This is a genomic window from Klebsiella sp. HN106 (genome assembly GCF_051209435.1).
GTDB lineage: Bacteria > Pseudomonadota > Gammaproteobacteria > Enterobacterales > Enterobacteriaceae > Klebsiella > Klebsiella oxytoca.
Genome location: NZ_JBLURD010000015.1, coordinates 1 through 57,463, shown reverse-complemented (window position 1 = coordinate 57,463; position 57,463 = coordinate 1). Strand labels below are relative to the sequence as shown.

51 protein-coding genes, 1 pseudogene and 1 riboswitch (1 of these 53 cut by a window edge) are annotated in these 57,463 nt (G+C 55.5%); of the genes and pseudogenes, 23 read left to right on the top strand and 29 right to left on the bottom strand.

The window, feature by feature from the left end; translation table 11 throughout:
• From ACSIPU_RS25080 to rhaB, 5 genes are all read right to left on the bottom strand, one after another.
• Window positions 1-932, bottom strand: partial view of a sugar ABC transporter ATP-binding protein gene (locus ACSIPU_RS25080; protein ID WP_032729190.1) — the 5' portion only. It extends 580 nt beyond the left edge of the window; 932 of the gene's 1,512 nt are visible here — the first part of the coding sequence; its start codon is at window positions 930-932; its stop codon lies beyond the left edge, outside the window.
• 137 nt (window positions 933-1,069) lie between these two features.
• Window positions 1,070-2,056, bottom strand: coding sequence for a rhamnose ABC transporter substrate-binding protein (rhaS, locus tag ACSIPU_RS25075; RefSeq protein WP_032729191.1), 987 nt, complete (start codon window positions 2,054-2,056; stop codon window positions 1,070-1,072).
• Window positions 2,057-2,137: 81 nt separating this feature from the next.
• The gene (gene rhaD, locus ACSIPU_RS25070; protein ID WP_004107477.1) at window positions 2,138-2,968 is read right to left on the bottom strand and encodes a rhamnulose-1-phosphate aldolase; all 831 of its coding nucleotides are present in this window, start codon (window positions 2,966-2,968) and stop codon (window positions 2,138-2,140) included.
• A gap of 135 nt (window positions 2,969-3,103) precedes the next feature.
• Complete coding sequence (gene rhaA, locus ACSIPU_RS25065) at window positions 3,104-4,363, bottom strand: L-rhamnose isomerase (protein WP_017145158.1); 1,260 nt, start codon at window positions 4,361-4,363, stop codon at window positions 3,104-3,106.
• Complete coding sequence (gene rhaB / locus ACSIPU_RS25060; protein WP_016809652.1) at window positions 4,360-5,826, bottom strand: rhamnulokinase; 1,467 nt, start codon at window positions 5,824-5,826, stop codon at window positions 4,360-4,362. Before rhaB ends, rhaA begins: the two co-directional genes overlap by 4 nt.
• A 311-nt stretch (window positions 5,827-6,137) precedes the next feature.
• Between rhaB and rhaS (ACSIPU_RS25055) the strand changes: the two genes are divergently transcribed.
• The gene (rhaS, locus tag ACSIPU_RS25055; protein ID WP_004107487.1) at window positions 6,138-6,974 is read left to right on the top strand and encodes an HTH-type transcriptional activator RhaS; all 837 of its coding nucleotides are present in this window, start codon (window positions 6,138-6,140) and stop codon (window positions 6,972-6,974) included.
• A gap of 73 nt (window positions 6,975-7,047) precedes the next feature.
• Entirely contained in the window at window positions 7,048-7,896 is an 849-nt protein-coding gene (gene rhaR, locus ACSIPU_RS25050) for an HTH-type transcriptional activator RhaR (protein WP_023321846.1), read from the top strand.
• 5 nt (window positions 7,897-7,901) lie between these two features.
• Here rhaR and rhaT read toward each other — a convergent pair whose 3' ends face one another.
• On the bottom strand, window positions 7,902-8,936 hold the full coding sequence (rhaT, locus tag ACSIPU_RS25045; RefSeq protein WP_004107493.1) for an L-rhamnose/proton symporter RhaT: 1,035 nt from the start codon (window positions 8,934-8,936) through the stop codon (window positions 7,902-7,904).
• A 291-nt stretch (window positions 8,937-9,227) separates the two neighbouring features.
• On the opposite strand from rhaT, the gene sodA reads away from it, so the two are divergent.
• Window positions 9,228-9,848: a superoxide dismutase [Mn] gene (gene sodA / locus ACSIPU_RS25040; protein ID WP_004107495.1), complete on the top strand. Its 621-nt coding sequence runs from the start codon at window positions 9,228-9,230 to the stop codon at window positions 9,846-9,848.
• A 71-nt stretch (window positions 9,849-9,919) separates the two neighbouring features.
• Entirely contained in the window at window positions 9,920-10,594 is a 675-nt protein-coding gene (yiiM, locus tag ACSIPU_RS25035; protein WP_004107502.1) for a 6-hydroxyaminopurine reductase, read from the top strand.
• A gap of 92 nt (window positions 10,595-10,686) precedes the next feature.
• Here the strand turns inward: yiiM and cpxA are convergent, their stop codons facing one another.
• Both cpxA and cpxR read right to left on the bottom strand, forming a co-directional pair.
• Window positions 10,687-12,060, bottom strand: a complete 1,374-nt coding sequence (cpxA, locus tag ACSIPU_RS25030; protein ID WP_004107505.1) for an envelope stress sensor histidine kinase CpxA — start codon at window positions 12,058-12,060, stop codon at window positions 10,687-10,689.
• Window positions 12,057-12,755 carry an envelope stress response regulator transcription factor CpxR gene (cpxR, locus tag ACSIPU_RS25025; protein ID WP_004107514.1) on the bottom strand — a complete coding sequence of 233 codons (699 nt, stop codon included), beginning with the start codon at window positions 12,753-12,755 and terminating at the stop codon, window positions 12,057-12,059. The genes cpxA and cpxR overlap by 4 nt, the downstream gene beginning before the upstream one ends.
• Before the next feature lie 149 nt (window positions 12,756-12,904).
• Between cpxR and cpxP the strand changes: the two genes are divergently transcribed.
• The 3 genes from cpxP (at window position 12,905) to pfkA (ending at window position 15,620) form a co-directional block, all read left to right on the top strand.
• Complete coding sequence (gene cpxP / locus ACSIPU_RS25020) at window positions 12,905-13,408, top strand: cell-envelope stress modulator CpxP (RefSeq protein WP_004107516.1); 504 nt, start codon at window positions 12,905-12,907, stop codon at window positions 13,406-13,408.
• A 150-nt stretch (window positions 13,409-13,558) separates the two neighbouring features.
• A complete protein-coding gene (gene fieF, locus ACSIPU_RS25015) occupies window positions 13,559-14,455 on the top strand; it encodes a CDF family cation-efflux transporter FieF (RefSeq protein WP_004107519.1) in 897 nt (298 codons plus the stop codon).
• A 202-nt stretch (window positions 14,456-14,657) separates the two neighbouring features.
• On the top strand, window positions 14,658-15,620 hold the full coding sequence (pfkA, locus tag ACSIPU_RS25010; RefSeq protein ID WP_004107521.1) for a 6-phosphofructokinase: 963 nt from the start codon (window positions 14,658-14,660) through the stop codon (window positions 15,618-15,620).
• A 60-nt stretch (window positions 15,621-15,680) separates the two neighbouring features.
• Here pfkA and rraA read toward each other — a convergent pair whose 3' ends face one another.
• The 7 genes from rraA to priA form a co-directional block, all read right to left on the bottom strand.
• Entirely contained in the window at window positions 15,681-16,166 is a 486-nt protein-coding gene (rraA, locus tag ACSIPU_RS25005) for a ribonuclease E activity regulator RraA (protein ID WP_004107523.1), read from the bottom strand.
• Between the two features lie 92 nt (window positions 16,167-16,258).
• Window positions 16,259-17,185: a 1,4-dihydroxy-2-naphthoate polyprenyltransferase gene (gene menA / locus ACSIPU_RS25000; RefSeq protein ID WP_004107525.1), complete on the bottom strand. Its 927-nt coding sequence runs from the start codon at window positions 17,183-17,185 to the stop codon at window positions 16,259-16,261.
• A 204-nt stretch (window positions 17,186-17,389) separates the two neighbouring features.
• Window positions 17,390-18,724 (bottom strand): HslU--HslV peptidase ATPase subunit, encoded by a 1,335-nt coding sequence (gene hslU / locus ACSIPU_RS24995; RefSeq protein WP_004107529.1) that lies wholly within the window; start codon window positions 18,722-18,724, stop codon window positions 17,390-17,392.
• A gap of 9 nt (window positions 18,725-18,733) precedes the next feature.
• Window positions 18,734-19,264 (bottom strand): ATP-dependent protease subunit HslV, encoded by a 531-nt coding sequence (gene hslV, locus ACSIPU_RS24990; RefSeq protein ID WP_004107530.1) that lies wholly within the window; start codon window positions 19,262-19,264, stop codon window positions 18,734-18,736.
• Between the two features lie 91 nt (window positions 19,265-19,355).
• Window positions 19,356-20,324 (bottom strand): cell division protein FtsN, encoded by a 969-nt coding sequence (gene ftsN, locus ACSIPU_RS24985; RefSeq protein ID WP_071530263.1) that lies wholly within the window; start codon window positions 20,322-20,324, stop codon window positions 19,356-19,358.
• Between the two features lie 91 nt (window positions 20,325-20,415).
• Window positions 20,416-21,444 carry a DNA-binding transcriptional regulator CytR gene (cytR, locus tag ACSIPU_RS24980; RefSeq protein ID WP_004107539.1) on the bottom strand — a complete coding sequence of 343 codons (1,029 nt, stop codon included), beginning with the start codon at window positions 21,442-21,444 and terminating at the stop codon, window positions 20,416-20,418.
• A 150-nt stretch (window positions 21,445-21,594) separates the two neighbouring features.
• Window positions 21,595-23,790 (bottom strand): primosomal protein N', encoded by a 2,196-nt coding sequence (gene priA / locus ACSIPU_RS24975; RefSeq protein WP_196558204.1) that lies wholly within the window; start codon window positions 23,788-23,790, stop codon window positions 21,595-21,597.
• A 230-nt stretch (window positions 23,791-24,020) separates the two neighbouring features.
• Between priA and rpmE the strand changes: the two genes are divergently transcribed.
• Window positions 24,021-24,236, top strand: coding sequence for a 50S ribosomal protein L31 (gene rpmE, locus ACSIPU_RS24970; RefSeq protein WP_004107543.1), 216 nt, complete (start codon window positions 24,021-24,023; stop codon window positions 24,234-24,236).
• A gap of 43 nt (window positions 24,237-24,279) precedes the next feature.
• Here rpmE and ACSIPU_RS24965 read toward each other — a convergent pair whose 3' ends face one another.
• From ACSIPU_RS24965 to metJ, 3 genes and pseudogenes are all read right to left on the bottom strand, one after another.
• Entirely contained in the window at window positions 24,280-24,945 is a 666-nt protein-coding gene (locus ACSIPU_RS24965; protein ID WP_023321850.1) for a TIGR02117 family protein, read from the bottom strand.
• A gap of 6 nt (window positions 24,946-24,951) precedes the next feature.
• Window positions 24,952-25,340: pseudogene (locus ACSIPU_RS24960) on the bottom strand (YiiX/YebB-like N1pC/P60 family cysteine hydrolase).
• A 64-nt stretch (window positions 25,341-25,404) separates the two neighbouring features.
• Window positions 25,405-25,722: a met regulon transcriptional regulator MetJ gene (metJ, locus tag ACSIPU_RS24955; protein ID WP_004107547.1), complete on the bottom strand. Its 318-nt coding sequence runs from the start codon at window positions 25,720-25,722 to the stop codon at window positions 25,405-25,407.
• A gap of 265 nt (window positions 25,723-25,987) precedes the next feature.
• Between metJ and metB the strand changes: the two genes are divergently transcribed.
• Together metB and ACSIPU_RS24945 are read left to right on the top strand one after the other, a co-directional pair.
• Window positions 25,988-27,148, top strand: coding sequence for a cystathionine gamma-synthase (gene metB, locus ACSIPU_RS24950; protein WP_004107548.1), 1,161 nt, complete (start codon window positions 25,988-25,990; stop codon window positions 27,146-27,148).
• A gap of 2 nt (window positions 27,149-27,150) precedes the next feature.
• A complete protein-coding gene (locus tag ACSIPU_RS24945) occupies window positions 27,151-29,583 on the top strand; it encodes a bifunctional aspartate kinase/homoserine dehydrogenase II (RefSeq protein ID WP_004107549.1) in 2,433 nt (810 codons plus the stop codon).
• Here ACSIPU_RS24945 and ACSIPU_RS24940 read toward each other — a convergent pair.
• Complete coding sequence (locus tag ACSIPU_RS24940) at window positions 29,558-30,694, bottom strand: hypothetical protein (protein WP_032729194.1); 1,137 nt, start codon at window positions 30,692-30,694, stop codon at window positions 29,558-29,560. The two genes, ACSIPU_RS24945 and ACSIPU_RS24940, sit on opposite strands and share 26 nt — an antisense overlap.
• A 138-nt stretch (window positions 30,695-30,832) precedes the next feature.
• Here ACSIPU_RS24940 and ACSIPU_RS24935 point away from each other — a divergent pair, with 138 nt between their 5' ends.
• Window positions 30,833-32,389 carry a bifunctional metallophosphatase/5'-nucleotidase gene (locus ACSIPU_RS24935; RefSeq protein WP_032729197.1) on the top strand — a complete coding sequence of 519 codons (1,557 nt, stop codon included), beginning with the start codon at window positions 30,833-30,835 and terminating at the stop codon, window positions 32,387-32,389.
• Between the two features lie 5 nt (window positions 32,390-32,394).
• Here ACSIPU_RS24935 and ACSIPU_RS24930 read toward each other — a convergent pair whose 3' ends face one another.
• The gene (locus tag ACSIPU_RS24930) at window positions 32,395-32,796 is read right to left on the bottom strand and encodes a carboxymuconolactone decarboxylase family protein (RefSeq protein WP_004107552.1); all 402 of its coding nucleotides are present in this window, start codon (window positions 32,794-32,796) and stop codon (window positions 32,395-32,397) included.
• A 91-nt stretch (window positions 32,797-32,887) separates the two neighbouring features.
• Between ACSIPU_RS24930 and ACSIPU_RS24925 the strand changes: the two genes are divergently transcribed.
• The 3 genes from ACSIPU_RS24925 to ACSIPU_RS24915 all read left to right on the top strand — a co-directional run bounded on the left by ACSIPU_RS24925 (window position 32,888) and on the right by ACSIPU_RS24915 (window position 35,888).
• Window positions 32,888-33,793, top strand: coding sequence for a LysR family transcriptional regulator (locus ACSIPU_RS24925; protein ID WP_032729198.1), 906 nt, complete (start codon window positions 32,888-32,890; stop codon window positions 33,791-33,793).
• 166 nt (window positions 33,794-33,959) lie between these two features.
• On the top strand, window positions 33,960-34,847 hold the full coding sequence (gene metF, locus ACSIPU_RS24920; protein WP_004107554.1) for a methylenetetrahydrofolate reductase: 888 nt from the start codon (window positions 33,960-33,962) through the stop codon (window positions 34,845-34,847).
• 144 nt (window positions 34,848-34,991) lie between these two features.
• A complete protein-coding gene (locus tag ACSIPU_RS24915; protein WP_004107555.1) occupies window positions 34,992-35,888 on the top strand; it encodes a DMT family transporter in 897 nt (298 codons plus the stop codon).
• 30 nt (window positions 35,889-35,918) lie between these two features.
• Here ACSIPU_RS24915 and ACSIPU_RS24910 read toward each other — a convergent pair whose 3' ends face one another.
• The 5 genes from ACSIPU_RS24910 to ACSIPU_RS24890 all read right to left on the bottom strand — a co-directional run bounded on the left by ACSIPU_RS24910 (window position 35,919) and on the right by ACSIPU_RS24890 (window position 40,415).
• Window positions 35,919-36,686, bottom strand: coding sequence for a DeoR/GlpR family DNA-binding transcription regulator (locus ACSIPU_RS24910; protein ID WP_016809662.1), 768 nt, complete (start codon window positions 36,684-36,686; stop codon window positions 35,919-35,921).
• 128 nt (window positions 36,687-36,814) lie between these two features.
• Window positions 36,815-37,918 carry a bifunctional L-1,2-propanediol dehydrogenase/glycerol dehydrogenase gene (gene gldA / locus ACSIPU_RS24905; protein ID WP_105889446.1) on the bottom strand — a complete coding sequence of 368 codons (1,104 nt, stop codon included), beginning with the start codon at window positions 37,916-37,918 and terminating at the stop codon, window positions 36,815-36,817.
• Window positions 37,919-37,974: 56 nt separating this feature from the next.
• Window positions 37,975-38,637 carry a fructose-6-phosphate aldolase gene (gene fsa, locus ACSIPU_RS24900; RefSeq protein WP_004107558.1) on the bottom strand — a complete coding sequence of 221 codons (663 nt, stop codon included), beginning with the start codon at window positions 38,635-38,637 and terminating at the stop codon, window positions 37,975-37,977.
• 204 nt (window positions 38,638-38,841) lie between these two features.
• Window positions 38,842-39,705 (bottom strand): AraC family transcriptional regulator, encoded by an 864-nt coding sequence (locus ACSIPU_RS24895; RefSeq protein ID WP_023321857.1) that lies wholly within the window; start codon window positions 39,703-39,705, stop codon window positions 38,842-38,844.
• Window positions 39,706-40,007: 302 nt separating this feature from the next.
• Window positions 40,008-40,415, bottom strand: a complete 408-nt coding sequence (locus tag ACSIPU_RS24890; RefSeq protein WP_196558202.1) for a DUF1090 domain-containing protein — start codon at window positions 40,413-40,415, stop codon at window positions 40,008-40,010.
• Window positions 40,416-41,009: 594 nt separating this feature from the next.
• On the opposite strand from ACSIPU_RS24890, the gene zinT reads away from it, so the two are divergent.
• The gene (zinT, locus tag ACSIPU_RS24885) at window positions 41,010-41,657 is read left to right on the top strand and encodes a metal-binding protein ZinT (RefSeq protein WP_004107563.1); all 648 of its coding nucleotides are present in this window, start codon (window positions 41,010-41,012) and stop codon (window positions 41,655-41,657) included.
• 97 nt (window positions 41,658-41,754) lie between these two features.
• Here zinT and ppc read toward each other — a convergent pair whose 3' ends face one another.
• The gene (gene ppc, locus ACSIPU_RS24880) at window positions 41,755-44,406 is read right to left on the bottom strand and encodes a phosphoenolpyruvate carboxylase (RefSeq protein WP_004107564.1); all 2,652 of its coding nucleotides are present in this window, start codon (window positions 44,404-44,406) and stop codon (window positions 41,755-41,757) included.
• A gap of 254 nt (window positions 44,407-44,660) precedes the next feature.
• Window positions 44,661-45,812 (bottom strand): acetylornithine deacetylase, encoded by a 1,152-nt coding sequence (gene argE, locus ACSIPU_RS24875; RefSeq protein ID WP_435322435.1) that lies wholly within the window; start codon window positions 45,810-45,812, stop codon window positions 44,661-44,663.
• A gap of 184 nt (window positions 45,813-45,996) precedes the next feature.
• Here argE and argC point away from each other — a divergent pair, with 184 nt between their 5' ends.
• The 4 genes from argC (at window position 45,997) to oxyR (ending at window position 50,419) form a co-directional block, all read left to right on the top strand.
• Window positions 45,997-47,001, top strand: a complete 1,005-nt coding sequence (gene argC / locus ACSIPU_RS24870; protein ID WP_004116918.1) for an N-acetyl-gamma-glutamyl-phosphate reductase — start codon at window positions 45,997-45,999, stop codon at window positions 46,999-47,001.
• A gap of 6 nt (window positions 47,002-47,007) precedes the next feature.
• Window positions 47,008-47,784 (top strand): acetylglutamate kinase, encoded by a 777-nt coding sequence (gene argB / locus ACSIPU_RS24865; protein WP_094298910.1) that lies wholly within the window; start codon window positions 47,008-47,010, stop codon window positions 47,782-47,784.
• A 77-nt stretch (window positions 47,785-47,861) separates the two neighbouring features.
• Window positions 47,862-49,235: an argininosuccinate lyase gene (argH, locus tag ACSIPU_RS24860; RefSeq protein ID WP_004107571.1), complete on the top strand. Its 1,374-nt coding sequence runs from the start codon at window positions 47,862-47,864 to the stop codon at window positions 49,233-49,235.
• 266 nt (window positions 49,236-49,501) lie between these two features.
• Complete coding sequence (gene oxyR, locus ACSIPU_RS24855) at window positions 49,502-50,419, top strand: DNA-binding transcriptional regulator OxyR (protein ID WP_004107578.1); 918 nt, start codon at window positions 49,502-49,504, stop codon at window positions 50,417-50,419.
• Here the strand turns inward: oxyR and sthA are convergent.
• On the bottom strand, window positions 50,402-51,802 hold the full coding sequence (gene sthA / locus ACSIPU_RS24850) for a Si-specific NAD(P)(+) transhydrogenase (RefSeq protein WP_004116922.1): 1,401 nt from the start codon (window positions 51,800-51,802) through the stop codon (window positions 50,402-50,404). The two genes, oxyR and sthA, sit on opposite strands and share 18 nt — an antisense overlap.
• Before the next feature lie 196 nt (window positions 51,803-51,998).
• Between sthA and fabR the strand changes: the two genes are divergently transcribed.
• Together fabR and ACSIPU_RS24840 are read left to right on the top strand one after the other, a co-directional pair.
• Entirely contained in the window at window positions 51,999-52,634 is a 636-nt protein-coding gene (gene fabR, locus ACSIPU_RS24845; RefSeq protein ID WP_004107582.1) for an HTH-type transcriptional repressor FabR, read from the top strand.
• A 15-nt stretch (window positions 52,635-52,649) separates the two neighbouring features.
• A complete protein-coding gene (locus ACSIPU_RS24840; protein ID WP_004107583.1) occupies window positions 52,650-53,009 on the top strand; it encodes a YijD family membrane protein in 360 nt (119 codons plus the stop codon).
• Between the two features lie 46 nt (window positions 53,010-53,055).
• Here the strand turns inward: ACSIPU_RS24840 and trmA are convergent, their stop codons facing one another.
• A complete protein-coding gene (gene trmA, locus ACSIPU_RS24835) occupies window positions 53,056-54,156 on the bottom strand; it encodes a tRNA (uridine(54)-C5)-methyltransferase TrmA (RefSeq protein ID WP_017145147.1) in 1,101 nt (366 codons plus the stop codon).
• 116 nt (window positions 54,157-54,272) lie between these two features.
• A riboswitch (cobalamin riboswitch) is annotated at window positions 54,273-54,453 on the top strand.
• A 67-nt stretch (window positions 54,454-54,520) separates the two neighbouring features.
• Between trmA and btuB the strand changes: the two genes are divergently transcribed.
• Both btuB and murI read left to right on the top strand, forming a co-directional pair.
• Window positions 54,521-56,389 carry a TonB-dependent vitamin B12 receptor BtuB gene (gene btuB / locus ACSIPU_RS24830; protein WP_049593888.1) on the top strand — a complete coding sequence of 623 codons (1,869 nt, stop codon included), beginning with the start codon at window positions 54,521-54,523 and terminating at the stop codon, window positions 56,387-56,389.
• The gene (murI, locus tag ACSIPU_RS24825) at window positions 56,334-57,188 is read left to right on the top strand and encodes a glutamate racemase (RefSeq protein ID WP_004116931.1); all 855 of its coding nucleotides are present in this window, start codon (window positions 56,334-56,336) and stop codon (window positions 57,186-57,188) included. The genes btuB and murI overlap by 56 nt, the downstream gene beginning before the upstream one ends.
• The last annotated feature ends 275 nt before the right edge of the window (window positions 57,189-57,463 follow it).

Genomic DNA, 57,463 nt, shown 5'->3' with positions numbered 1-57,463 from the left:
GAGGAGGGGGTCGAGACCCCGGAGAGCGCCTGCATCAGCTCGGTGCGCCCGGCGCCCACCAGGCCGTAAAAGCCAAGAATCTCCCCTTTGCGCAGGCTGAAATTGATATGGGCAAACTCGGTGGGGTGACAGAGGTCTTGCACCTCCAGCACCGTTTCCCCTGGGGTACAGTCAACTTTCGGGTAGGTTTGGGTAATCGCGCGGCCCACCATCATCGCCACCATCCGCTCTTCGGTGATGTCGTTTATCGCTCCGGAGCTGACGTAAACGCCGTCGCGCAGAATGGTGTAGTAGTCCGCCAGCTCGAAAATCTCATCAAACTTATGCGAGATAAAAAGAATCGCTTTGCCGTCCTGCTTCAGGCGCTCAACGATTTGATAAAACTCCAGAATTTCATGCTGTGAGAGCGCGGCAGTCGGCTCATCGAGGATCACCACCTGGGCTTCAAAGGAGAGCGCCCGGGCGATGGCCACCATATGGCGCTGGGCGATGCTGAGGGTTTTCAACGTCGCGCGCGGGTCAATCTGCACCTCCAGGCGGGTGAGAATCTCGCTGGCTTTGCGGTACATGGCGGGCCAGTCGAGCCTCTTCAGCAGACCGCGATGCAGATACTGGCCGACGAAAATATTTTCAGTGACCGACAGCTCGTCGAACAGCACGGTTTCCTGATGAATGGCGGTGATCCCGACCTTGTGCGCTGACTCCGGGGTCGGCAGCTGGATAGGGATCGCTTTATAGAGAATCTCGCCCTCTTCGGGCTGATAAATACCGGTCATCACTTTGACCAGCGTGGATTTGCCCGCGCCGTTTTCGCCGATTAAGGCGGTGACTTTGCCGGGCCAGAGATCGAGCTGTACGTTCTCAAGTGCGCGCACGCCGGGGAAAACCTTGGTGATGCCCTTAAGCGACAGCAGTGGGGTGGATGCTGACATGATAGTTCTCCGTAAAATCACCCTAACCCTCTCCCCAAAGGGGCGAGGGAACCGCTCAGAGCTCTCTGCCAACATTGCGCAGAGGGCCTGGCTTTCTCCCTCTCCCTTCGGGAGCGGGCCGGGGTGAGGAAGCAGGGTTAGAAAATCTTCGAGAACTTATCGATATTGCTCGCATCGTAGACGAACGGTTCGGCCATCGCGCCGCTACCGTCGGCGTCGAGCTTCACTTTGCCCAGCTTGCCCATATTGGCTTCGGTTTTGGTCGCCGTGCCTTTGACTAAATCGTCGGCCAGATACGTGGCGGCATAGCCAAGGTCGATCGGATTCCAGATAGCAAAGCTTTTGCTGGCGCCGGACTTAATCGCCCCCGCCATTTCCGATGGCAACCCCAGGCCAGTCACGTAGACCTTGCCGATTTTGCCCTGATCTTTCACCGCCTGCGCGGCGGCAACGATCCCCACCGACGAAGGCGAAACAATTACTTTCAGGTCAGGATATGACTTCAGCAGGCCCACCGCTTCGCGGTAGCTTTTATCCGACAGATCGTCACCGTAGGCGACGGTCACCAGATTGACGGACGGATACTGCGGCAGCACCTTTTTCATCTCCTCAATCCAGATGTTCTGGTTGGTGGAGGTTGGGGTAGCGCTTAAAATCGCCACCTCGCCTTTTTCCACGTTCAGCGCCTTCAGCGCATCGGCGGCGAGCTTAACGTTGGTTTCGCCAATCAAGGCGTTATTGGACGGATTAAGATGGATCTGGCGTCCCGCCGGCGCGACGCCGGAGTCCCAGGAGACCACCTTAATGCCGCGCTGCATCGCTTTCTTCAGCACCGGCACCACGGCATCGGGATCGTTAGCGGAAATGGCGATCGCATCCACCCCTTGGGCGATCAAACCATTCAGCACTTCGATCTGTGCTTCGGCGGTGGTGGTGGTCGGGCCGGTATAGATCACGTTGACATCGCCTAACTCTTTGGCCGCTTCCTGCGCGCCGACGTTCGCTGCTTCGAAGAATCCATTTCCCAATGATTTCGCCACGAGGGCGATTTTGACTTCGGCTAAAGCGGAACCGGACAACGCCAGGATGGCAACGGTGAGGATCAAGCTTGTCTTTGTTTTCATTGCTTTTACTCCACAAGAGTCAGTTTGGTAGGGTTTGCAGGTGATGTTTCGCCCCGTCTCGATGAGCGGGGCGCGATGTTGTTATTGATAAAGGTCTAACGCGGACTGCATCGGTTGAACGTTGAAGCGTTTGCCAAGAGCGACCAGCTCTTCGCGGGTGATGGTTTGTTTCATCCCGCCCATTGAATAGACTTTCACCAGCACCTCAGCGGATTTCTCGGCGGTATCGATCAGGCCGAAGGTTTCATCCAGATTGGGGCCGCTACCAAAGACGCCGTGGAACGGCCACAGCACCAGCGAGTGTTTCTGCATCGCCTCAGCGGTGGCCTGGCCGATTTCGTCGGTGCCCGGCACCATCCACGGCAGAATGCCGACGCCGTCCGGGAAGACCACCAGGCATTCGGTGCTGCCTTCCCAGAGCTTACGGGTGAACAGATCGCTGTTGTTCTCCAGCACGTAGGTCAGGGCAATCAGGTTAGTGGCGTGGCAGTGCATGATCACCCGGTCTTTGCCGTTGGTCAGGCGGATGCGCTCGCTGTGCGACAGGAAGTGCGCCGGTAGCTCGGATGTCGGTACCGCATCGTTGGTCAGACCCCAAAGAATATGGTATCCCGCGCCGTCGCTGTCGACTTTCACCACGCCGAGGTTCGCCGCCGGGTCGAGCTGGACGTTACGGAAGAATTTACCGGAACCGGTGACGATAAACGGCTGGTTGGCCAGCGTTGGCATCGGCTGGCTCAGGGCGATATAGCGCGGTTTAGCGTGGAAATCCGCCGCGTAGGGTTCAATATCCGCTTCGTCGAGGCGCAGCGTCAGGTTGCCGCCGTTGCGCTCGTCCCAGCCTTTCAGCCAGGCGTCGGAAGTGGCTTTAATCATGCCCTGGACGAACCAGGCGTCGATAATGGTCTGCATAGTCTTGTCTTTCCTGTTGATTCGGCGCGGGGTTGGCCCCTCGCCCTGAATATGTGTGAGCCCCCGGATTGCGCCGTAAATGGCTTATCCGGGCTACCGGTTCGTAGCCCGGCTGCGTCCAGGGAAGTCCAGGCATTACCCGCGCTGGCTCAGAACCGTATTTTCATAAGCGCGTACGTTATCCAGCCACTGGCTGCCTGCCGGCGTATCGTGACGCTGACAGTACATTTCCCAGATGGCCTGCCACGGCAGGCACTTCTGCTCTTCCAGCAGCGCCAGACGGGCGGTGTAATCGCCGTCGAGCTCCAGCTGACGCAGCTGCTCGGTTGGTTCCAGCAGAGCGCGCAGCAGCGCTTTCTTCATATTGCGGGTACCAATCACCCACGCCGCGATGCGGTTGATCGAGGCGTCGAAGAAATCGAGACCGATATGCACGCGGTCGAACAGATCGTGGCGGATGATTTCGCTGGCGATGGCCTGGGTTTCATCATCCAGCAGCACCACGTGGTCGCTGTCCCAGCGTACCGGACGGCTTACGTGCAGCAGCAGACGCGGGATATAGAGCATGGCGGCGGAAATCTTATCGGAGATGACCTCCGTCGGATGGAAGTGGCCGGCATCCAGGCACAGGGCAGTCTGGCGGCTGGTGGCGTAGCCCATATAGAACTCATTGGAACCGACGGTGTAGCTTTCCGCGCCGATACCGAACAGTTTGCTCTCTACGGCGTCAATATGGTGCGCCGGGTCCAGCTTCTCGCTGATCACTTCATCAAGCGCGTTCAGCAGGCGCTGGCGCGGCGCGAAGCGGTCAACGGTAATATCCTTCATGCCGTCCGGGATCCAGATATTCATCACCGACGGCGTGCCCAGCTGCTCGCCGAAGTAAGCGGAAATGCGGCGGCTGGCCTTGCAGTGATCGATCCAGAACTGGCGGATTTCATCGTTGGCGTGCGACAGCGTAAAGCCATCAGCGCTCAGCGGATGCGAGAAGCAGGAGGGGTTAAAATCCAGCCCCAGCTTGTTGGCTTTCGCCCACTCAACCCAGTTTTTAAAGTGCTCTGGCTTAATTTCATTACGCGCTACCGGCGCGTCGGATTCCAGATAGAGGGCGTGCAGGTTCAGGCGTTTTGGCCCGGGGATCAGGCTCAACGCCTGCTCAAGGTCGGCGCGCAGCTCGCTGGCGTTACGCGCTTTCCCCGGGTAGTTGCCGGTGGCCTGAATACCGCCGGTCAGGCTTCCTTCCGGGTTTTCGAAACCGACGACGTCATCGCCTTGCCAGCAGTGCATGGAAACGGGCAGGCGGTCCAGCTGGCGCAAGGCCTCCTCGACATCCACGCCGACGCTGGCGTAGCGCTGTTTGGCAATTTCCCAGGCTTGTTCAAGTTGAGTGGTCATGCGCAAAGCTCCTTGGTCTGTTGTGGCTGAAACTGCGCGCTAAAGCGGGCAATTTCACTTTCATGATTGGGGGTAAAGGTGGTGAGGGCGTAGTTTTGCCGCACGACCTGACGGAATTCATCGACGTTGTGCAGCTCGTCCAGGGTCATCAGCTGAATGCCGATATTGCCCAGGGTGGAGGCCTCAACCGGGCCAGCGACCACGGTGATGCCGCAGGCGTCGGCGCAAAGCTGATTGAGCAGTTCGTTCTGGCAGCCGCCGCCGACAATATGCAGCTGGCTGAACGGCTGACCGCGCAGCGCCGCCAGTTCGTTAAGCACCCGAGCGTAGAGCAGCGCCAGGCTGTCGAAAATGCAGCGGGCCAGCTCGGCGTCGCCGGCAGGAACCGGCTGCCCGGATTCGCGGCAGGCGGCCTGGATTTCCGCGCTCATGTTGTCCGGGTTGATAAAGCGGTCATCGTTACAGTCGATAACGCAGCGGCAGGCCGGAAGCGCAGCGGTGCGTGCGATCAGCGCCGGCAGGTCGCTGACGTTTTGCTCCTTGAGCACCCGCTGCAGCAGCCAAAGACCCATAATATTTTTCAGTACCCGATAGCGGCCTTCGGCCCCGCCTTCGTTGGTGATATTGGCCTTTAGCGCCGCATCGCTGGTGCAGGGGGTTTTGCTTTCAAAGCCCATCAGCGACCAGGTGCCGGAAGAGAGATACGCGGCGTTTTTGCTGGCCAGCGGCGAGGCGATAACCGCGCTGGCGGTATCGTGACTGGCGACGGCGACCACCGGGATGTTATTGCCCTGCGGACATATCCAGTGGCCGATAACGTTGCCGGGGTGCGTCGGCGTACCGAACCATTCGCGCGGCGCGCCGCTCCAGTTCAGCAGCTCTTCATCCCAGTTATCGCTGTTAATGTTGACCAGTTGCGTGGTGGTGGCGTTGGTGTACTCCCAGTTCATGTTGCCAGTCAGGCGGAAGCTAAAGTAGTCCGGGATCAGCAGCGCATGCGCGGCCTGGCTGACCAGTTCCGGCTGTTGTTCAACCAGCGCGCGGAGCTGGTAAAGGGTGTTAAACGGCAGAAACTGAATGCCGCTGCGGCGGTAGATCTCCGCCCGGCCCAGCTGCTCTTCGGCATGGCGCATCAGCCCCTGGGTACGAGAATCGCGATAGGAAACCGGCAGGCCGACGCGCTGGCCCGCTTTATCCAGCAGGACATAATCCACGCCCCAGGTATCGATGCCGATGCTGTCGATCAGGATGCCCTGTTCGCAGACCTTCTCCAGACCGCGGCGAATTTCCCCTTCCAGGCTATCGAGATCCCAGCAGTCGAAACCATCCACCTTCTGCAGGCTATTGGTAAAACGGTGAATTTCACGCAGCGCCAGCGTTTGCTGCCCGGGTTGATAACCGGCGAGCATCACCCGCCCGCTGGAGGCGCCTAAATCAACGGCGACACAATGACGAAAACTCATGGGAAGATCCTTGTGAAAATCATTGCATGCAGTCTAAAAAAGTCGCCTCAGGCTCACCTTCTTGTTACTGACAGGGAAAATTGGCCGCTGGCAAGAAAGCAAAGGTGACCGTGAGAGAGGTCACAGTTTCGTTTTATCTGCGCTGGATGGAGGGATGTGATGTTGTCCGCAGTTCCCGATCTTTCCCGCCATTTCTTGAAAAAGCGGCAGGCTTTACGAATTTTGCGGTCAAAAATTGAAGGCCGGATCGCCGCCCCTTAATTACTATTTGCTCCACTGATTGATAACTTTTCTCATTTCGAGGAGCGGCTATGACTATGTTGCACAGTGTGGATTTCTTTAAGTCCGGCGTTTCAGCTGTCGCCATTGAGCCGCGGCTCCCGCAATCCGCTTTTCCTGAGCATCATCATGATTTTCATGAGATTGTTATTGTGGAGCACGGCACCGGGATTCACGTTTTCAACGGCCAGCCCTATACCATCAGCGGCGGATCGGTGTGCTTTATCCGCGATCACGATCGTCATCTCTACGAGCACACGGATAATTTATGCCTGACTAATGTGCTCTATCGCGCGCCGGACGCATTTCGCTTTTTGTCCGGCCTGAACGAACTGTTACCGCAGGAGCAGGAGGGGAACTATCTCTCACACTGGCGGGTGAATCAGAATGCATTGCAGCAGGTGCGGCAGATTGTGGAGCAGATGGAGAACGTTGGCGCGGATGCGGATATGCACGCCATCGCCAGCCGCGAGATTTTATTTATGCAGCTGCTGGTGCACCTGCGTAAAAGCAGCCTCGCCGAAGGCGCAGCCAACAATGACGCGCGGCTCAACCATTTAATGGCCTGGCTGGAAGATCATTTTGCCGAAGATATCTGCTGGGAAGAGGTGGCGGCGCGGTTTTCGCTCTCTTTGCGAACTCTGCATCGTCAGTTAAAACAGCAAACCGGACTGACGCCGCAGCGCTACCTGAATCGGGTGCGGTTGATGAAAGCGCGCCATCTGCTGCGCCACAGCGATGACAGCGTGACCGATATCGCCTATCGCTGCGGATTCGGCGACAGTAACCACTTTTCGACGCTTTTTCGCCGTGAATTTGACTGGTCTCCGCGCGATATTCGCCAGGGGCGCGACGCCATTCTTCAGTAACGGGAGAGCAGTCAACGTTTTAGCAGACATAAACGCGAATAATGAAACGTTATTTATGTTCGGAGTTGATGTCGTGGCAGGTCAGCTGATTCTTCGCAAAGATGAATTTTTTGCCTCCCCCGCTCAGGCGGTGGCGGTAGCGGATCGCTATCCGCAAAACGTCTTCGCCGAGCACACCCATGAGTTCTGCGAACTGGTGCTGGTGTGGCGGGGAAACGGCCTGCACGTTCTTAACGATCGCCCGTGGCGCATTACCCGCGGCGATCTGTTCTATATCCGCGCGGAAGATAAGCACTCCTACGCCTCGGTAAACGATCTCGTCCTGCAAAACGTCATTTATTGCCCGGATCGGCTGCGGCTTAACTTTGACTGGGCGGCGCACATTCCGGGCCTGTTCGGCACCCCGTGGGTTCCGCACTGGAGGATTGGCAGCAGCGGCATGGCCCAGGTCAGACAGGTGATTACCCAGCTGGAGCATGAGAGCAGCCGCAGTGATGCCCAGGCCAATAATATGGCCGAACTGCTGTTTGCGCAGCTGGTGCTTATTCTTCAGCGCTATCGCTACGCCACCGATAATCTGGCGGCAACTCAAAGCGAAGCGCTGCTCGATAAGCTGCTCACCGAGCTGGCGGGCAGCCTCAATCGTCCCTTCTTTCTTGACCGTTTTTGCGAGCGGGAAGGGTGCAGCGAGCGCGCGCTGCGCCAGCAGTTTCGTCAGCAGACGGGGATGACTATCAACCACTACCTGCGCCAGCTGCGTATTTGCCACGCGCAGTATCTGCTGCAGCATACCGAACGGCTGATTGGCGAAGTGGCGATGCAGTGCGGGTTTGAAGACAGTAATTACTTTTCGGTGGTGTTTAACCGCGAGATAGGCATGACGCCGGGGCAGTGGCGGCAGCGCAGTCGCGCCGCCGCCTGACGACGCTAGTTCGCCATTCCCAGACCGACGATATTGGCGGCGATGATAATCACCACGCAGCCGAGGCTGAGGACGCCCACAGGACGACGACCGGCGTTGTTCCACTCTTTGAGGATCAGGCCTACAAGCCCGCCGCACAGCACATAGAAGCTCATATGCAGCATCCAGCTCATGTAGTCGTACTGCGCCGGGATGCTGGCGTGGCCCCAGGCGTAGAAGAAGAACTGGAGATACCACATCAGGCCGCCTAACGCGGAAAGCAGGATATTGCTGATAATGAGCGGTTTTGCCAGCGAGAAGTCGGCTTTTATCGACAAATTCTTCACTTTTGCCAGCCGGATAAAGCAGAAGCCGAGGTTAACCAGCGCGCCGCCGCCCATGATCACCACATAGCTTGGCAGCGCGGTGTAAAGCGGGTCGACGCCGAGCGCGGCGGCGGCTTCGTGCATCGGCTTGGCGGCGTTCATGGCGAACGACATACCTGCGGAGAAGATGCCGCACATCACCGCCAGCAGCAGGCCCTTTTTCAGATTGAAGTCTTCGGCCTTGATGCCCATTTTGCGTTCTTTCAACTGGCCTGCCCGGGTGACGATGCCCACGCCAATCACCGCAACCAGCACGCCGAGCAGCGTCATCTGGCCGCCTTTAGTGTTAATGAGAACATCAAACTGACCATTGAGAATCGGGGTCATGAGCGTACCGACAATCAACGTAATACCAATGGCGATGCCGATCCCCATCGACATGCCGAGATAGCGCATCGTCAGGCCGTAGTTAATATTACCGATGCCCCACATGGCGCCGAACAGGAAAACGGGCAGAAGCGTGGAGGCGTTAAAAGAACCGTAATAGGCCCAGAAGTCGGGCAGCAGCATGGCGCTGATGGCCCAGGGGAGGATCAGCCAGGAGACGATCCCGCCGATTGACCACATTGTTTCCCAGGACCAATGTTTAACTTTCTTGAACGGGGCATAGAAACAGGCTGCACTGGCTGCACCTATCAAATGCCAAAAAATACCCATCGTAATCGCGTGATTCATTGATTTTATCCTCATCTATTTTTTATCGGATAAATCTTCTTCCGACCCGATGAGTGTAAAAATCGGTCAGTTTTTCCGCCTTTAAGCTGTTGCCACCAGAAGGCGGAACCTGGCAACCAAAAACTTAATTAGTTGTTCTGTATCACAAAACTACATCTATTCCCCCTTGTTATAACCTTATTAAAAATACGGCATTGATAAGCGTTTTCAATATCATTTAATTAACTATAATGAACCAACTGCTTACGCGGCATTAACACTTTCCGCCGCTCGACAATAATGGAGATGATTATGAGTTATACACTGCCTGCCCTGCCGTACGCTTATGACGCCCTGGAACCGCATTTTGACAAGCAGACGATGGAAATCCATCACACTAAACACCACCAGACCTACGTTAATAATGCCAACGCAGCGCTGGAAAGCCTGCCTGAATTCGCGAACCTGTCCGCAGAAGAGCTGATTACCAAACTGGATCAGCTGCCGGCAGACAAAAAAACCGTGCTGCGTAACAACGCCGGCGGCCACGCTAACCACAGCCTGTTCTGGAAAGGCCTGAAAACAGGTACCACCCTGCAGGGCGACCTGAAAGCGGCTATCGAGCGTGATTTCGGTTCCGTTGACAACTTTAAAGCGGAATTTGAAAAAGCGGCTGCTACCCGTTTCGGCTCCGGCTGGGCGTGGCTGGTGCTGAAAGGCGACAAGCTGGCGGTGGTTTCTACCGCTAACCAGGACTCCCCGCTGATGGGCGAAGCAATCTCCGGCGCTTCCGGCTTCCCGATTCTGGGCCTGGACGTATGGGAACACGCTTACTACCTGAAATTCCAGAACCGTCGTCCGGACTACATTAAAGCGTTCTGGGACGTGGTGAACTGGGACGAAGCCGCAGCGCGTTTTGCCGCCAAAAAATAAGGTTGCATTGTGCTGAGCGAGAAGCGAGTCTGATGACTCGCTTTTTTTATATCCGCAGCAAAGGAGCAGCGATGCACTATCCGGTGAATGTCTTTGTGGGCAAGGTAAGGGATTACGACGGCAGCCGTCCAAGCGCCATCGGTAAAATTCAGATCGACGGTGAACTGACCCTCGGCGATTTGGGGCTGGAGGGCGATGAGCAGGCGGAGAAGAAAATTCACGGCGGGCCGGACCGCGCGCTGTGCCACTATCCCCGTGAACACTATGCCCACTGGGCCCGTGAACTTCCGCAGCAGGCGGATCTTTTCTGCGCCCCGGCGTTTGGCGAAAATCTCTCGACCGAAGGGCTGACGGAAAAAAATGTCTATATTGGCGATATCTTCCGCTGGGGAGAGGCGCTGATTCAGGTGACGCAGCCGCGATCGCCGTGCTTCAAGCTTAACTACCATTTTGCCGTCAGCGACATGGCGCAGCTTATGCAGAATAGCGGCAAAACCGGCTGGCTGTATCGGGTAGTGGCGGGCGGACGAGTGTCCGGCGATGCGCCGCTGGCGCTGGTTTCCCGCCTCAGCGACGTTAGCGTTCACGAGGCGGGAGCTATTGCCTGGCAAATGCCGTTCGATGACGAACAGTATCACCGCCTGCTATCAGCGGCGGGGCTGTCGGTAAGCTGGAGCCGTACCATGCAGAAACGGCGCCTGAGCGGGAAGATCGAAAATAATTCGCGGAGATTGTGGGGGAAATAGCGCTTCCGTGCGCGTTCCCGGATGGCGGCGCGTTGCGCCTTATCCGGGCTACCCGTTTCGAACCCGGCCTGGCGAAGCGCAGGCCGGGGGAGTCAGGTACGCTTGTACAGCGGCAGCCACAGGGTTAAGCGCAAGCCGCCCAGCGGGCTGTCGTCGGCTTTCACCCAACCGCGATGCTGCTGGATTGCCGCTTCGACAATCGCCAGCCCCAGCCCGGTACCGCCAGACTCGCGATCGCGCGCCTCATCGGTACGGTAGAACGGACGGAAAATCTGCTCGCGATCCTCCGGACTTACGCCCGGGCCGTCATCATCGACGTTAACCGTGATGCCATCTTTATCCACCGAGAAGCTTACCGAAATTTTGGTATGCGAGTAGCGCAGCGCGTTACGCACGATATTCTCCAGCGCGCTTTCCAGCGCATTGGGGTTACCGTACAGCGGCCAGGGCCCCGGCGGATACTCGACGGTGAACGATTTCCCCATCTGTTCGGCTTCAAAGGCGGCGTTATCCAGCACCTCGCCCCACAGCTGGTTGGCTTTCACCGTCTCGCTGACCAGCGCGGTTTTCGCCTGATTGCGCGACATCACCAGCAGGTCGTTGATCATGCTATCCAGCCGGTGCGCTTCCATCTCAATCCGCTCCAGCTCTTTGCTTTCCCCGCTGCGGCGGCGCAGCAATGCGGTGCCTAACTGCAGGCGGGTCAGCGGCGTGCGCAGTTCGTGCGAGATATCGGACAGCAGACGATGCTGGCTGGACATCATGCGCTCCAGCGCGGTCACCATCTGGTTAAAACTGGTCCCGGCGGCTAAAAACTCCTGCGGACCGGCTTCCAGCTCCGGATGCTGACGCAGGTTGCCCTGGGCGACTTCATCGGCGGCATTTTTGAGCTTACGCGCGGGTTTCGCCAGGCTCCACGCCAGCCATAGCAGCAGCGGGGCGCTGACTAACATCGTGACGATGAGCAGCAACAAAGGCCGGTCGAACAGCAGATTGATGAAGTCTGATTGTGAGGTATTAGCAGGGCGAATCAGATAGAGCTGGTAGTTATCTTCTCCATCCCTGACGGAAAAAGGCCCGACCATTTCCAGACGACCATAGCGTTTTTTCTGCGGATGGTCGGCGTTATCCGCCTGGCCGATAAAGTTGCGGATAATCTGCATTTCGTTGCGTTCCGCGCCGATGACGCGACCCTCGCTGGTGACCAGCAGCAAACGCTGGCCCGGCGGAGCCCACTTATCGATAGCGCGAAACAGACGACGCCACCACATCAGGTCGTTCGGCGGATCGTTCGCCAGTTCGGCCTCGACGTGCTGTTCAATCATGATGCCCTGACGTTGCTCGCTCTCCAGCAGCTCGGTCATCTGGCGCGAGTCCAGCTTGGGCAGCATCAGAACCAGCATCAACACCAGCGCCAGCGTGAGCCAGAAAATAGCGAAGATGCGTGCGGTTAAACTTCCAATCATGAAGCCGATACCATCAGATAGCCGCGTCCGCGCAGCGTTTTAAACCACGGATGGCCGTCCTTGCGCTCCGGCAGCTTACGCCGCAGGTTGGAGATGTGCATATCGATTGCGCGGTCGAATGGCGTCAGGCGTTTACCTAATACTTCCTGGCTAAGATGTTCACGCGATACCACCTGGCCAAGATGCTGCGCCAGAAGATAGAGCAGGGTGAACTCGGTGCCGGTCAGTTCCAGGGTCACGCCATCGAAGCTGGCTTCCTGGCGACCGGGGTTAAGGCTTAGCGCATCCACTTCCAGCGTCGGTGAACCGGCTTCGGTTGTCTGCTGCTGCTCGCTCCAGTGCGATCGGCGCAGAATAGCGCGTATACGCGCTACCAGCTCACGATCGTTGAACGGCTTAGGCAGATAATCGTCCGCGCCCAGCTCGAGGCCGAGAACGCGATCCAGCTCGCTCCCGCGGGCCGTTAGCATGATAACCGGGGTCTGGTGCGTCTGACGCAACTCTTTGAGTGTATCGATACCGTTTTTCTTCGGCATCATCACATCAAGCAAAAGTAAATCGATGCTGTCGTCCAGAAGGGCCAGCGCCTGTTCCCCGTCATGGGCTACGAGCACATTAAAACCTTCCATATCGAGCAGCTCTTTTAACAGGGAGGTGAGCTCCCGGTCATCATCTACTAACAGGATTTTATTCATTGTTTAAATACCTCCGAGGCAGAAATTACGTCATCAAGGCTCGCTAATCCATGACTTTACGTTGTTTTACACCCCCTGACGCATGTTTGCAGCCTGCATCGTAAACTCTCTATCGTTGAATCGCGACACAAACGTTTTGGGAGTATGTGATGCGCAATGTTATCGCTGCCGTCATGGCCTCAACGCTGGCGCTAAGTGCATATAGCCAAGCCGCTGAAGTCGTCACCAGCGTTAACTGGCTCCCCGGAGACGAAGGGGTCCAGCGCAGCAGCCAGAGCCATATGTTTGACGGCATAAGTTTAACTGAACACCAACGGCAACAGTTACGAGATCTTATGCAGCGGGCACGCCACGAAAGGCCACCCGTTAATGTTAGCGAAATGGAGACAATGCATCGCCTTGTCACCGCAGAAAATTTTGATGAAAACGCTGTACGCGCTCAGGCAGATAAGATGGCGCAGGAACAGGTTGCCCGCCAGGTTGAAATGGCAAAAGTTCGCAACCAGATGTACCACCTGTTAACGCCAGAGCAGCAAGCGGTTTTAAACGCTAAGCACCAGCAACGAATGAACCAGTTGCGTGAGGTTGCAAGGATGCAAAAAGGCTCAGCGATGATGCTTTCGAGTAGTAGCAATACCCTGCAACCCCAGTAACAACCCTGTTTTCCTTGCCATAGACACCATCCCTGTCTTCCCCCACATGATGTGGGGGTTTTTTTTTGCCTGTTATTCAGCCTCTTCCCGGCTCCCCGTCGCGGTAAATTATCGGGTTATACTAAGCGCATCGCGAAGTAAGGAGCGTTTATGAATCAATCCTATGGGCAGCTGGTGAGTCGCGCGGCGATTGCGGCGACGGTGATGGCCTCTGCGTTACTTTTAATTAAGATTTTTGCGTGGTGGTATACCGGCTCAGTGAGTATTCTGGCGGCGCTGGTTGATTCGCTGGTGGATATCGCCGCCTCGTTAACCAACCTGCTGGTGGTGCGTTATTCGCTACAACCCGCCGATGAAGAACATACCTTTGGTCACGGCAAGGCGGAATCGCTGGCCGCGCTGGCGCAAAGCATGTTTATTTCCGGATCGGCACTGTTTCTGTTCTTGACGGGTATTCAGCATCTCGTGCGGCCTGAGCCGATGAACGCGGCGGGTGTCGGGATGGTAGTGACGCTGGTTGCGCTGATAAGCACGCTGGTGCTGGTGACCTTTCAGCGCTGGGTGGTGAGAAAAACGCAAAGTCAGGCGGTGCGGGCGGATATGCTTCATTATCAGTCTGATGTTATGATGAACGGCGCAATTCTGGTGGCGCTGGCTCTCTCATGGTACGGCTGGCATCGTGCTGATGCGCTGTTTGCATTAGGTATAGGCGTCTATATTTTATATAGCGCGCTGCGCATGGGTTATGACGCCGTTCAGTCGTTATTAGACCGCGCGTTACCTGATGAGGAACGCCAGGAAATTATCAATATCGTGACCGCATGGCCAGGCGTCAGCGGGGCGCACGATCTACGTACGCGGCAGTCAGGGCCGACTCGCTTTATTCAGATTCATTTGGAAATGGAAGATAATCTCCCGCTGGTTCAGGCACATGTGATTGCCGATCAGGTGGAGCAGGCGCTGTTGCTCCGATTCCCGGGTTCCGATGTGATTATCCACCAGGACCCCTGTTCGGTGGTGCCGTTAGCGCAGCAGGGTGTTTTATGATCTTTAAGTTGTTATCTGTAAACTCGATGTAAAAATGTGGGGCGGATCGGCATTATTTGTATAAATTACCGCCATTTGGTCTGACCTGAATCAATTCAGCCAGAAGCGTTTGATATACTATTGCAATTATCGTTGTGCACTCCTGGTGAGGGGCGCTTCAGGCAACAGGATTATTTTTTGCTTCCTAAGTTCAGAGGTAGTCATGATTAAGAAAATCGGTGTGTTGACAAGTGGCGGTGATGCCCCGGGCATGAACGCAGCAATTCGCGGCGTTGTGCGCGCGGCATTAACGGAAGGTCTGGAAGTTTTTGGAATCTATGACGGTTACCTCGGCCTGTATGAAGATCGCATGGTTCAGCTCGACCGCTACAGCGTTTCCGATATGATCAACCGCGGCGGCACCTTCCTGGGTTCGGCGCGTTTTCCAGAATTCCGCGAAGAACATATTCGCGCCGTCGCGATTGAAAATATGAGAAAGCGCGGCCTCGATGCGCTGGTAGTCATCGGCGGTGACGGTTCTTATATGGGCGCCGTACGCCTGACTGAGATGGGCTTCCCTTGCATCGGTCTGCCGGGCACCATCGACAACGATATTAAAGGCACCGACTACACCATCGGTTTCTTTACCGCTCTGAGCACCGTGGTTGAGGCTATTGACCGCCTGCGTGATACTTCTTCCTCTCACCAGCGTATTTCCGTTGTTGAAGTGATGGGCCGTTACTGCGGCGACCTGACCCTGGCGGCAGCCATCTCCGGCGGCTGCGAATTCATCATGGTTCCTGAGGTTGAGTACACTCGCGACGATCTGGTTGCTGAAATCAAGGCGGGTATCGCGAAAGGCAAAAAACACGCGATTGTGGCGATCACCGAGCATATGTGCGACGTCGACGAGCTGGCTCACTATATTGAGAAAGAGACCGGCCGTGAAACTCGCGCAACCGTACTGGGCCACATTCAGCGCGGCGGCTCCCCGGTTCCTTATGACCGTATTCTGGCATCCCGCATGGGCGCGTACGCGATTGACCTGCTGCTGCAGGGATTCGGCGGCCGTTGCGTCGGTATTCAGAACGAGAAGCTGGTTCACCACGACATCATCGACGCTATCGAAAACATGAAGCGTCCGTTTAAAAGCGACTGGCTGGATTGCGCTAAGAAGCTGTACTAAGCTCAGACGCCAACAAAAAGGCCTTCTCAGAGAGAAGGCCTTTTTTATGGGCGGGACACGCTACTCAATATCCAGAGCATCCTCCGAAAGGATGATCCCGGTGTTATCGGCGTAGAGATGGTCGCCGGAAAAGAAGGTGACGCCGCCGAAGTTGACGCGAACGTCGCTTTCGCCGATGCCTTCCCCTGCGGCGCCAACGGGAATGGCGGCCAGCGCCTGGATACCGATATCCAGATCTTCCAGATCGTCAACCTGACGCACTGCGCCATAGACGACCAGCCCCTCCCACTCGTTTTGTACGGCCAGACGCGCCAGGTCAGCGTCAATCAATGCGCGCCGAACGGAACCACCACCGTCAACTAACAGGACATGGCCACGACCGTTCTGTTCGAGCATATCGTAGAGCAACCCGTTATCCTCGAAACATTTTACCGTGATGATTTGTCCACCAAACGACGAGCGCCCCCCAAAGTTGGAGAACAGAGGTTCCACGACGTTGACATCTTCCTGGTAGATGTCACAAAGCTCGGAAGTATCGTATTTCATAGGCTTAACGTTCAGTTGCTGCGAGAATTTTCAGTATATCTCGTGAATCGTGCTGTTGGCAAAATCATCAATTGTTAATTGATATTTGTCAGTTAAGCCGCGAGTCGGCTGCAAATAATCCCGATAACAAACAGCAGGTTGGTTAACAGGGCGCCTTTTACGGTTCTTTCCAGCATTGGGCGCATGGCGACCGGATCGCGCTCGCGCATGACATAACGCGCCTGCTTAACCAGCAGCGGGGTGGCCAGCAGGAACAGCCAGCCCCACGGATTATGCAGTGAGATCAGATTAAACAGCGCCAGGCATAGCAGCGCGCCAAGCAGCAGGCAGGCATGATAGCGACGAGCGTTAACCGGCCCGAGGCGTACCGCAAGGGTGTTTTTACCGTTTTCACGATCGCTGTCGATATCACGCAGATTGTTAATATTCAGCACCGCCGTCGCCAGCAAACCGCAGGCCGTGGCGGGTAAGAAAATGACCGCTTCCACGCTGTGCGCCTGAAGATACCAGCTTCCCACGACGCTCAGCCAGCCGAAGAAAATCAGCACTGAAATATCGCCAAGGCCGATGTAGCCGTAAGGACGGGTGCCGACGGTATAGGTAATTGCAGCAACGATTGAGAGTCCGCCAAGCACCATAAAACCGATAAAATCGGCCATGGTTTGCCAGGCCAGGAATAGCAGCGCCAGGCCAGAAAGGCAAATCAGCGCTACGGTGAGTATCAACGCGCGTTTCATCTGCGCCTGGGTAATTGCCCCTTTCTGCATGCCGCGAAGGGGGCCGATACGGTCGGGCTTATCGCTGCCTTTTACCGCGTCGCCATAATCATTGGCCAGATTGGAGAGGATTTGCAGTAAACCGGCGGTAATGATTGCCAGCAGGGCAACCCAGGGATCGAAACTTCCCTGATGCCAGGCCAGAGCGGAGCCGACAATAATGGCGGCAAAGGCCAGAGGCAACGTTTTGGGGCGCAGGCTTTCCAGCCAGGCCTGAGTGCGAGTGATAGCGTGTTCGGTCATAAGTCCCGGCCAATAAAAAATGGGGCTCTACCCTTCATACGTCAAGCTGCAGGTGCGTTGGCTACGCTCATTCAACCCAGCCATGTACTCAGGTACACTGCCGGGAAAAATGAGGGCACTCAGCCAAAGGCCGCCTTGCGACAACTCGAATTATTTAGGGTATCTATAGCCCCATCTATAGTGATGAAAATATATTGAACCGGATTATAAGATAAAACGACTCAGATCTTCATCTGCCACCAGAACATCCAGATGCTTACCGACATATTCCGCATCAATGGTGACGGTTTGGCCATTCATTTCGCTGGCATCGTAGGAGATATCTTCGATCAGACGCTCCAGGACGGTATGCAGGCGACGCGCGCCGATGTTCTCGGTGGTTTCGTTGACCTGCCAGGCAGCCTGCGCGATACGCTTGATGCCGTCATCCGTGAATTCGATATTGACGCCTTCGGTGGCCATCAGCGCTTTATACTGTACGGTGATGGACGCGTTCGGCTCGGTCAGAATACGTTCGAAGTCGTGGGTGGTCAGCGCTTTCAGCTCAACGCGAATCGGCAGACGACCCTGTAGTTCAGGAATCAGGTCGGATGGGCTGGCTACCTGGAACGCGCCGGAGGCGATAAACAGGATGTGATCGGTTTTCACCATGCCGTGCTTGGTGGAAACGGTGCAGCCTTCAACCAGCGGCAGCAGATCGCGCTGTACGCCTTCACGAGAGACATCAGGACCGGACGAGTTGCCGCCGCGCTTACAAATTTTGTCGATCTCATCGATAAACACGATACCGTGCTGTTCAACGGCGTCGATGGCATCCTGCTTCAGCTCTTCCGGATTGACCAGCTTAGCCGCTTCTTCTTCGATCAGCAGCTTCATCGCGTCTTTGATTTTCAGCTTACGCGGTTTTTGCTTCTGTCCGCCCAGGTTCTGGAACATCGACTGCAGCTGGCTGGTCATCTCTTCCATGCCCGGAGGGGACATGATTTCTACGCCCATCGGCGCGGCGGCGAGGTCGATCTCAATCTCTTTGTCGTCGAGCTGCCCTTCGCGCAGTTTTTTACGGAAAGACTGGCGCGCGGCGGAGGGTTCCTGAGGCTGTTCAGCCTGGCCCCAGTTGTTTTTCGCCGGTGGGATAAGCACGTCGAGGATGCGCTCTTCCGCCAGCTCTTCGGCACGGTAGCGGTTTTTATCGATGGACTGCATGCGTACCATTTTGATCGCCGCATCGGTCAGATCGCGGATAATCGAGTCCACTTCCTTACCAACATAGCCCACTTCGGTGAATTTAGTGGCTTCCACCTTGATGAACGGCGCGTTGGCGAGCTTTGCCAGACGACGGGCGATTTCTGTTTTACCGACGCCGGTCGGACCGATCATCAGAATGTTTTTTGGCGTGACTTCGTGACGCAGCTCTTCGTTGAGCTGCATACGACGCCAGCGGTTACGCAGAGCGATGGCGACGGAGCGCTTGGCTGCGTCCTGGCCGATAATGTGTTTGTCCAGTTCGCTGACAATTTCGCGTGGGGTCATTTCAGACATGGGAGATCCTTACGCTTTAGACGGTAATTCTTCGATGGTATGGAAGTGGTTGGTATAAATGCAGATATCACCTGCAATATTCAACGCTTTCTCTGCGATATCGCGTGCGCCCATATCGGTATTTTCCAGCAGGGCGCGAGCCGCGGCCTGGGCGTAAGGACCGCCGGAGCCGATAGCAATCAAATCATTTTCTGGCTGCACCACGTCACCGTTACCGGTGATGATGAGGGATGCGTTTTCGTCAGCCACGGCCAGCAAGGCTTCCAGCTTGCGCAGCATGCGGTCGGTACGCCAGTCTTTCGCCAGCTCAACGGCGGCTTTCACCAGATGGCCCTGATGCATTTCCAGCTTACGTTCAAACAGTTCGAACAGCGTGAAGGCGTCAGCGGTGCCGCCCGCAAAGCCGGCGATCACTTTGTCGTTGTACAGGCGGCGCACTTTTTTCACGTTGCCTTTCATTACGGTGTTGCCCAGCGTAGCCTGGCCATCACCGGCAATAACGACATGGCCATTACGGCGAACACTTACAATTGTAGTCACGAGCAGACCCCTTGGTTGCAAAAGCGGAATAGGGGCCCCGCGGTTTACGCGGGGCAGAATGCAATTATAGATGGGGGGGTTTTTAAGGGTTTCAACCCCTGGCGGCGAGACGAATGCAGTTTGCGTGTCCGGCCATCTTCAGCCGTTCAATCATATTGCTGGCGTTTTCTTTGCCCTTCAGCGGCCCAATCACTACGCGGTTCCAGCCGTTATTGGTGGTGATATGCGAGGCGAAGCCTTCAAACGCCAGCTGCGCGCGAACGGTCTCCGCCTGCTCTGCGCCTTTAAAGGACCCGCACTGGATCATCCAGCTGCGATCGTCTTTTTTCTCCGCGGTAGCGGTTTTAGGCGCTTCTTCAACGCGGGTTACCGGCGCGGCGGCCTGCGTTTTTGGCTGGGCGGTGCTGGTATGCGCCGGCGTTTGCAGCAGATCCTGATACGGCTGCTGATTCGATGCCGTTTGCTTCGGCTGCTGCTGTACCGGTTTGGCCTGCTCGACGGCCCGAGGCTGCGTACGCGGTTGCTGTACCTGCGTCTGGGCCTGCGCTAACTGCTGTTGCTGCACCTGCTGTTGCGCTAAACGCTGACGCTGTAGGGTTTGCTGGCGCTGCGCCGGGGTTTGTTCATTCCACGGCACCTCGGTCAGCTGCGTAGGCTGCTGACGCATATCAGCCTGCATTTGCGCTAACAGCTGGCGCTGCTCGTCCGTCAGCTGCTCCGGTTTCATGACTTCACCGCCTGCCGTGGGTTCCGTAGGCGCGCGGACGCCGGGCTGGCGACTCTCCAGCTCTTTAATATAGCGCCAGCGTTCTTCGGGCTTCGGCGGCAAGCCATTGCCCGCCGCCTGGCGATTCTGCAGCGCTTCAGCTTCTTCTTTCTTGTGGTGCGTGATGAAGTACAGTCCACCGATAAAGGCCACCAGCACCGCCGCGGCGATCGCCACCATAGCAGGTGAAACCGCCGAAAGGCCGCCTTGCTTGTTCCTTGAGCTTCGGGAGTTGCTCTTTTTGCGCCGCGAAGAAGCCGGTTGGCTGCGGCGTACATAATCTCGTTGTGCCACTATCGTTTCGCTGTCTTATTCGTTTTTCAGCCCGCCATGTTACTTAAGCGGCGGGCCTTTGACCAGAAGAGCAGGCCCGAAAGCCTGAAGATTATGTTCGGATTTTGCGCGTACTGCCGCGAACGATAAGCTCGCAGTCGAGCAATCGTGACCCGCTGCTGACGCTGTGGCCGTGCAGTTGATCCAGTAAAAGTAGCATCGCTTCGCGGCCAATATCAAAACGTGGTTGCGAGACCGTCGTCAATGGCGGATCGCAAAATTCAGACAAAGAGATGTTATCAAAACCAATAATAGACAGATCTTCAGGAACTTTCAGGCCGCGACGCTTCGCCAGCGATAATGCGCCCAGCGCCATGATATCGCTATGGCAGAAAATCGCCGTCGGTGGTTCCGGGAGCGTCAGCAACTGCTCCAGGGCGTTGGCGCCGGCTTCATAGGTAAAATTACCGCGGGCGATATAGTGCGGATCGACGGTTATTCCGCTCCGGCGTAGCGCCTGGACATAGCCCTGCAGGCGGTAATGGCATAACGGCATCTCTTCCGGACCGGCGATACAGCCAATGCGGCGATGCCCCAGTTCGTGCAGATAGTTAACGGCGTTGAACGCGGCGGTGAGGTTGTCGATATGCACCGTCGGCAGTTCCAGCTCGGGAGCGAATTCATTGGCCATGACCATCGGCGGCAGGTTGCGCTGTTCTTCTACGCCCGCATCGAAGGGCAGACGAGAGCCCAGCAGCAGCATGCCGTCGATCTGCTTGGTAATAATCAGGTCAATAAAGGTCTTTTCCTGACGATTCTGATGGGCGCAATCGCCAATCAGTACCAGATACTCTTGCTCCGCCGCGGTGACTTCAATGCCGCGAATAATCTCGCTAAAGAAGGGATCGCAGATATCCGGCACTATCACCAGAATGGTGCGCGACTCGTTGCGTTTCATGTTGCGCCCGAGCGATTGCGGTAAATAGCCGACTTCAAGCGCGGCCTGTTCAACCCGGTTGCGCGTGCTCTGCGAAACCTTATCCGGGTTCATTAACGCTCGGGATACGGTTGCCGTGGAGACGTTTGCCTTCTGGGCGACGTCTTTCATGGTGGCGGCAACGATCTGTTTTTTGGGCTTCACCTGTTTTCTCCTCGCTGGCTTGCGCAGACACATCCCTGGCGTTCTGACATCAGCCACATTTTTAACAGATAGTACATCCAGAGAGTTACAGAATTTTCATGAAAAACGTGATGGTGGTTGAATTTTTCGATCCGCCTCGCAACAGAAGCCTTAACCTTCAATAGGATCGACATCCAGAACCCATTTCACTTTTCGCGCTTCCGGCAGCGTGTTGATCAACGCCAGCGTCCCGCTGACGATATGCTGTAGCTGACTACGCGACGGATGCTGCAGGAGTATTTGCCAGCGCCAGCGGCCTCCGCGCTTTGGCGCCAGCGCCGGAACCGGACCGAGCACCCAGAGCTTGTTATCCGCCAGCGGGCTGGCCTGCAGTAAATTCCGCAACTGCTGTAAAAAGAGCGGCGCCTGCTGATTGTTATGGTCTTCGGCGCGAATCAGCACGTGGCTGGTCCACGGCGGCAGCTGCATGCTTTGCCGCTCCGCCAGCGCCTGCTCAGCAAACGCGTCGTATCCTTTATAGAGGAGCGTTTGCAGCAGCGGATGTTCAGGATGATGGGTCTGCAGGATCACCTCGCCCTGTTTGCCGGCACGGCCTGCGCGGCCCGATACCTGGGTATAAAGCTGAGCGAAGCGTTCCGCCGAGCGGAAATCGGCGGAGAACAGCGCACCGTCAACGTCCAGCAGGGAAACCAGGGTGACATCCGGGAAGTGGTGACCCTTCGCCAGCATCTGTGTGCCGATAAGAATGCGCGCGCCGCCGCGATTAACATCGGCAAGATATTGCTCAAGCGCGCCTTTGCGGCTGGTGGTATCTCTGTCGATACGGGAAATCGGGATATCGGGGAACAGCGGTCCCAGCGCCTGCTCAAGCTGCTCAGTGCCCAAACCTACCGGCACCAGATGCGTAGAGCCGCAGGAGGGGCACTGGCGCGGGATCGGACGCTGGCTGTCGCAGTGGTGGCAGCGCAGATGATGCTGAGCCTGATGCAGCGTGTAGTAGCTGTCGCAGCGCGGGCACTCTGCTATCCAGCCGCAGTCGTGGCACAACAGCGCCGGCGCGAATCCGCGGCGGTTCAAAAACAGAATGACCTGGTTATCGGCCTGCAGATGCTGGCGCATGCGGCTAATCAGCGTCGGGGACAGCCCGGCCTGCAGCTGCTGGCCTTTTAAATCCAGGACATGCTGTTGAGCCGGCCGCGCATTTCCCGCGCGCCTGGTCAGCTTGAGCTGGCGATACTTGCCCTGGCGGACGTTATGAAGCGTTTCCAGCGCCGGGGTTGCCGTGCCCAGGATGATCGGGATTTGCTCGCTGTGGGCGCGCCAGACCGCCAGATCGCGCGCATGGTAGCGCCAGCCCTCCTGCTGTTTGTAAGAGCTGTCGTGCTCTTCATCGATCACGATTACCCCGAGGTCTTTAAAAGGGGTAAATAGCGACGAGCGGGTTCCAATCACAATCGCCGCTTCGCCGTTTTTGGCTTTTAGCCACGCGGAGAGGCGCTCGCTGTCGTTCAGCCCGGAGTGCAGGACCTCTACCGGGGCGTTAAAACGGTGGCGGAAACGGGCGATTGTCTGCGGCGTCAGGCCGATTTCCGGCACCATTACCAGCGCCTGGCGCCCCTGCGACAGCACGTTTTCAAGGACGCTCAGATAAACTTCCGTTTTGCCGGAGCCGGTGATCCCGGCCAGCAGCCAGGCGGAAAAACGGTCCGAGGCGCTATGAATCGCGCCAACGGCGGTGGCCTGTTCGGTATTAAGCCGCAGGCGCTCTCCGGGCACCGAGAAGCCTGTTCGCCAGTCGGTGATAGCGGGCGCTTCGCTGGCGAGTTCGGCAAGGCCTTTACCCCGCAGCGCCTGCAGCGCGGCATCGTTAAATTCCAGTTCGGCAACCTGATGGCGCCAGATTTTTCCCTGACGCAGCGCCGCCAGCGCCTGCTGCTGTTTGCGCGAGCGCTTAAGGCTGTTGATATCAACCGCTTGCCCCTGTTCGGTGGCAAACCAGTACCACATTGGCGCCGCGCTGGCGGGCTTCCCCTGGCGCAGCATGATCGGTAGCGCGTGAAACAGAACATCGCCGATGGGGTGGTGGTAATAGTCCGCCGCCCACAGCAGCAGCCGCCAGACTGAAGAGGAGAAGACCGGCTCGGCATCAAGAACTTCGGCCACCGGCTTGAGTTCGTCAAGCGGCAGCTCGCTGCGTTCGCTGACTGCCGTCACGATACCTATCCGCTCCTGCTTGCCGAACGGAACGCGCACGCGACAGCCCGCTTTGACCGGCATACCTTCAGGCAGCAAATAGTCAAAAGTGCGGGGCAGCGGAACGGGCAGGGCAACATGAGCGACGGGCATTTAATCTTCCTGACTTGAAATCTGGCGGGTTAGTATACACATTGTGATAAGGGCTCGCGGATCAGTTTGCATATGCTGGTCAAATTCTGTATGATTCGCCGCCTTTGATGTGCTTCGTGCAGCATCAAAATCTATTACCCGGTAGTGTAATCGCTCCGGGAATTATTAACATCGCGTGGTGTCTGGCGTTAGGGCTGGAAGAGCGACGCGGCCTTAACTGAGGTTCTCCCATGAAAAAAGATATTCATCCGAAATACGAAGAAGTTACTGCTTCCTGCTCTTGCGGTAACGTCATGAAAATCCGTTCTACCGTAGGTCACGACCTGAACCTCGACGTGTGCGGTAAATGCCACCCGTTCTACACTGGCAAACAGCGTGATGTTGCTACCGGTGGTCGTGTTGACCGCTTCAACAAGCGTTTCAGCGTACCGGGTACCAGCAAGTAATTTGCTGAAGAAGCCGCCTCAGGGCGGCTTTTTTGTCTCTGCTTTACAGAGGATAGCAGTATCGATTCAGACAGCTTTTATTCTCTTCTACCGCCTTCATCACGCTTCCCGCCGTCAGTTTTAACGAAGTGTTCATGGCCATTCCCGCGCTTTCCAGTCCCTTTGCCGTCCATTTATTACAGGTATTAAATATCCCGTAGCGGCCGTTTGCTGCGTAAAACTGGCTGTCGCCGTAGATCCCTTTTTTCAACGGTATCAGCTCCCCTCGTTCATTACGGGCAAAGCTGCGACCGATGTAGCGCAGCAGGCTATTATTCTGGCCCGGGGTAAGGCTTAATGCCGTCATTGCGCTTGCGGAAAAATAGCTTTCGGGCGCTCCTGAAAAGGCGACTACGTGCATTACCGCGCCGGATGACCAGAACATAGCCTGCAGCGTAAGTCGGGTGGTTATCTCCTGCGATTGATAAAAACCTTTATCGCCCCAGCCGATCTCATACCACTGTTCCCGCTGAGGAAAGCGTACTTTAAGCTGCGGCAGAATTTTGTTCACGTCATTGGCGGCCAGGATGATCCCGGTGTGCCAGCCGTGATTGACGAGATAGATTTCTGGCCCGGACGACGGTTTTTCTGGCATCGGTTTGATGGCCTGAGGATAGGTGGCGCAGCCGTAAAGCAGGAAGACTATCCAGGCAACAAGCAGATTTTTCACGATCAATTACCTCGGGAACAGAGGCCAGTTTTTTCAACGGTTCCCAGCTGCGGCGCGTCAAATAGCGCCTGCGGCGAGATGACGGTTTCGTCCATCGGGATCGCCTGACCGTAACGCTCTCTGAGTCTGGCACGAACGAGCGGCGATCCGAGGTCGAACTCGCTCAGCTTTTGCAGCGGCGTGTAAACCACGGGCCCGATGGCTTCAAAGACGTAAGGTTTTTTATTACTGATCACCACCATACCGGTGTGGCTGTAAGCGGAATGGGTCGCCAGCTGAATGGCTTTGCTTTGCGATAGGCGGGAGATTTGAAAAACGATATCGCCGGTTTGCGGCACCCAGGCGTGCGCCGGAAAGGCCGACGCCAGGCTCAGCGCCAGTACGCAGTATTTCATGGCATAACATCCTTGTTATCCAACTAAAAAGAGCGGCTGGTTTACCCCGCCGCCCTGAGTGATTTTAGTATTCCCACGTATCCGGGTCGATGCCCAGTTCGCGCATAATCTCTTTTGCCGCTTCCGGGATTTCATCGCTGCGCTCTTTACGCAGGTCTTCATCGTTAGGCAACGGTTGACCGGTAAAGGCATGCAGGAACGCTTCGCACAGCAGTTCGCTGTTAGTCGCGTGACGCAGGTTGTTCACCTGACGACGCGTGCGTTCATCGGTGAGGATTTTTAACACCTTCAGAGGAATGGAAACCGTAATTTTTTTTACTTGTTCACTCTTCTTACCGTGCTCAGCGTATGGGCTGATATATTCGCCGCTCCATTCAGCCATGAGTTACCTTTAATCCTCTATTCATTAGTTAAGGGCCTGAACGTGGGTCCCGGCCATAATTGCGCGTAGTTTACCGTAGAGGGGCGCGTCTGACACCAAACAAGCCGCCACGGATGTGCGCTAATGCATATAATTTTAACGGCTATTTCCGGTTTGCTCAATCTATACGCAAAGAAGTTTAGATGTCCAGATGTATTGACGTCTATTATAACAATGATTACTCTGACACCTGACTTTTCACCGACTCAGCCAGGAACTCCCCAACATGACGCGTAAACAGGCCACCATCGCAGTGCGTAGCGGTTTAAATGACGACGAGCAGTACGGTTGCGTTGTCCCGCCCATTCATCTTTCCAGCACCTATAACTTCACCGGATTTAACGAACCGCGCGCCCACGACTACTCTCGTCGCGGTAATCCGACACGTGATGTTGTGCAGCGCGCGCTGGCGGAGCTGGAGGGCGGCGCAGGAGCGGTCCTGACGAATACCGGGATGTCGGCAATTCTGCTGGTGACTACCGTCTTCCTGAAACCGGGCGATCTGCTGGTGGCGCCTCACGACTGCTACGGCGGCAGCTACCGTCTGTTTGATAGCCTGGCGAAGCGTGGCTGCTATCGCGTGCTGTTTGTCGATCAGAATGACGAACAGGCGCTGCGCGCCGCACTGGCGGAAAAACCGAAGCTGGTTCTGGTCGAAAGCCCAAGTAATCCATTGCTGAGAGTTGTGGATATTGCGAAAATCTGCGGTCTGGCGCGTGAGGCTGGAGCGGTCAGCGTGGTTGATAACACCTTCCTGAGCCCGGCTTTGCAGAATCCGCTGGCGCTGGGCGCCGATCTGGTGTTGCATTCATGCACCAAATATTTGAACGGTCATTCTGATGTGGTGGCCGGGGTGGTTATCGCCAAAGATCCGGCGACCGTCACCGAACTGGCATGGTGGGCGAATAATATCGGCGTCACCGGCGGGGCGTTTGATAGCTATCTGCTGCTGCGTGGTTTACGTACGCTTTCTCCGCGTATGGAAGTGGCGCAGCGCAACGCGCTGGCGATTGTCGACTACCTGAAAACCCAGCCGCTGGTGAAAAAACTGTACCATCCGTCCCTGCCGGAAAACCAGGGGCATGAGATTGCGGCGCGTCAGCAAAAAGGCTTTGGGGCGATGTTAAGCTTCGAGCTGGATGGCGATGAGCAGACGCTGCGTCGTTTCCTGAGCGGGTTATCGCTGTTTACGCTGGCGGAATCGCTGGGCGGCGTGGAAAGCCTGATTTCTCACGCCGCGACGATGACCCATGCGGGCATGGCGCCTGAAGCGCGTGCGGCCGCCGGGATCTCAGAAACGCTTCTGCGTATTTCGACCGGTATTGAAGATGGTGAAGATTTAATTGCCGACCTGGAAAATGGCTTCCGGGCAGCAAACGAGGAATAAACATGAGTGTGATTGCGCAGGCAGGGGCGAAGGGTCGTCAGCTGCACAAATTTGGTGGGAGTAGTTTAGCGGATGCGAAATGTTACCTGCGCGTCGCGGGTATCATGACGGAGTATTCGCAGGCGGGCGATATGATGGTCGTCTCCGCCGCCGGCAGTACCACCAACCAGTTGATCAGCTGGCTGAAGCTCAGCCAGACCGATCGCCTCTCTGCGCATCAGGTGCAACAATCGCTTCGTCGTTATCAGATGGAGCTGATTTCCGGACTGCTTGCTCCGGACGCTGCCGACGCGCTAATCGCCACGTTTATTCTGGATCTTGAACGCCTTGCCGGGCTGCTTGATGGCGGCGTAACGGACGCGGTCTATGCCGAAGTCGTCGGCCACGGCGAAATCTGGTCGGCCCGCCTGATGGCGGCGGTGTTGAATCACCTGGGCGTAGAAGCCGCCTGGCTGGATGCGCGTAGCTTCTTACGCGCCGAGCGCTCCCCACAGCCGCAGGTGGATGAAGGTTTATCCTATCCGCTTTTGCAGCAGCTGATAGCGCAGCATCCGAATAAACGCCTGGTTGTAACCGGCTTTATCTCGCGTAACAACGCCGGGGAAACCGTACTGCTCGGGCGTAACGGTTCCGACTATTCCGCCACCCAGATCGGCGCGCTGGCCGGGGCGTCCCGCGTCACTATCTGGAGCGACGTGGCCGGGGTCTACAGCGCGGATCCGCGCAAAGTGAAAGATGCCTGCCTGTTACCGCTGCTGCGTCTTGATGAAGCCAGCGAACTGGCCCGTCTGGCGGCTCCGGTACTGCACGCCCGTACGCTGCAGCCGGTTTCCGGCAGCGATATCGATTTACAATTACGCTGTAGCTACACCCCGGATCAGGGCTCTACGCGCATCGAACGCGTACTGGCTTCCGGTACCGGCGCGCGAATCGTTACCAGCCATGATGATGTCTGCCTGATTGAGTTCCAGGTGCCCGGCGGCCAGGATTTCAAACTGGCGCATAAAGAGCTGGACGCGATTTTAAAACGCGCTCAGCTGCGTCCACTGGCGGTTGGCGTACATGCCGACCGTAAGCTGCTGCAGTTCTGCTACACCTCTGAAGTCGCCGACAGCGCCCTGAAGCTGCTCGACGAAGCGGGGTTGCCGGGCGAGCTGCGCCTGCGTCAGAAGCTGGCGCTGGTGGCGATGGTCGGCGCTGGCGTGACCCGTAACCCGCTGCACTGCCACCGCTTCTGGCAGCAGCTAAAAGGCCAGCCGGTAGAGTTCACCTGGCAATCAGAAGAGGGGATTAGCCTGGTCGCGGTGCTGCGCGCCGGGCCGACAGAAAGCCTTATCCAGGGCCTGCATCAGTCGCTGTTCCGCGCGGAAAAACGCATTGGTCTGATACTGTTTGGTAAAGGCAACATTGGTTCCCGCTGGCTGGAGCTGTTTGCTCGCGAGCAGACCACGCTTTCCGCCCGCACCGGGTTTGAATTCATCCTTGCCGGCGTCGTGGATAGCCGCCGCAGTCTGCTCAATTATGAAGGGCTAGACGCCAGTCGCGCGCTGGCTTTCTTTAATGATGAGGCCGTTGAGCAGGATGAAGAGTCGTTGTTCTTATGGATGCGCGCGCATCCGTATGATGATTTAGTGGTGCTGGATGTAACCGCCAGCGAGCAGCTGGCCGATCAGTACCTCGATTTTGCCAGCCATGGCTTCCACGTTATCAGCGCGAATAAGCTGGCTGGCGCCAGTAGCAGCAGTAAATATCGCCAGATCCACGATGCGTTCGAGAAAACCGGGCGCCACTGGCTGTACAACGCCACCGTCGGCGCCGGTCTGCCGGTCAACCATACGGTGCGCGATTTGATTGATAGCGGCGATACCATTTTGGCGCTGAGCGGTATTTTCTCCGGCACTCTCTCGTGGCTGTTCCTGCAGTTTGACGGCACCGTACCGTTTACTGATCTGGTCGATCAGGCCTGGCAGCAGGGGCTGACGGAACCGGACCCGCGCGTCGATCTTTCCGGGAAAGACGTCATGCGTAAGCTGGTGATCCTGGCACGAGAAGCGGGCTACGACATCGAGCCGGATCAGGTGCGCGTAGAATCGCTGGTGCCCGCCCACTGTGAAGAAGGTTCGGTGGATCACTTCTTCGAGAACGGTGAAGCGCTGAACGACCAGATGCTGCAGCGTCTGGAAGCAGCGCGCGAGATGGGGCTGGTGCTGCGCTACGTGGCGCGTTTTGACGCCAACGGTAAAGCTCGCGTCGGCGTGGAAGCGGTGCGCGAAGAGCACCCGCTGGCGGCGCTGCTGCCGTGTGATAACGTCTTTGCCATTGAGAGCCGCTGGTATCGCGATAACCCGCTGGTGATCCGCGGCCCGGGCGCTGGTCGCGATGTGACCGCCGGGGCGATACAGTCGGATATCAATCGTCTGGCGCAGCTGCTGTAAGCGTCGCGTTATACTCTTGAGCCAATGAGACCAGTATTTGCGTCACCCGCCCTGCTGAAAACAGGGCGCTTTGCGTGAACTCGGGTCTCTTTTCCAGCCAGGTTGTGAAGCGTCGGCTGGCCGCGAGGTCAGGGGGCGAGGCGTTCTCGTCCGGCGTTCCGGCAAGCTGGCAGACCATTTTTCGGTTCTCTCCCTGCGTCCAGAGCTGCCACGGATTTTGCCACCAGCCATGATGCGTTTTGCCCTGCAGCCGCCACGGTGCCGAACTGGCGGGGTTGTTTATCTCTTCCTCCACATACCACAGCTCTCCTTTCCGCTGGCGAAACAGAGGCGCCCAGGCAACGATCGCCGCACCGCGTAAAAAACATTCATGAGCAATGATGTGCGTTTTTATCGCTGGAAAACGACGGCTGAGCAGCTTGAAATGACCGTGTGCGGCGATGACCGGGCGCAGAATGGCGCCGCGAGAATGACGCTTTGGCGCGGCGCTGCCGTACTGTATCTCATCGAATTGACTGCGCTGTAAAAAGCCCGCTTCGGTCTGAGAGATTCGCTGAACGATATCGCCCGCAATGCCCTGAGGCGCTTCTCTTCCCCGCCAGCGATAGCGTAGTGATGCGCCAACCGGAAAAGGCGTGAAGTTCGACGAAAGATGGAGAACATTGCCGCGTACGGCGTCGAAGCTGAGTAAGAGATAGAGTTTCTGCCCGGCCTCATGGCCCTGAAACGGCACAATCAACGGTACGCTGCAGATATGCTGCGGGTACTCCATTACCGGGCTATGGTGATGTTTTGGCGTCCAGACTTTTTCACAGCGGCGGCACTGAAGCCGCTGGGTTCCCTTCGGATTGTAGCCATAGCGAATTATATCTCGCCGATAACAGGCCGGGCAAAAATAGCCAGAGCGCCGGGCGTTATCCGTCAGATAGGCGGCCAGCCAGGGTCGGAACTCATCATCATTAAACAGCGGTGGATAGCTGCCGCAGGCTGCGCAGTACAGCGCGGGATAACCCAGCCGATAGTCCGGAAAACGGTAGTCGGCCGCAGAGGATAAACCCAGGTTACGGCAACCGTAGGTTTTACAGGCGTTAATGGTAAAAAGAGTCTCCACGAGCGGGCCAGCACCAACGATTTTTGCAGGTCGTTAATTTTGCCCTGCTCAGGTTGCATACAAATGTGAATACTCTCACATAAAAAAGTCTTTCAGAACGTAACTTAGCGCTTCTTGACCTCTCTGAAAGGAACTCCGATGAAATTAAAAACAATTAGCGCCGCCCTCCTGCTGACTTTGCCTTTCTGGGCCTGCGCCAAAGATGTCACCCTCATTTACACCAACGATCTCCATGCCCACGTCGAACCCTATAAAGTGCCGTGGATTGCCGACGGTAAACGGGACATCGGCGGCTGGGCGAATATCACCACGATGGTTAAGCAGGAAAAGGCGAAAAATAGCGCGACCTGGTTTTTTGATGCCGGCGACTATTTTACCGGACCCTATATCAGCAGCCTGACAAAGGGCAAAGCAATTATCGATATCATGAACACCATGCCCTACGATGCGGCGACGATAGGTAACCATGAGTTCGATCACGGCTGGGACAATACGCTGCTCCAGCTTAGCCAGGCGAAATTCCCGATTGTGCAGGGCAACATTTTTTATCAGAACAGCGATAAAGCGTTCTGGGATAAGCCCTATACCATTATCGAAAAAGAGGGCGTGAAAATCGGCGTGATCGGCCTGCACGGCGTTTTTGCCTTTGACGATACGGTATCCGCCGCAACGCGGGTGGGTATCGAAGCGCGCGACGAGGTGAAATGGTTACAGCACTATATCGATGAACTGAAAGGTAAAGTGGATCTGACCGTAGCTCTGATTCACGAAGGCGTCCCGGCACGCCAGTCGAGTCAGGGGGGGACCGATGTACGGCGTGCGCTGGATAAAGATATTCAGACCGCAAGCCAGGTCAACGGGCTGGACATTTTGATTACCGGCCATGCCCATGTCGGCACGCCGGAACCGATTAAAGTCGGTAATACGTTAATTCTTTCTACCGATAGCGGCGGCATCGACGTAGGGAAACTGGTGCTGGATTATCAGGAAAAACCGCATCAGTTCACCGTGAAGAACTTCGAGCTGAAGACTATCTATGCCGATGAGTGGAAACCTGACCCGCAGACGCAGCAGGTCATCGACGGCTGGAATAAAAAGCTGGATCGCGTGGTGCAGCAGGTTATTGCTCAAGCGCCGGTCGAGCTTACTCGCGCTTATGGCGTCTCTTCACCGCTGGGCAACCTTGCCGCGGATGCCTTGATGCAGGCGGCAGGTAAGGAGACGCAGCTGGCGTTAACTAACTCAGGCGGTATTCGTAATGAAATTCCCGCCGGGGCAGTGAGCATGGGAGCCGTTATCAGTACCTTCCCGTTCCCTAACGAGCTGGTCACCATGGATTTAACCGGGAAGCAGCTACGTAGCCTGATGGAGCATGGCGCGGGATTAAGCAACGGCGTGCTGCAGGTCTCCAGAGGCCTGGAAATGAACTACGACAGCAGTAAACCGGTGGGCCAGCGCGTCGTATCGTTTTTGCTCAATGGTCAGCCGATTGAAGATGACACGGTTTATCATATTGCCACCAACAGCTTCCTTGCCGATGGCGGCGATGGTTTTGCCGCGTTTACCCAAGGGCAAGCGCGTAATACTTCCGGCGGCTACTACGTTTCAAATGCGGTAGTGGACTACTTCAAAGCCGGAAATAAGGTGACGGACGAGCAGCTTAACGACATGCGTGTCGTCGATGTGAAGAAATAGTCGTTTCAGGCCGGGCGGTTAGTCCGGCCTGCCGATCGCTGCGCTGCGAAAACTTCTTTAGCGGCAAACAGGCCATTCAGGGCCGCCGGGAATCCGGCATAGACCGCCATTTGCATGATAACTTCCGTCATCTCTTCTTGCGTCAGACCGACATTTAATCCGGCGGCGATATGCACTTTTAGCTGCGGCGCGGCGTTGCCGAGAGCCGTAAGCGCCGCGATGGTCGCGATTTCCCGGCTGCGTAAATCGAGCCCTGGCCTGGCGTAAATATCGCCGAAGGGAAACTCAATCAGATAGCGGGCGAAATCGGGGGCAATATCCTTCAGGCTATTGACGACGGCATCACCGCCTTTGCCATCCACGCGCTGTAGCATTTCTTGTCCGATAGTAAAACGTTCGCTGGTCATCGCTTTTTCCTCAGTGTGATTGTGCATAGCGATGAAGGTTAGGGAAGTTTACCGGGCTTGAGTAATACCCTTTTCGTGATACCTTTTCAGTATGACAAATTCACGTTTACAGAATCTGGATATTCGCCTGCTGCGCTACTTCGCCGTTGTTGCGGAGGAAAACAACATCAGCCGGGCGGCGCAGCGGCTATTTATTTCGCAGCCGCCGCTGAGCCGTCATATCCGCCATCTCGAGGCGCAGCTGGGGCTGACGTTATTTTTGCGCCATACCAAAGGCCTGATTCTTACCGAAGAGGGAAGGCGAGTGCTGGACATGGTCCGGCCGCTGCTGGCGCTTCAGGAACGCACTCTGGCAGCGCTGAGCCAGCTCTCGGCACACTCGCAGCAGCCTCTTCGTCTGGGCCTGACGACCGCTTTTGAACAAGGAGTTTTCGCCGCCGCAGAAGCTGCTTTGGGCGAACATAACCGCGCTTTGCATATTACCCGTCAGCCCTCGCCGGCGCTGGCTCAGCGGGTGCGCAAGGGTACACTTGATGCGGCGCTGATCGCCCTGCCGCTGAATACCGATGGCCTTCACCTGCGCGCTTTATCGTATTATGAACCGCTCATCGCGGCCCTACCGGCAGCCTGGCCAGAGGCCGGTCAGGCGGATCTGGCGTTAAGCGCGCTCAATCACCGGCCGCTGTTTTGGTTTAAACGCGAGCGTAATCCCGATTTTTTTGACTATACGCGGCGCATTTTTGACCGGGCTGGCTATACGCCCGCCTACGTGGAGGAGCCCGCCGAGCACGATGTTCTGCTGGCGCGGATTGCGCGTGGGGAAGGGATGATTTTACTGCCGGCATCCTTTTCTGCTATTCAGCGTCAGGGTGTGGTTTTCTGTCCTCTTCAGGATGCCAGTCAGCAGCTTCCGCTCAGGCTGGGCGTGGTCACGATGCCGACAAATAAGATGTTGTTGGAAGAGTTGACCGCAGTACTTGAAAAATCATTGCCTTAGTACAGAGGAGATGAATTAATTTCATCCAGGCTGAATATTCCTCACTGTTTACGCTGATTTTTCTATTGACGCCAGTGTCCTTTTCCGTCATTTTTACATCTGGACGTCTAAACGTATAGAAGTTCGCGATACAACAAACAATAAAATGCGATTGATGAGGTAAGGTATGAGCTTTTTTCACGCCAATCAGCGGGAAGCCCTGAATCAGAGCCTGGCGGAAGTACAGGGCCAGATTAACGTCTCCTTTGAATTCTTTCCGCCGCGCACCAGTGAAATGGAGCAAACCCTCTGGAAATCCATCGATCGCCTCAGCAGCCTGAAGCCGAAGTTTGTCTCCGTAACCTACGGCGCCAACTCCGGTGAACGTGACCGTACCCATAGCATTATCAAAGGTATTAAGGAGCGTACCGGGCTTGAGGCCGCGCCGCATCTGACCTGTATCGATGCCAGCCGTGATGAGCTGCGTACCATTGCCAAAGATTACTGGGATAGCGGGATCCGCCATATTGTTGCGCTGCGCGGCGACTTGCCGCCGGGCAGCGGAAAGCCGGATATGTATGCCGCTGACCTGGTGACTCTGCTGAAAGAGGTCGGGGATTTTGATATTTCCGTCGCGGCTTATCCGGAGGTTCATCCCGAAGCTAAAAGCGCGCAGGCAGACTTGCTCAACCTGAAGCGTAAAGTCGAAGCCGGAGCAAACCGCGCGATTACCCAGTTCTTCTTCGATGTGGAAAGCTACCTGCGTTTCCGCGACCGCTGCGTCTCCGCGGGTATCGATGTCGAAATCATTCCGGGTATTCTGCCGGTCTCTAACTTTAAGCAGGCGAAAAAATTTGCCGACATGACCAACGTGCGTATCCCGACGTGGATGGCGAAAATGTTTGAAGGTCTGGACAATGACCCCGAAACCCGCCAGCTGGTAGGGGCGAATATCGCAATGGATATGGTGAAGATTTTAAGTCGTGAAGGGGTGAAAGATTTCCACTTCTATACCCTGAACCGCGCGGAAATGAGCTACGCGATTTGCCACACGCTGGGCGTGCGTCCGGCGTAAACAAGATTCAGTTTCCTCCCCTTATCTTCCTTCTTTTCTCTGCGGTGCCGAAAACGCATTCGACGCCGCTGCTTTTGGTTTATCGTCCCGCCAGCAAAGCGAGTATAGTGCCCGCAAAATATTCATGATGGTTGGATGATGATTATGGCAGGGAAAAATAGCCCGTTGGCCTTCGGCGGCCTGATTGTGCTGACGCTTATCTGGAGCTACAGCTGGATTGCGATGAAGCAGGTGACGCTCTATATCGGCGCGTTCGATTTTACCGCGCTGCGCTGTATTTTGGGGGCGGCTTTGCTGTTTATCGTTTTGCTGCTGCGCGGTCGCGGAATGCGGCCCACGCCATTTGGCTACACGCTGGCGATTGCCCTGCTGCAGACCTGCGGGATGGTTGGGCTTGCCCAGTGGGCGCTGGTCAGCGGCGGGGCCGGGAAGGTTGCGGTTCTAAGCTATACCATGCCGTTTTGGGTGGTCATGATGGCGGCGCTATTTTTAGGCGAACGCATGCGGCGGCTGCAGTATGCCGCGATAGGCGTGGCGGCGCTGGGTTTATTGCTGGTGCTGCAGCCGTGGCAGCTCGATTTTTCGTCGATGAAAAGCGCCCTGCTGGCAATCCTCTCTGGCATAAGCTGGGGGGCCAGCGCGATTGTGGTTAAGCGGATGTATGCCCGCTATCCGCGCGTGGATTTACTGGCCTTGACCAGCTGGCAAATGCTGTATGGCGCGCTGGTGATGAGCGCCGTCGCCTGGCTGGTGCCGCAGCGCAGCATTGACTGGCAGCCTGGGGTTTTTTGGGCGTTGGGATATAGCGCGATTCTGGCCACGGCGCTGGCCTGGTGCCTCTGGTTATTTGTGTTACGTAATTTGCCCGCCAGCGTCGCGGGGCTGAGCACCCTGGCGGTCCCGGTCTGCGGAGTCCTGTTTTCATGGTGGCTCTTAGGGGAAAACCCGGGTCCGGTTGAAGGCGCCGGTATTGTGCTGATTGTCCTCGCGCTGACCCTAATCAGCCTCAAGAAGCGTGACGCTCGGGGGCAGGACGCATAAGTATTATCAACGCAAAACGCTCAATTACCCCTATGCGGACGCCGGGCCATCAGAAGCGATTTCAGCCAGCAGTAGCTGTACGTTTTGCCTGTCCATCAGAGAGAGAATATCGGCGGAAAGACCGGACTGGCAAACGGCGAAGTCAAGGTCTGCCAGACGACCGTAACCCGCAAGAAACGTTTGGCCAAATTTCGTTTTGTCCGCCAGCAGGATTTTCTGTCTTCCGGCCCGCATCAGCGTTTGCTTGACGTGCGCGCCGGCCATGGTTGCTACCGTCAGCTCGCCCTCGTCGTTGATTCCCTGAGTGCCAAGGAAGACCTTGTCGGCATGGATGTTATGAAAGAAGTCGGCGGTACTGAAAGAAATCATTCCCTGAGCCTCCTCGTCATATTCGCCAGGCGCTACGATCAATTTAATATTTTTTCGTCCTTTCAGCAGATTAACGACCGGGAAGGAATTGGTTATCACCATGATTCTTTTATCTAAAATAAACTGAGCGAGCGCCAGCGGAGTAGCGCCGCAGTCGATAATAAGGGTATCGCCATCTTCAATCAGTTCGGCGGCTTTCTGGCCTATGAGATGCTTATCATCATCCATTTGAATCGAGTTCAGCAGAAAGCTGTGACCGGCGCTGGCGCCGCTGGTCAAATAGGCTCCGCCGTAGGTCGTTTTAACAATACCTTGTTTTTCAAAGAAGGAGAGGTCGCGACGGATGGTCATTTTAGTGACAGCGAACTTTGCGGCGAGCTCATTGACGACGACTTTTTTGTCCTGCTGCAGAATAGCGTAAATGCTCATTCTTCGATCTGATGACTGCATATCTACGACTCACCCAAAGGAAAATCGCACTATAAAATACATCGTTTTGGCGGGCAATGGCGGGTGAAAAGAAGATACCCGCCTGCTGGCGGGTATGTCGGGAGGGGTTATTCCCACTCTTGCAGGAAGCGTTGACCATATTGGTCGGCAACCAGAAGCGCGGCATAAACCTGATCCGGCGTTGCGCCGCCGGGCATATTATGGATGGTTTCGCCTTCTGCGCAGGCGGCTTCCGCTACGGTACGCATTTTGCCTGGGATATCGGCTTTAATATCCAGCTGCGCCAGGGTGATAGGCAGTCCGACGCTATGGCACAGCGCCGCTACGGTTTCGATCTCTTCTACCGGCGCGTTTTCCAGTACCAGCTGCGTGAGCGTACCGAAAGCTACTTTTTCACCATGATAGTAGTGGTGAGCATCCGGGATCGCGGTCAGGCCGTTGTGGATAGCGTGCGCAGCCGCCAGGCCGCCGCTTTCAAAGCCGACGCCGCTCAGGTAGGTGTTGGCTTCAATCACCCGCTCCAGCGCTGGCGTCACAACGTGCTGCTCTGCCGCCAGCATCGCTTTTTCACCTTCTTCAATCAGCGTGTTGTAGCACAGTTCAGCCAGCGCCAGCGCTGCCTGAGTACATTTGCCGCCCGCCATAGTGGTGGCGCCGCTGCGGGAGCAGGCACGCGCTTCAAACCAGGTCGCCAGCGCGTCGCCGATACCGGCCGCCAGCAGGCGCGCCGGGGCTCCGGCAACGATTTGCGTATCGACAATGACCATGTTCGGGTTGCGCGGCAGCATCAGGTAGCTATCAAACTCGCCGTCATCGGTATAGATGACAGAGAGCGCGCTGCAGGGGGCATCGGTGGAGGCAATCGTCGGGGCAATCACCACCGGCAGATTCATAAAGTGTGCTAATGCTTTTGCGGTATCCAGCGTCTTGCCGCCGCCGATACCCAGCACGGCTGTGCAGCGGGCGGAACCGGCAATATCACGCAACCGGTTGATTTCATTGTGTGAGCATTCGCCGCCAAACGGCGCGATTTCGCCAACCAGATCGGCATCCGCCAGGCTTTTACGCAGTTTTTCTTCGGCAAAACCGAGTACAAATTTATCGCCAACGATGAGCCAGCGCTCAGCCAGCGGTTTGAGGTATCCGCCAAGGCGAGAAATTACGTCCGCGCCCTGAATGTACTTACCGGGTGATTGAATAATGCGATCCATTTCTATTCCTCCTGGATGACCGGAATGCCGCCTCCTGGGGCGGTCCGCCGATCGGGTTACAGGTTCAGAGTTCCAAAAGCGTTATTCCAGTCCTGCTCAAACTTCTCAATGGCTGACTCTACCGCAGGGGTGCCGAGCATTTGTTGCGCTACATCTAACGGCAGGGTAATAGCTTCGCAACCGGCTAACAGGCAATCCAGCGCCTGGCGCGGCGTCTTAAAGCTGGCGGCCAGCACTTTGCTTTCCGGCGCATGCAGCTCCAGCAGAGATTGCAGCTCCTGGACCATGCGGATGCCGTCGCCGCCCTGGGCGTCGACGCGGTTTACGTAAGGTGCAACGTATTTTGCCCCGGCCAGCGCAGCCAGCAGGCCCTGAGATGCGCTATAGACCGCCGTACCAAGCGTGGGGATACCTTCTTTTTTCAACAGTTTGATCGCAGCGAGGCCTTCGGCTGTCACCGGAATTTTTACCACAATACCGGGAACGGCGTTGCTCAGGCGTTTGGCTTCTTCCACCATGCCCTGCGCGTCGCGGCTCATGGTCTGGGCGAACAAAATACCTTCCGGGCCGACGGCTTTTTGCAGGCGCGGCAGAACATCCCAAACCGGCGTTTTGCCTGCGGCGATAATGCTCGGGTTGGTGGTCACGCCTGCCAGCGGGTAAATACGGGCCAGGCGTTCAACTTCTGCTACGTTTGCGGTGTCCAGATAGAGTTCCATATTGCTTTCCTCAGTGCTTAATTCGTGGTGTCGTTGAGGTAAGAATACGGCTTTCACTCGAAGGGTCGCCAGATGACAAATTTGCCAAAAACTGGATAAATGTACGCATTACGACTAAGGGTGATTTAGATCACATTTATCTCGAGAGCAGGATCAACAGTGGGATAAAACTACGTACAAAAGTCAGGTTTAACACACAAAAATCTAGTTTTCCGGCGAAGCGGTTTTTTCCGTCAACTGGCTATGATACTGACGGCGATACTCTGACGGCGAGCGTTCGGTGTTTTTGCGGAACAGGCGGCAGAAGTAGTTGCTGTCGGCAAAACCGCAGGCATGAGCGATATCTTTCACTTTCATATCGTGGCCTTTTAACAGCATTCTGGCCTGTTCCAGGCGAATATGATTCAGGTATTCGTTAAACCCCATTGGCCCGCATTTCTGGAACAGATGGGAAAGATAGTTAGGCGAGAGATAAAACGCTTGCGCCACCGACTCCCGGGTTAACGGGTCGGCAAAGTGGGCATCAATATGCTTACGAATCGCTTCAAACAGCGCCTGGCTGCGCGATGACGTTTGCACCTGACTGCCCAGCAGATCGGCGCAGTGGCTGAGCAGGCTGGTGACGATACAGCGGGCCGTGTGCTGTTCCTGCGGCTGCATCTGCATTTCATTTAGCGCCTGCAGAAGAAAAGATCCGACCCGGGGGCCGCGGCGCGGAACCTGCTGTTTATCCAGCACGCTAAGCGCGCCGCCGTCCCAGCAGCGCAGGGCGAATTCCAGCTGTTGTTTACCGAACAGGATGGTTAACAGCGTGGAGGGCTCCAGCCATTGAGGAGCGTTCCATCCACCAGCCGGAATATAGAGCACATCGTGCGGCATGAGCCGGGCGCAATCGGCTTTAATCGCCGGATCCTGAAGCTGACCCTCAAGCATGATTTCGAGGCGCGGAAAATCGACGCATAGCGTTTTTTCAGAAGCCGGTCTGGACTCTGTGGAAAAATGGACTTTGCCGATTACCGCCTGACCTTTAATAAAAGAATCAATAACCTGATTGATGCCGTTATCCATTATCGCTCCGCAAAACATGCTTTATCTGCATCATACCGAACATCGTGGAAAAGGCAGAATACCAGAGGGTGGCATAAGATACTCCATCGAAGCAGGATTATTCTTCGGCTCTGTCTGTTTTTATATTTTTGCAATCATGTGCTTACAAGTTATTTCTGCGTACGGCGGATTGCTTCTGGCGGCATCACATATCAGGATTTTTCATTACTTAACATGGGAGTGAGCGAGGGGAATATCTTGTCGACAATCAGCTAACGGAAAGAGAGCTGGCTTAACCAGGAGGTTAGTCCAGTCTCTTTTCTTTATTGCCTGGTCAGTGACTGATTGAGGCCAGATTGTACTTCCATAAGCTCATTTTTGGCTTCTTGTAGCTTCTTCTCTTTTTTTCTGATTTTTTCAGGATCGCCTGAAGCCTGGGCGTGGCGTAGTTCTTCCATGCGCTCGCGGACCTTACTCTCCTTGTCTGCAACCTTCTCTTGCCACTCAGAAGTAAGTTTACCGTCTGTGCAGTAGCGTTGTACTTTTGTCAGCGCGCTTTCCAGCCCCCTGATTCTATGTATATTTCCGTAAGCTTTGGCATACTCCAGCTGTTTTTGAATTTGATATTCTTTTTGCGCACAACCAGACCATTTATCGGATGCAGTGGCTGCGGCAGAAACAAAAGGGCTAAGTAATATAAAATAGGTAAGTGATTTAATTATAAACTTCATGATAAGTCCTTTATCAATTTAAACAGTAAGGGCGAGAGTTTTGTAGTTATTTAATATTGAATGTTATTTGAGAAAAGAGACCCGGTCAATAACCATAGACCAGGATTTCTCTTATAATTATATGATGTAAAGTTAATTGTTAACTTTATGATTTATAATCAAAAATATGAAATACAACAATCCCGTTGAGTTGCGTGTGGCTACCTCGCTGGTAAAATATAAAGTAAAAGGTGCGCGGACATTTAGATGATGGTTTTTTAATAAATCACTCACTTTATTTTTTTAGAAATATTGATATCTATGAGGTTTATTTGTTTGTCGATGTTTTGCCCTTTTGCAAGAAAACGCACAACCACTATTGATGGATAAATTAGGCCATAGGTTTTTTCATGATATCTGCTGTTTTTTTATCTGGCCACTGAAAACCCATCTGCTAAAACAGATCTCAGGGATTATTTTCTGACCAAAGCGGCTTCTTTTCGGCACAATGGGTATCCCGAAAAGGGGAAGTCAGGGTATGAAAGTGTGTTGCATAATATTAATGTTATGTTATACCGTAACATATTATTGCTAACCTAAACTCAGGAGAGAGTGATGACCCGAAAGATTTCCGCGCTTATGCTTGGTATGAGCCTGGTCCTGGCGAGCAGCCAGGCTGTTGCCCACGGCCACCATAGTCATGGCCCGGCGCTGACCGAAGCAGAGCAAAAGGCGAGTGAAGGCATTTTTGCCGACCAGGATGTAAAGGACAGGACGTTGAGCGACTGGGACGGTATCTGGCAGTCGGTAAATCCCTATCTGCTGAACGGCGATTTAGATGCCGTGCTGGAGCAGAAGGCCAAAAAAGCCGGTAAAAGCGTGGCGGAATATCGGGAATACTATAAGAAGGGCTATGCCACCGATGTGGACCAGATTGGTATCGAAGATAACGTCATGGAGTTTCACATCGGAAAAACCGTGAATACCTGTAAGTACGCCTATTCCGGTTACAAAATCCTGACCTACGCATCCGGTAAAAAAGGCGTGCGCTACCTCTTTGAATGCCAGCAGGCGGATTCAAAAGCGCCAAAGTTCGTCCAGTTTAGCGATCACACCATTGCGCCGCGCAAATCCCAACATTTCCATATCTTTATGGGCAATGAGTCGCAGGAAGCGCTGCTGAAAGAGATGGATAACTGGCCGACCTACTACCCTTACGCGCTGCATAAAGAGCAGATTGTCGACGAAATGCTGCATCACTAAAAAAAAGCCCCGGTAAACGCGATGCTTACCGGGGCTGAGGTTTTTACCCGGCTCGCGCTACGCACGCTTAGCCGGGCTACAGGTTTCTCAAGGCGAATTAGCCGGTGTTACGCATACCAGCCGCAACGCCTGCGATGGTGACCATCAGCGCTTGTTCAACGCGCGGATCCGGTTTTTCACCTTTCTCTTCCGCCAGGCGTGAACGATGCAGCAGTTCGGCCTGAAGTACGTTCAGCGGGTCGGTATAGATATTACGCAGCTGGATGGACTCCGCGATCCACGGCAGGTCGGCCATCAGGTGGGAATCGTTGGCGATGGCCAGCACCACGTTGATGTCAGCAGACAGCAGTTCGCGCAGCTCTTCGCCCAGCTTCCACAGTTCGGGTTTCACCAGACGCTGATCGTAATATTCCGCCAGCCACAGATCGGCTTTTGAATAGACCATCTCCAGCATGCCGAGACGAGTAGAGAAGAACGGCCAGTCGCGGCACATGCTCTCCAGCTCGCTCTGCTTGCCGCCTTCGACGACTTTTTGCAGCGCAGCGCCGGCACCCAGCCAGGCTGGCAGCATCAGGCGGTTTTGCGTCCATGCGAAGATCCACGGGATGGCGCGCAGCGACTCGACGCCGCCGGTCGGGCGACGTTTGGCCGGGCGCGAGCCCAGCGGCAGTTTACCCAGCTCCTGCTCCGGCGTAGCGGAACGGAAGTAAGGAACGAAATCTTTATTTTCACGCACGTAGCCGCGGTACATCTCGCAGGAGACGTCGGACAGCTCGGCCATGATGTCACGCCATTGCGCTTTTGGCTCTGGCGGCGGCAGCAGGTTGGCTTCCAGAATCGCGCTGGTGTAGAGCGACAGGCTGCTGATGGTGACTTCCGGCAGACCGTATTTAAAGCGGATCATCTCGCCCTGTTCGGTGACGCGCAGGCCGCCTTTCAGGCTTCCCGGAGGCTGAGAGAGCAGGGCCGCGTGCGCCGGCGCGCCGCCGCGACCGATAGAACCACCGCGGCCGTGGAACAGCGTCAGCTCAATGCCGGCCTTTTCACAGGTTTTAATTAACGCGTCCTGCGCCTGGTACTGCGCCCAGGAGGCGGCCATTACGCCCGCATCTTTCGCCGAGTCGGAATAGCCGATCATGACCATCTGCTTGCCCTGGATAAAGCCGCGATACCAGTCGATATTCAGCAGTTGGGTCATAACGTCGTCGGCGTTATTCAGGTCGTCCAGGGTTTCGAACAGCGGAGCGACCGGCAGCGCAAAGCCGATACCGGCTTCTTTCAGCAGCAGATGTACTGCCAGGACGTCTGACGGCGTTTTGGCCATCGAAATCACATAGGCTGCAATAGAGCCTCGCGGCGCTTCGGAGATGACTTTGCAGGTCTCAAGCACTTCGCGGGTTTCTTCGCTCGGCTCCCACTGACGCGGCAGCAGAGGACGTTTGGAATTCAGTTCGCGGATCAGGAAGGCCTGTTTGTCAGCTTCTGACCAGCTTTCATAGTCGCCGATGCCGAGGTAGCGGGTCATCTCGCCCAGCGCTTCGGTGTGACGGGTGCTTTCCTGACGGATATCGATACGCACCAGCGGTACGCCAAAGGCTTTTACGCGGCGCAGGGTATCGAGCAGCTCGCCGTTGGCGATAATCCCCATACCGCAGGCCTGGAGCGACTGGTAACAGGCGTAGAGCGGTTCCCATAGCTGCTCGTTTTGCGTGATAAGGCCCGCCGGTTTCGGCAGCTTCTGCCCCTTCAGGCGCGCTTCCAGCCAGGCCTGCGTCTCCATCAGCTGCGTGCGCAGTTTTTTCATCAGGTAACGATAGGGTTCCTGCGCGCCTTCCGCGCCTGCCAGTTCACGAAGCTCGTCGGTACACTCGACCATTGACAGCTCGGAAATCAGCAGCTGCACGTCTTTCAGGAACAGATCGGTGGCTTTCCAGCGGCTGAGCAGCAGGACGTGGCGGGTAATGTCGGCGGTTACGTTCGGGTTGCCGTCGCGGTCGCCGCCCATCCACGAGGTAAAGCGGACCGGGACAAAATCCACCGGCAGCCGATAGTTCAGGTTATCTTCCAGCTGCTCATTTAGCTCACGCAGGTAGTTTGGTACGCCTTCCCACAGGCTATTTTCGACAACCGCGAAGCCCCATTTGGCTTCATCCACCGGGGTAGGGCGATGCTTACGGATTTCATCGGTATGCCAGGACTGGGCAATCAGTTGGCGAAGACGGCGCATGACCTGGTGGCGCTCATAGTCAGCAATATCGTTATTATCGAGCAGCTTCAGGCAGTTGTTGATCTCGCCCATCTTGTGGATCAGCGTACGACGCGTGATTTCTGTCGGGTGCGCGGTCAGCACCAGTTCCAGCGACAGGGATTCAACGGCTTGTTTAATAATCGTTTCGTTGAGATTCGGTTGCTCTTTGAGCTTTCTCAGGGTGCGGGCAATCACTTCAGGATTACTGGCCGCTTCGCCTTTTGGCGAAATGCTGTGGTATTGCTCAGCGGTATTAGCCAGGTTCAGAAACTGGCTAAAGGCGCGCGCCACCGGCAGCAGCTCGTCGTTGGACAAGTTTTGCAGCGTGGTGAGCAGCTCCTGGCGGTTGGCTTCATTGCCAGCGCGAGAAGATTTGGACAACTTACGGATAGTTTCGACACGATCAAGAATGTTTTCTCCTAGCGCATCCTTGATGGTGTCGCCCAGCACCTTACCGAGCATACTGACATTACTACGCAAAGCGGAATATTGTTCGTTCATGTTACCCCAGACACCCCATCTCATTTTATTTTGTTATATCCGGCGCTCGAAAATTTGAGCAGTGGATAAGCAACCGTCTTTTATAAAGCCACGTAAAACCCCCCGCGTCAATTGTTGCGAAATCGCTTCAGCAAACGAATAAATAGCGGCAATTTGCGAAATTTAACTCAGAGGTCGCTTGATAAGTGTTGCTTATGAAAACGTGATAATTGTCACCCTCTCGTGCGGAAAAAAATCACCAGAGGGCGCGCGTTTTAATGCCAGCAGAAATGGTGGACCACCTGGGTAATGAGCTCGCGGGTTGGCTTAATAAAGCGCGTTTCCAGATACTCATCCGGCTGGTGGGCCTGGTTAATCGAGCCCGGGCCTAATACCAGCGTCGGACAGAGGGTCTGAATAAACGGCGCTTCGGTGCAGTAGTTGACCACGTCGGTCTGCGCGCCGAGCAGTTTTTCGACTACCTCAACCAGCTTATGGTCCGGTGGGCATTCGTAGCCAGGGATCGGCGGATGCAGTTCAGCAACGGTCAGGCGACCAGGCCAACGCTCACTCACCGGTGCCAGCGCCTCGTTCAGCAGCCCGTTAAGATCGTTGAGGGTCATTCCGGGCAGCGGGCGAATATCCATATGCAGTTCGCAACAGGCGCAAATGCGGTTGGAGGCATCGCCGCCGTGAATGGCCCCAAGGTTAAGTGTGGGATACGGGACGGTAAATGCGGCGTAGTGATAACGCTCTTTCAGGTCATCGCGCAGCTGCATGATGCGGCCGATGGCATCGTGCATTAGCTCAATGGCGTTGACGCCGCGTGCCGGGTCGCTGGAGTGGCCAGACTGCCCCTGAACGCGAACGGCAGTAGACATATGGCCTTTGTGCGCGCGTACCGGCTGCAGCGAAGTCGGTTCGCCGATAATGGCGCAGCCCGGCCGCAGTTGGGTCGTTTCGGCGAAATAGCGCGCGCCGGCCATGCTGGTCTCTTCATCGGCCGTCGCCAGAATATAGAGCGGCTTTTTCAGTTTAGCCACATCGACGTCGCGCAGGGCATCGAGAATAAAGGCGAAGAAGCCTTTCATATCCGCAGTGCCCAGGCCGTATAGCTTATTGTCGTGCTCGGTCAGGGTAAAAGGATCGCGAGTCCAGCGGCCATCATCAAACGGGACGGTATCGGTGTGCCCGGCAAGCAGCAGGCCGCCTGCGCCGTGGCCGGTACTCGCCAGCAGGTTGAATTTATTACGCGTATCCGGCACCGGCTGAACTTCAACATTAAAGCCGATATCACGGAACCAGCCCGCCAGTAAATTGATTAAAGACTCATTGCTTTGATCCAGCGCCTCTTCGGTTGCGCTGATGGAAGGTGTGGCGATCAGCGCGCGGTAAATCTCGATAAAGGGCGGTAAATTGTTTTTCATTGTTGACACACCTCGGGTCGTGATAGTATCAATATTCATGCATTATTTGTGAATAAAAATACATTATCGTTGAGCGTAAGGAAACCCATCGAACGTAAGGATGATGCGCTTACGGCTCAACAGGGTGGGGAAGGCAACGGTCTTCCAGGGCAAATATACGTAAGCAAGAAGGTGAAGAGCCCCAATGTTGAACACGCTGATTGTGGGCGCCAGCGGTTATGCCGGCGCAGAGCTAGTGGCCTATGTAAATCGCCATCCTCATATGACCATAACCGCTTTGACGGTCTCCGCGCAAAGCAATGATGCGGGAAAATTAGTTTCCGATTTGCATCCGCAACTGAAAGGGATTGTCGATCTGCCGCTGCAGCCGATGTCTGATATCAGCGAGTTTAGCGCCGGAGTCGATGTCGTTTTTCTGGCTACCGCCCATGAAGTGAGCCACGATCTGGCGCCGCAGTTTCTCGCGGCGGGCTGCGTGGTGTTCGATCTCTCCGGGGCGTTCCGCGTGAATGACGGCGCCTTCTATGAAAAATATTATGGTTTCACTCATCAGCACCCTGAACTGCTTGAACAGGCGGTTTACGGCCTGGCCGAGTGGAGCGTCGAAAAGCTAAAAGAAGCAAATCTGATTGCCGTACCCGGCTGCTACCCGACGGCGGCTCAGCTATCGTTAAAACCGCTGATCGATGCGGGACTGCTGGATCTTAACCAGTGGCCGGTGATCAACGCGACCAGCGGGGTCAGCGGCGCCGGGCGTAAAGCCTCTCTCGGTAACAGCTTCTGCGAAGTCAGCCTGCAACCCTACGGCGTTTTCAATCACCGCCATCACCCGGAAATCTCCACCCACCTGGGCGCGGACGTTATTTTTACCCCGCATCTGGGCAATTTTAAGCGTGGGATTCTGGAAACCATTACCTGCCGTCTGAAGCCCGGCGTCAGTAAAGAACAGGTCGCGGCGGTGTTCCAGCAGGCCTATGCGGATAAACCGCTGGTACGTTTATACGATCGTGGGGTCCCTGCATTGAAAAATGTCGTGGGTCTGCCATTCTGTGATATCGGTTTTGCAGTCCAGGATGAACATATCATCGTGGTGGCGGCGGAAGATAACCTGCTGAAAGGTGCGGCCGCGCAGGCCGTACAGTGCGCTAACATTCGTTTCGGCTTCGCTGAGACGCAGTCTCTTATTTAAGGTGTGATGATGAATCCTTTAATTATCAAACTCGGCGGCGTCCTGCTGGACAGCGAAGAAGCGCTGGAGCGCCTGTTTACTGCCCTGGTGAACTACCGTGAATCACATCAGCGCCCGCTAATTATTGTGCACGGCGGCGGCTGCGTGGTGGATGAACTGATGAAGCAGCTCAATCTGCCGGTGAACAAGAAAAATGGTCTGCGGGTCACCCCGGCGGATCAGATCGACATTATTACCGGCGCGCTGGCGGGAACCGCCAATAAAACGCTGCTGGCGTGGGCGAAGAAACACGGCCTGGCTTCCGTTGGGCTATTCCTCGGCGATGGCGATAGCGTCAAAGTGACGCAGCTTGATGAAGAGCTCGGCCATGTCGGATTTGCTCAGCCGGGTTCTCCGGCGCTGATTAACACGCTGCTGGCGGGCGGTTATCTGCCGGTTGTCAGCTCCATCGGCGTTACCGATGACGGTAAGTTAATGAACGTCAACGCTGACCAGGCGGCGACCGCGCTGGCGGCAACGCTTGGCGCAGACCTGATTCTGCTGTCAGACGTGAGCGGCATTCTCGATGGCAAAGGTCAGCGTATTGCTGAAATGACCGCCGGGAAAGCTGAACAACTGATCGAGCAGGGCATTATCACCGACGGAATGATCGTCAAAGTGAATGCGGCTCTGGACGCGGCGCGGACATTAGGCCGCCCGGTCGATATCGCCTCCTGGCGGCACGCAGAGCAGCTCCCTGCGCTGTTTAACGGTACGCCGATCGGCACGCGTATTCTGGCATAATCAATTTATCATTTTGTCGGCCCGGTAAGCGCAGCGCCGCCGGGCAATAAAATTCAAAGATATTAAGGAAGCATGTTATGGCACTTTGGGGTGGGCGTTTTACTCAGGCAGCGGATCAGCGGTTCAAACAGTTCAACGACTCTTTGCGCTTTGACTATCGCCTGGCGGAGCAGGATATCGTTGGCTCTGTTGCCTGGTCCAAAGCGCTGGTGACGGTGGGCGTACTGACCGCTGATGAACAGCAGAAGCTGGAAGAGGCGCTGAACATTCTGCTGGAAGAAGTACGGGCTAATCCGCAGCAGATCCTCGAAAGCGATGCGGAAGATATTCATAGCTGGGTAGAAGGTAAACTGATCGACAAGGTTGGCCAACTGGGCAAAAAGCTGCACACCGGGCGCAGCCGTAATGACCAGGTCGCAACGGACCTGAAGCTGTGGTGCAAAGATACCGTGGTGGAGCTGCTGTCGGCGAATCGTCAGCTGCAAAGCGCGCTGGTTGAGACGGCGGAGGCTAATCAGGACGCGGTCATGCCGGGCTATACTCACCTGCAGCGCGCGCAGCCGGTGACGTTCGCTCACTGGTGTCTGGCCTATGTCGAAATGCTGGCGCGTGATGAAAGCCGCCTGCAGGATGCGCTGAAGCGTCTGGACGTCAGCCCGCTGGGCTGCGGCGCGCTGGCGGGGACCGCCTATGAAATCGATCGCGAACAGCTTGCCGGCTGGCTGGGTTTCGCAACGGCGACCCGCAATAGCCTGGACAGCGTGTCCGATCGCGATCACGTCCTGGAACTGCTGTCCGATGCCTCAATCGGCATGGTCCACCTGTCGCGTTTTGCCGAAGATCTGATCTTCTTTAATACCGGCGAAGCGGGCTTTGTGGAGCTTTCTGACCGCGTGACGTCGGGTTCATCCCTGATGCCGCAGAAGAAAAACCCGGATGCGCTGGAGCTGATCCGCGGTAAATGCGGCCGCGTGCAGGGTGCCCTGACCGGCATGATGATGACCCTTAAAGGGCTGCCGCTGGCCTACAACAAAGATATGCAGGAAGATAAAGAAGGCCTGTTTGACGCGCTTGATACCTGGCTCGACTGCCTGCATATGGCGGCGCTGGTGCTTGACGGTATTCAGGTGAAACGCCCGCGCTGTGAAGAAGCCGCGCAGCAGGGATACGCGAATGCCACCGAGCTGGCGGACTATCTGGTAGCTAAAGGCGTACCGTTCCGTGAGGCGCACCATATTGTGGGTGAAGCGGTAGTAGAAGCCATTGCCCAGGGCAAACCGCTGGAAGATCTCCCTCTGGCCAATTTACAAAAATTTAGCGGCGTTATTGCTGATGACGTCTATCCGATTCTTTCGCTGCAGTCGTGTCTGGATAAGCGAGCGGCTAAAGGCGGCGTTTCTCCGCAGCAGGTTGCTCAGGCGATTGCCGACGCTAAATCGCGCCTGGTTTGAGCTATCTGTTCGCTGCCTGAAAGGCATTAAATAAAGGAAGCTCGGGTAACCCCGGGCTTTTTTATGCAAAAAAAAGCGGACACAAGGTCCGCAAAAGTTCACGTTGGCTTTAGTTATCCGGGTAGAGAACTGATGAGGAAGCTCAATGATTTTCTGCAGTTTTCCTCATTTATGGGTTTATTATTGAACAGAAACCTTGATAGGGATAATCGTTCGTTGCTATTCTATCTATCGCCATGGACTATCGTGGCGATGGAGGATGAATAATGAATATTCGCGATCTTGAATATCTGGTAGCGCTAGCTGAACACCGCCACTTCCGCCGTGCGGCGGATTCTTGCCACGTCAGTCAACCTACGCTTAGCGGGCAGATCCGTAAGCTGGAGGATGAACTCGGCGTGATGTTGCTGGAGCGCACCAGCCGTAAGGTTCTGTTCACCCAGGCAGGGCTGCTGCTGGTGGATCAAGCGCGTACCGTGCTACGCGAAGTCAAAGTGCTTAAGGAAATGGCGAGCCAGCAGGGAGAGACCATGTCCGGGCCATTGCATATCGGACTGATCCCGACCATTGGCCCTTATCTGCTGCCGCTGATTATCCCCATGCTGCACCAGACCTTTCCGAAGCTGGAAATGTATCTGCATGAAGCGCAAACCCATCAGCTGCTGGCCCAGCTTGATAGCGGTAAGCTCGACTGCGCAATTCTGGCGCTGGTCAAAGAGAGCGAAGCTTTTATTGAGGTGCCGCTGTTTGATGAGCCAATGATGCTGGCTATCTATGAAGATCATCCTTGGGCAAACCGCGAGTGCGTGCCGATGTCGGATCTGGCCGGTGAAAAACTGCTGATGCTGGAAGATGGCCACTGCCTGCGCGATCAGGCGATGGGCTTTTGCTTTGAAGCCGGCGCCGATGAAGACACCCACTTCCGCGCGACCAGTCTCGAAACGCTGCGTAACATGGTGGCTGCCGGTAGCGGCATCACCCTCTTGCCCGCCTTAGCCGTGCCGCAGGAGAGAAAGCGCGATGGCGTGGTCTATGTGCCTTGCATTAAGCCGGAACCGAGACGTACCGTTGGGCTGGTTTATCGCCCGGGTTCTCCGCTGCGTAGCCGTTATGAACATCTGGCGGAGGCCATCCGCAGTAAAATGGATGGCCATTTCGACGCGGCGTTAAAACAGGCGGTTTAAGCCATTCAACGCGGCTACCCGATAGGCTTCCGCCATTGTCGGGTAGTTAAAGGTGGTGTTAACGAAGTACTCAATGGTGTTACCGCCGCCTTTCTGCTCCATTATCGCCTGGCCGATGTGAATAATTTCGGCCGCGCGCTCGCCGAAACAATGAATGCCGAGGATCTCTTTCGTTTCGCGATGAAACAGGATCTTCAACGTACCGACGCTCATACCGACAATCTGCGCTCGCGCCAGGTGCTTGAACTGCGCGCGCCCGACCTCATAAGGCACCTTCATTGCCGTCAGCTGCTGCTCGGTTTTGCCGACCGAGCTGATTTCCGGAATGGTGTAAATCCCGGTAGGAATATCCTCAATCAGATGCGCAGATGCTTCGCCTTTCACCAGCGCCTGGGCCGCAATGCGCCCCTGATCGTACGCGGCGGAGGCCAGGCTCGGATAGCCAATCACATCGCCGACGGCATAGATGTGCGGCAGGGCGGTCTGGTACATGCTGTTGACCTTTAGCTGACCGCGGCTATCGGTCTGCAGACCGATATTTTCCAGCGCCAGAGAGTCGGTATTCCCGGTACGGCCGTTGGCGTAGAGCAGGCAGTCCGCCTTGAGCTTTTTGCCGGATTTCAGATGCATGATGACGCCGTCATCAACGCCTTCAATCTTTTCGTACTCTTCGTTGTGACGAATCACCACGCCGCTGTTCCAGAAGTGATAGGAGAGCGAATCAGACATCTCTTGATCGAGAAACGCCAGCAGACGATCGCGGGTGTTGATCAGATCCACTTTGACCTCCATCCCGCGGAAGATCGACGCATATTCGCAGCCGATCACCCCGGCGCCATAAATGATCACATGGCGCGGTTCGTGATGCAGGCTAAGGATCGAGTCGCTGTCATAAATGCGCGGATGATGAAAGTCGACGTCTGCCGGGTGATAGGGGCGTGAACCGCAGGCAATGACGAACTTTTCCGCCGTCACCGTCTCCACGGTACCGTCGTGGCATTCCAGCGCGATAGTGTGTTCATCGACAAAATGGGCGTTGCCCTGCAGGATTTCACAGTGGTTGCGCTCATAGAAACCCTGACGCATATGGGTTTGCTGGTTAATGACGCTGTCGGCATGGTTCAGGATGTCGGCGAAGGAAGAACGAAGAAGACGGGAATGGTCGCTGTAGAGGGGGTTTTGGTTAAACTCGATAATACGGCTGACGGCATGGCGGAGGGCTTTTGACGGGATGGTACCCCAGTGGGTACAACCGCCGCCGACGTTATGGTAGCGCTCGATGACGGCAACGCGTGCTCCCTGTTTCACCAGCCCCATGGCGGCACCTTCTCCGCCCGGACCGGAACCAATCACAATTGCATCATAATCCCAAGAGTGTGACATGGCATTACTCACCTGTTTTATACATAAAATAAACACGATGATAACATTCGCCGCGCTTTAACCCAATTATCGTTGTGCTTTTTTGCGGCATAAAAGCAGAAACAGCTCGTAAACAATCATTCACAATCCAGTGTAAACCGATTAGTTCTAATCTCTGGTATAGTGCCGGAAGGGCTTATGGAAGGATTCAGACAACGTGATGGGCGTAAGAGCGCAACAAAAAGAAAAAACCCGGCGTTCGCTGGTGGAAGCAGCATTTAGCCAGCTAAGTGCTGAACGAAGTTTTGCCAGCTTGAGCCTGCGCGAAGTGGCGCGGGAAGCCGGGATCGCCCCAACGTCCTTCTATCGCCATTTCCGCGATGTCGATGAGCTGGGTTTGACCATGGTGGATGAAAGCGGGCTGATGCTGCGTCAGCTGATGCGTCAGGCGCGGCAGCGTATCGCCAAAGGGGGCAGCGTCATTCGTACCTCTGTTTCCACCTTTATGGAATTCATCGGTAACAACCCGAATGCCTTCCGTCTGCTGCTGCGTGAACGCTCCGGTACATCCGCGGCGTTTCGTGCCGCCGTGGCGCGTGAAATTCAGCATTTCATCGCGGAACTTGCCGACTATTTAGAAATCGAAAACCATATGCCGCGCGCCTTTACCGAAGCGCAGGCTGAAGCTATGGTCACCATCGTATTTAGCGCCGGCGCCGAGGCCCTGGATGTAGGTCCGGAGCAGCGTCGGCAGCTGGAAGAGCGCCTGGTGCTGCAGCTCAGAATGATCTCGAAAGGCGCGTATTATTGGTATCGCCGTGAACAAGAAAAAATTTCAAATCATTCCGAATAACGTGAAGGACGAGCAATGAAACACTCAGTACAAGATAGAGGTACGCTGCTGCTGGCGCTGATCGCAGGTTTATCCATTAATGGAACCTTCGCTGCGCTATTCAGTTCAATTGTCCCTTTTTCCATTTTCCCTGTTTTGTCGCTGGTGCTGACGGTTTACTGTCTGCATCAGCGCTATCAAAATCGTAGTATGCCCGTGGGTCTGCCGGGGCTTGCCGCCGCCTGTTTTATTCTCGGCGTGCTGGTTTATAGCACCGTTGTGCGCGCGGAATATCCGGACATCGGCTCTAACTTCTTCCCGGCGGTTCTGTCGGTGATTATGGTGTTCTGGATTGGCTACAAAGTGCGCAACCGCAAGAGCGCGATCGCTGAATAATCTATCGCCCGGCAACAGCGCTGTTGCCGGGTTTCCTGCCGCAGCTTTACTTCTTCGTTAACAGTACGCCGCATTCCATATGGTGGGTATACGGGAACTGGTCGAACAGCGCCAGGCGCGTGATCTCGTGGGTATCACTGAGCGTTTCCAGGTTCTGGCATAGGGTCTCCGGATTGCAGGAGATATACAGAATACGCGGATACGCCTGCACCATTTTCTCCGTTTCGCTATCCAGCCCGCTGCGCGGCGGATCGACGAAAATCGTCTGGCACTGATAGCTCTTCAGATCGATGCCCTGCAGGCGATTAAACTCCCGCACGCCGTTCATCGCTTGAGTAAACTCTTCCGCCGACATGCGGATAATCTGCACATTATCAATGTGGTTCGCGGCAATGTTGTATTGCGCTGCTGCGACGGATGGTTTAGCAATCTCTGTTGCCAGCACGCGATCGAAATTACGCGCCAGCGCCAGCGAAAAGTTGCCGTTGCCGCAATACAGCTCAAGCAGGTCGCCGGTTGCGCCTTTCGTGGTATCAATAGCCCACTCCAGCATCTGGATGTTCATCGCTGCGTTCGGCTGGGTGAAGCTATTCTCTACCTGGCGATAGACCATTTCACGCCCACCAACCGGTAAGCGTTCATCAATATAATCCTGATCCAGCTCGATTTTCGTCTTCGTTGCGCGGCCAATCAGATGCACATTCAGGTTTTGCGCCCGCAGCGCATCGCGCAAACGCTCCGCCTGCTGGCGCCACTCGTCGTCGAGCTTTTTATGATACAGCAGCGATATCACCGCCTGGTTGCTTAGGGTGGTCAGATAATCCACCTGAAACAGTTTATGGCGCAGTACCGGGTTATCGCGTACGCCGGCAATCACGGCAGTCATCAATTGATTAATGAGTTCACTGGCGGCCGGGAAGGTATCGACGCGAATACGGGATTTGGTCTGCTGATCAAACATAATGTGGTACAGGTCATCGCCATCGTGCCACAGGCGGAACTCTGCGCGCATGCGATAGTGGCTGACCGGCGAACGAAACACTTCCGGAACCGGGGCGCTGAAAGGCGCCATCATTTTCTGCAAACGGACGACTTTCTCTGCCAACTGCGCTTCATATTGTTCGGTAGGAAGGTGTTCGGGGGTCATGATGTATCCTGAATAAAATAAGTACGCGGGGATTGTAGGGAAAGCGCTGGGGATGTCCAGCCCTGATGATATCAGGAAATATCACCGTAGAAGTCTGGACATCTATATGTTTCTAATTATAGCATCGTGTTACCGGTCCTATGAGTTAATAGGGAATCCAGTGCAAATCTGGAGCTGACGCGCAGCGGTAAGGAAAAGTGGGATGAGCGCATAGTGCAGACACTGCGGTTATTTAGCGGGAAGTCCTCATCCATTAAACACCCCAAGCCCGAAGACCTGCCGGAATACGTCGCATTTGGTTTCTATCATCGCGTGCTATTGATAGAGCCGGCGGCATCCTTTGCATATTACGGATGCTTTTAAAATGATTAAAAAAGCTTCGCTGATGACGGCGCTCTCCGTCACGGCTTTTTCCGGCTGGGCGCAGGATAGCAATTCAGATACGTTAGTGGTGACAGCAAATCGTTTTCAACAACCGGTCAACACGGTCCTTGCGCCGACCGATGTTGTGACGCGGGAAGAGATCGATCGCTGGCAGGCGAAAGATTTGAACGATGTAATGCGCCGATTGCCTGGCGTGGACGTCGCGCAAAATGGGGGGATGGGGCAATCTTCCTCGCTCTTCATCCGTGGTACTGAAGCCAAACAGGTGCTGGTTCTGGTTGATGGCGTTCCCATGGCCCGACCGGGTATCACCAATAATCCTGACCTGAACCAGATTCCGCTATCGCTGGTGCAGAGAGTTGAATATATCCGCGGCCCGCGTTCGGCGATTTATGGTTCCGGCGCAATGGGCGGCGTGATTAACGTCATTACGCATTCCGATAAAGAACAATCCAAAATTACCGCTGGGGTGGGTTCTAAAGGTTACCAACAATATGACGGTACTCTGCGCCATCGCTTTGGCGATACGGTCGCGACGGTTGCGGGCTCTTATGAGGGCAATAAAGGCTTTAACGTTCAGCCTGATTCAACCTGGGATCACGACGGCGATCGCGATGGTTTCCGTAATAAAACGTTTTGGGGCAGTCTTGAGCATAAATTTAACGAGAATTTTGACGGTTTCTTCCGCGGACACAGCTACACCAACAACTCTGATTACGATCTTGGAAGCCCGCCGTATAGTCCGGCCAACAGCGCAGATGAAAACCAGCTCTATAACCAAAGCTGGGATGCCGGGCTGAACTTCAATTCCGGTATTTACTCCTCTCAGCTTATCGCCAGCTATCAGAAGGTAAAGGACTATAACTACAGCAGTATTTATGGTCGTTATAATGATGGGACGACGCTCGACAGGATGACGCAGCGTAATCTTCAATGGGGCAATAACGTTATTGTCGGTCACGGCTCGGTCAGCGCAGGGGTCGATTGGCAGCAGCAGCGTTTAACGTCGTCAGATACGGCGCTGTCGGATACCTACAAGCGTGATAACACGGGGCTGTATCTGACGGGCCAGCAGCAAGTGGGTGATGTCACCCTCGAAGCTTCCGGACGTGAAGACCACGATGAGCAGTTTGGCTGGCACGGTACCTGGCAGACTACCGCAGGATGGGAGTTTGTTGAAAATTATCGCCTGACTATCGGTTACGGTACCGGCTTTCTTGCGCCTTCTTTAGGACAACAGTTTGGCTCAACCCGATTTGGTATCAACGCGAATCCTAATTTGAAACCTGAAGAGTCGAAACAGTGGGAGGCGGGGCTGGAAGGGCTTACCGGCCCTGTTGACTGGCGCTTATCCGCGTACCATTACAAGATTAGCAATCTGATTACCTATTACTCCGATCCTGTTACCTATGAGGGGGAGTACGACAATATCAATGCCGCCACGATTAAAGGCGTGGAATGGACGGGAAGTATTGATACCGGTATTTTTAGCCATCGCGTAACGTTGCAGTATGTTGATCCGCGTAACGATGATAACGGTGAAGTGCTGGCCCGGCGTTCTAAACGACAGGCAAAATATCAGCTGGACTGGTCCGTGTTTGATGTCGATATGGATGTGTCGTGGCAGTATTATGGGAAGCGTTACGACAACAACACCTCCCAATACAACAATACGCAAAGAATTTTGCCAAGCTACAGCACGGTAGACGTTTCTGCAGCGTATCCGATCACCGATCGACTGACAGTTCGTGGTAAAATAGCTAACCTGTTCGATAAAGATTACGAGACAGCTTATGGCTACCAAACTGCAGGACGAGAATACTACTTGTCTGGCAGCTACACCTTCTGATCCACGTCCCACCGTGCTGGTGTTTGATTCCGGCGTCGGTGGGCTGTCGGTTTACAATGAGATTCGGCAGCTTTTGCCGAATCTGCATTATATCTACGCTTTCGACAACGTTGCTTTCCCCTACGGCGAGAAAAGCGAAGAGTTTATTGTTGAACGCGTTCTGGAGATTGTCACCGCGGTTCAGCAGCGTTACCCCCTGGCGCTGGCCGTCATTGCCTGTAATACCGCAAGTACCGTTTCCCTCCCCGCCTTGCGCGACAAATTTGCGTTTCCGGTTGTCGGCGTGGTTCCTGCGATAAAACCCGCGGCACGATTAACGGCGAATGGCGTTGTTGGTCTGCTGGCGACGCGCGGGACGGTAAAACGTCCTTATACGCGCGAACTGATTGCTCGTTTTGCGAATGAATGCAAAATCGAAATGCTGGGATCGGCAGAGCTGGTTGAGCTGGCAGAAGCCAAGCTGCACGGCGAGCCGGTTCCGCTGGATGAGCTGCGACGTATTCTGCGTCCCTGGCTGCGAATGCAGGAGCCGCCTGATACGGTTGTGTTGGGCTGTACGCATTTCCCTCTATTACAAGAGGAGCTGCAGCAGGTTCTGCCGGAAGGGACAAGAATGATCGACTCCGGGGCGGCGATTGCGCGTCGAACCGCCTGGCTATTAGAGCATGAAGCGCCTGATGCAAAATCGGGTGATGCCAATATTGCGTACTGTATGGCGTTAACGGCTGAAACTGAACAGCTTTTGAGCGTTTTGCAGCGTTACGGCTTCGAATCGCTGGAAAAACTACCGCTTTCATAGCGTTTTGCACAAAAAAGAGACGGTTGAAAGATTTTTTGCAAACAGGGCTTGTCAACGTCTCAGAACTCCCTATAATGCGCCTCCACTGACACGGAACAACGGCTTACAGCCCGCCGGGTCAGCGGGATTCAGCGATGAATGCCGGCAGAAAAAAGCGAAATTAAACGCTTGACTCTGAATGAGGAAAACGTATTATACGGGACCTCGCAACGGTGAGCGAAAGCCGCGTTGCACTGCTCTTTAACAATTTATCAGACAATCTGTGTGGGCACTCA

Coding starts and splice junctions, on each gene's coding strand:
- rhaT (WP_004107493.1), bottom strand. CDS start 8,936: ATGAATCACGCGATTACGATGGGTATTTTTTGGCATTTGATAGGTGCA.
- cpxR (WP_004107514.1), bottom strand. CDS start 12,755: ATGAATAAAATCCTGTTAGTAGATGATGACCGGGAGCTCACCTCCCTG.
- oxyR (WP_004107578.1), top strand. CDS start 49,502: ATGAATATTCGCGATCTTGAATATCTGGTAGCGCTAGCTGAACACCGC.
- argH (WP_004107571.1), top strand. CDS start 47,862: ATGGCACTTTGGGGTGGGCGTTTTACTCAGGCAGCGGATCAGCGGTTC.
- fieF (WP_004107519.1), top strand. CDS start 13,559: ATGAATCAATCCTATGGGCAGCTGGTGAGTCGCGCGGCGATTGCGGCG.
- zinT (WP_004107563.1), top strand. CDS start 41,010: ATGACCCGAAAGATTTCCGCGCTTATGCTTGGTATGAGCCTGGTCCTG.
- rhaS (WP_004107487.1), top strand. CDS start 6,138: ATGACTATGTTGCACAGTGTGGATTTCTTTAAGTCCGGCGTTTCAGCT.
- ACSIPU_RS24840 (WP_004107583.1), top strand. CDS start 52,650: ATGAAACACTCAGTACAAGATAGAGGTACGCTGCTGCTGGCGCTGATC.
- trmA (WP_017145147.1), bottom strand. CDS start 54,156: ATGACCCCCGAACACCTTCCTACCGAACAATATGAAGCGCAGTTGGCA.
- sodA (WP_004107495.1), top strand. CDS start 9,228: ATGAGTTATACACTGCCTGCCCTGCCGTACGCTTATGACGCCCTGGAA.
- rhaS (WP_032729191.1), bottom strand. CDS start 2,056: ATGAAAACAAAGACAAGCTTGATCCTCACCGTTGCCATCCTGGCGTTG.
- ACSIPU_RS24890 (WP_196558202.1), bottom strand. CDS start 40,415: ATGAAGTTTATAATTAAATCACTTACCTATTTTATATTACTTAGCCCT.
- cpxA (WP_004107505.1), bottom strand. CDS start 12,060: ATGATTGGAAGTTTAACCGCACGCATCTTCGCTATTTTCTGGCTCACG.
- ACSIPU_RS24935 (WP_032729197.1), top strand. CDS start 30,833: ATGAAATTAAAAACAATTAGCGCCGCCCTCCTGCTGACTTTGCCTTTC.
- ACSIPU_RS24915 (WP_004107555.1), top strand. CDS start 34,992: ATGGCAGGGAAAAATAGCCCGTTGGCCTTCGGCGGCCTGATTGTGCTG.
- ACSIPU_RS24895 (WP_023321857.1), bottom strand. CDS start 39,705: ATGGATAACGGCATCAATCAGGTTATTGATTCTTTTATTAAAGGTCAG.
- ACSIPU_RS24945 (WP_004107549.1), top strand. CDS start 27,151: ATGAGTGTGATTGCGCAGGCAGGGGCGAAGGGTCGTCAGCTGCACAAA.
- argB (WP_094298910.1), top strand. CDS start 47,008: ATGATGAATCCTTTAATTATCAAACTCGGCGGCGTCCTGCTGGACAGC.
- metF (WP_004107554.1), top strand. CDS start 33,960: ATGAGCTTTTTTCACGCCAATCAGCGGGAAGCCCTGAATCAGAGCCTG.
- rhaB (WP_016809652.1), bottom strand. CDS start 5,826: ATGAGTTTTCGTCATTGTGTCGCCGTTGATTTAGGCGCCTCCAGCGGG.
- rhaD (WP_004107477.1), bottom strand. CDS start 2,968: ATGCAGACCATTATCGACGCCTGGTTCGTCCAGGGCATGATTAAAGCC.
- gldA (WP_105889446.1), bottom strand. CDS start 37,918: ATGGATCGCATTATTCAATCACCCGGTAAGTACATTCAGGGCGCGGAC.
- rraA (WP_004107523.1), bottom strand. CDS start 16,166: ATGAAATACGATACTTCCGAGCTTTGTGACATCTACCAGGAAGATGTC.
- metB (WP_004107548.1), top strand. CDS start 25,988: ATGACGCGTAAACAGGCCACCATCGCAGTGCGTAGCGGTTTAAATGAC.
- pfkA (WP_004107521.1), top strand. CDS start 14,658: ATGATTAAGAAAATCGGTGTGTTGACAAGTGGCGGTGATGCCCCGGGC.
- hslU (WP_004107529.1), bottom strand. CDS start 18,724: ATGTCTGAAATGACCCCACGCGAAATTGTCAGCGAACTGGACAAACAC.
- murI (WP_004116931.1), top strand. CDS start 56,334: ATGGCTACCAAACTGCAGGACGAGAATACTACTTGTCTGGCAGCTACA.
- ACSIPU_RS24925 (WP_032729198.1), top strand. CDS start 32,888: ATGACAAATTCACGTTTACAGAATCTGGATATTCGCCTGCTGCGCTAC.
- menA (WP_004107525.1), bottom strand. CDS start 17,185: ATGACCGAACACGCTATCACTCGCACTCAGGCCTGGCTGGAAAGCCTG.
- argC (WP_004116918.1), top strand. CDS start 45,997: ATGTTGAACACGCTGATTGTGGGCGCCAGCGGTTATGCCGGCGCAGAG.
- ppc (WP_004107564.1), bottom strand. CDS start 44,406: ATGAACGAACAATATTCCGCTTTGCGTAGTAATGTCAGTATGCTCGGT.
- priA (WP_196558204.1), bottom strand. CDS start 23,790: ATGCCCGTCGCTCATGTTGCCCTGCCCGTTCCGCTGCCCCGCACTTTT.
- argE (WP_435322435.1), bottom strand. CDS start 45,812: ATGAAAAACAATTTACCGCCCTTTATCGAGATTTACCGCGCGCTGATC.
- ACSIPU_RS24910 (WP_016809662.1), bottom strand. CDS start 36,686: ATGAGCATTTACGCTATTCTGCAGCAGGACAAAAAAGTCGTCGTCAAT.
- fsa (WP_004107558.1), bottom strand. CDS start 38,637: ATGGAACTCTATCTGGACACCGCAAACGTAGCAGAAGTTGAACGCCTG.
- sthA (WP_004116922.1), bottom strand. CDS start 51,802: ATGTCACACTCTTGGGATTATGATGCAATTGTGATTGGTTCCGGTCCG.
- ACSIPU_RS24930 (WP_004107552.1), bottom strand. CDS start 32,796: ATGACCAGCGAACGTTTTACTATCGGACAAGAAATGCTACAGCGCGTG.
- rhaA (WP_017145158.1), bottom strand. CDS start 4,363: ATGACCACTCAACTTGAACAAGCCTGGGAAATTGCCAAACAGCGCTAC.
- metJ (WP_004107547.1), bottom strand. CDS start 25,722: ATGGCTGAATGGAGCGGCGAATATATCAGCCCATACGCTGAGCACGGT.
- btuB (WP_049593888.1), top strand. CDS start 54,521: ATGATTAAAAAAGCTTCGCTGATGACGGCGCTCTCCGTCACGGCTTTT.
- yiiM (WP_004107502.1), top strand. CDS start 9,920: ATGCACTATCCGGTGAATGTCTTTGTGGGCAAGGTAAGGGATTACGAC.
- rpmE (WP_004107543.1), top strand. CDS start 24,021: ATGAAAAAAGATATTCATCCGAAATACGAAGAAGTTACTGCTTCCTGC.
- cpxP (WP_004107516.1), top strand. CDS start 12,905: ATGCGCAATGTTATCGCTGCCGTCATGGCCTCAACGCTGGCGCTAAGT.